General features: G+C 70.8%; 63 protein-coding genes and 1 pseudogene (1 of these 64 cut by a window edge). 39 read left to right on the top strand and 25 right to left on the bottom strand.

Annotation, left to right across the window (positions count from 1 at the left end; genetic code table 11):
- The 5 genes from VGK78_RS09720 to VGK78_RS09740 form a co-directional block, all read left to right on the top strand.
- The coding region (locus VGK78_RS09720; RefSeq protein WP_331527421.1) for a response regulator transcription factor at positions 1-498 on the top strand (498 nt) is incomplete at its 5' end.
- A gap of 212 nt (positions 499-710) precedes the next feature.
- The gene (locus VGK78_RS09725; protein WP_331527422.1) at positions 711-905 is read left to right on the top strand and encodes a hypothetical protein; all 195 of its coding nucleotides are present in this window, start codon (positions 711-713) and stop codon (positions 903-905) included.
- A 51-nt stretch (positions 906-956) separates the two neighbouring features.
- A complete protein-coding gene (locus VGK78_RS09730; RefSeq protein ID WP_331527423.1) occupies positions 957-2,345 on the top strand; it encodes a magnesium chelatase in 1,389 nt (462 codons plus the stop codon).
- Entirely contained in the window at positions 2,338-2,748 is a 411-nt protein-coding gene (locus tag VGK78_RS09735) for an OsmC family peroxiredoxin (protein ID WP_331527424.1), read from the top strand. The genes VGK78_RS09730 and VGK78_RS09735 overlap by 8 nt, the downstream gene beginning before the upstream one ends.
- Positions 2,741-4,792 (top strand): VWA domain-containing protein, encoded by a 2,052-nt coding sequence (locus VGK78_RS09740; RefSeq protein WP_331527425.1) that lies wholly within the window; start codon positions 2,741-2,743, stop codon positions 4,790-4,792. The genes VGK78_RS09735 and VGK78_RS09740 overlap by 8 nt, the downstream gene beginning before the upstream one ends.
- A gap of 135 nt (positions 4,793-4,927) precedes the next feature.
- Here the strand turns inward: VGK78_RS09740 and VGK78_RS09745 are convergent, their stop codons facing one another.
- From VGK78_RS09745 to VGK78_RS09755, 3 genes are read right to left on the bottom strand one after another with little or no spacing between them, the layout of a single operon-like run.
- The gene (locus VGK78_RS09745) at positions 4,928-5,800 is read right to left on the bottom strand and encodes an ABC transporter permease (RefSeq protein ID WP_331527426.1); all 873 of its coding nucleotides are present in this window, start codon (positions 5,798-5,800) and stop codon (positions 4,928-4,930) included.
- Entirely contained in the window at positions 5,787-6,719 is a 933-nt protein-coding gene (locus VGK78_RS09750; protein ID WP_331527427.1) for an ABC transporter ATP-binding protein, read from the bottom strand. The genes VGK78_RS09745 and VGK78_RS09750 overlap by 14 nt, the downstream gene beginning before the upstream one ends.
- A gap of 7 nt (positions 6,720-6,726) precedes the next feature.
- Positions 6,727-7,827, bottom strand: coding sequence for a hypothetical protein (locus tag VGK78_RS09755; RefSeq protein ID WP_331527428.1), 1,101 nt, complete (start codon positions 7,825-7,827; stop codon positions 6,727-6,729).
- Between the two features lie 80 nt (positions 7,828-7,907).
- Between VGK78_RS09755 and VGK78_RS09760 the strand changes: the two genes are divergently transcribed.
- Positions 7,908-8,567 (top strand): response regulator transcription factor, encoded by a 660-nt coding sequence (locus VGK78_RS09760; protein WP_331527429.1) that lies wholly within the window; start codon positions 7,908-7,910, stop codon positions 8,565-8,567.
- 21 nt (positions 8,568-8,588) lie between these two features.
- Entirely contained in the window at positions 8,589-9,980 is a 1,392-nt protein-coding gene (locus tag VGK78_RS09765) for a HAMP domain-containing sensor histidine kinase (RefSeq protein WP_331527430.1), read from the top strand.
- Here VGK78_RS09765 and VGK78_RS09770 read toward each other — a convergent pair.
- Positions 9,961-10,821: a cobalamin-binding protein gene (locus VGK78_RS09770; RefSeq protein WP_331527431.1), complete on the bottom strand. Its 861-nt coding sequence runs from the start codon at positions 10,819-10,821 to the stop codon at positions 9,961-9,963. The two genes, VGK78_RS09765 and VGK78_RS09770, sit on opposite strands and share 20 nt — an antisense overlap.
- A gap of 33 nt (positions 10,822-10,854) precedes the next feature.
- Between VGK78_RS09770 and VGK78_RS09775 the strand changes: the two genes are divergently transcribed.
- The 6 genes from VGK78_RS09775 to VGK78_RS09800 all read left to right on the top strand — a co-directional run bounded on the left by VGK78_RS09775 (position 10,855) and on the right by VGK78_RS09800 (position 15,045).
- Positions 10,855-11,415 carry a hemerythrin domain-containing protein gene (locus VGK78_RS09775; protein WP_331527432.1) on the top strand — a complete coding sequence of 187 codons (561 nt, stop codon included), beginning with the start codon at positions 10,855-10,857 and terminating at the stop codon, positions 11,413-11,415.
- Positions 11,415-12,194 carry a TSUP family transporter gene (locus tag VGK78_RS09780; protein WP_331527433.1) on the top strand — a complete coding sequence of 260 codons (780 nt, stop codon included), beginning with the start codon at positions 11,415-11,417 and terminating at the stop codon, positions 12,192-12,194. Before VGK78_RS09775 ends, VGK78_RS09780 begins: the two co-directional genes overlap by 1 nt.
- A gap of 73 nt (positions 12,195-12,267) precedes the next feature.
- The gene (locus tag VGK78_RS09785) at positions 12,268-12,810 is read left to right on the top strand and encodes a DinB family protein (protein WP_331527434.1); all 543 of its coding nucleotides are present in this window, start codon (positions 12,268-12,270) and stop codon (positions 12,808-12,810) included.
- Positions 12,803-13,357: a DinB family protein gene (locus VGK78_RS09790; RefSeq protein ID WP_331527435.1), complete on the top strand. Its 555-nt coding sequence runs from the start codon at positions 12,803-12,805 to the stop codon at positions 13,355-13,357. The genes VGK78_RS09785 and VGK78_RS09790 overlap by 8 nt, the downstream gene beginning before the upstream one ends.
- Positions 13,350-13,847, top strand: coding sequence for a GNAT family N-acetyltransferase (locus tag VGK78_RS09795; protein ID WP_331527436.1), 498 nt, complete (start codon positions 13,350-13,352; stop codon positions 13,845-13,847). The genes VGK78_RS09790 and VGK78_RS09795 overlap by 8 nt, the downstream gene beginning before the upstream one ends.
- Positions 13,848-13,854: 7 nt before the next feature.
- The gene (locus tag VGK78_RS09800; protein ID WP_331527437.1) at positions 13,855-15,045 is read left to right on the top strand and encodes an MFS transporter; all 1,191 of its coding nucleotides are present in this window, start codon (positions 13,855-13,857) and stop codon (positions 15,043-15,045) included.
- Here the strand turns inward: VGK78_RS09800 and VGK78_RS09805 are convergent.
- Entirely contained in the window at positions 15,002-16,333 is a 1,332-nt protein-coding gene (locus VGK78_RS09805; RefSeq protein ID WP_331527438.1) for an AarF/ABC1/UbiB kinase family protein, read from the bottom strand. The genes VGK78_RS09800 and VGK78_RS09805 overlap by 44 nt on opposite strands.
- A gap of 165 nt (positions 16,334-16,498) precedes the next feature.
- Between VGK78_RS09805 and VGK78_RS09810 the strand changes: the two genes are divergently transcribed.
- Positions 16,499-16,858: a VOC family protein gene (locus VGK78_RS09810; RefSeq protein ID WP_331527439.1), complete on the top strand. Its 360-nt coding sequence runs from the start codon at positions 16,499-16,501 to the stop codon at positions 16,856-16,858.
- 30 nt (positions 16,859-16,888) lie between these two features.
- Here VGK78_RS09810 and VGK78_RS09815 read toward each other — a convergent pair whose 3' ends face one another.
- Entirely contained in the window at positions 16,889-17,275 is a 387-nt protein-coding gene (locus VGK78_RS09815; RefSeq protein WP_331527440.1) for a hypothetical protein, read from the bottom strand.
- A gap of 82 nt (positions 17,276-17,357) precedes the next feature.
- Between VGK78_RS09815 and VGK78_RS09820 the strand changes: the two genes are divergently transcribed.
- Positions 17,358-17,690 (top strand): cupin domain-containing protein, encoded by a 333-nt coding sequence (locus tag VGK78_RS09820; protein ID WP_331527441.1) that lies wholly within the window; start codon positions 17,358-17,360, stop codon positions 17,688-17,690.
- Between the two features lie 43 nt (positions 17,691-17,733).
- On the opposite strand, the gene VGK78_RS09825 is transcribed toward VGK78_RS09820, so the two are convergent.
- The 3 genes from VGK78_RS09825 to VGK78_RS09835 form a co-directional block, all read right to left on the bottom strand.
- Positions 17,734-18,093, bottom strand: coding sequence for a YciI family protein (locus tag VGK78_RS09825; RefSeq protein ID WP_331527442.1), 360 nt, complete (start codon positions 18,091-18,093; stop codon positions 17,734-17,736).
- 164 nt (positions 18,094-18,257) lie between these two features.
- Complete coding sequence (locus VGK78_RS09830) at positions 18,258-18,428, bottom strand: hypothetical protein (protein WP_331527443.1); 171 nt, start codon at positions 18,426-18,428, stop codon at positions 18,258-18,260.
- A gap of 197 nt (positions 18,429-18,625) precedes the next feature.
- Entirely contained in the window at positions 18,626-19,639 is a 1,014-nt protein-coding gene (locus VGK78_RS09835) for an RNA polymerase subunit sigma-70 (protein ID WP_331527444.1), read from the bottom strand.
- A 252-nt stretch (positions 19,640-19,891) separates the two neighbouring features.
- Between VGK78_RS09835 and VGK78_RS09840 the strand changes: the two genes are divergently transcribed.
- Complete coding sequence (locus VGK78_RS09840; protein WP_331527445.1) at positions 19,892-21,292, top strand: MFS transporter; 1,401 nt, start codon at positions 19,892-19,894, stop codon at positions 21,290-21,292.
- A 229-nt stretch (positions 21,293-21,521) separates the two neighbouring features.
- On the top strand, positions 21,522-21,992 hold the full coding sequence (locus VGK78_RS09845) for a nuclear transport factor 2 family protein (RefSeq protein WP_331527446.1): 471 nt from the start codon (positions 21,522-21,524) through the stop codon (positions 21,990-21,992).
- Between the two features lie 149 nt (positions 21,993-22,141).
- Here the strand turns inward: VGK78_RS09845 and VGK78_RS09850 are convergent, their stop codons facing one another.
- The gene (locus tag VGK78_RS09850; RefSeq protein WP_331527447.1) at positions 22,142-22,501 is read right to left on the bottom strand and encodes a hypothetical protein; all 360 of its coding nucleotides are present in this window, start codon (positions 22,499-22,501) and stop codon (positions 22,142-22,144) included.
- A gap of 289 nt (positions 22,502-22,790) precedes the next feature.
- Between VGK78_RS09850 and VGK78_RS09855 the strand changes: the two genes are divergently transcribed.
- The gene (locus VGK78_RS09855; protein ID WP_331527448.1) at positions 22,791-23,183 is read left to right on the top strand and encodes a DUF1801 domain-containing protein; all 393 of its coding nucleotides are present in this window, start codon (positions 22,791-22,793) and stop codon (positions 23,181-23,183) included.
- On the opposite strand, the gene VGK78_RS20345 is transcribed toward VGK78_RS09855, so the two are convergent.
- Positions 23,172-23,699 (bottom strand): nuclear transport factor 2 family protein, encoded by a 528-nt coding sequence (locus VGK78_RS20345; protein WP_414690664.1) that lies wholly within the window; start codon positions 23,697-23,699, stop codon positions 23,172-23,174. The two genes, VGK78_RS09855 and VGK78_RS20345, sit on opposite strands and share 12 nt — an antisense overlap.
- 86 nt (positions 23,700-23,785) lie before the next feature.
- Here VGK78_RS20345 and VGK78_RS09860 point away from each other — a divergent pair, with 86 nt between their 5' ends.
- Positions 23,786-24,094, top strand: coding sequence for a hypothetical protein (locus VGK78_RS09860; RefSeq protein ID WP_331527449.1), 309 nt, complete (start codon positions 23,786-23,788; stop codon positions 24,092-24,094).
- Between the two features lie 325 nt (positions 24,095-24,419).
- On the opposite strand, the gene VGK78_RS09865 is transcribed toward VGK78_RS09860, so the two are convergent.
- From VGK78_RS09865 to VGK78_RS09875, 3 genes are all read right to left on the bottom strand, one after another.
- The gene (locus VGK78_RS09865; protein WP_331527450.1) at positions 24,420-24,872 is read right to left on the bottom strand and encodes a hypothetical protein; all 453 of its coding nucleotides are present in this window, start codon (positions 24,870-24,872) and stop codon (positions 24,420-24,422) included.
- A 93-nt stretch (positions 24,873-24,965) separates the two neighbouring features.
- Positions 24,966-25,532, bottom strand: a complete 567-nt coding sequence (locus VGK78_RS09870) for a GNAT family N-acetyltransferase (protein ID WP_331527451.1) — start codon at positions 25,530-25,532, stop codon at positions 24,966-24,968.
- Between the two features lie 133 nt (positions 25,533-25,665).
- Positions 25,666-26,439: a maleylpyruvate isomerase family mycothiol-dependent enzyme gene (locus VGK78_RS09875; RefSeq protein ID WP_331527452.1), complete on the bottom strand. Its 774-nt coding sequence runs from the start codon at positions 26,437-26,439 to the stop codon at positions 25,666-25,668.
- Positions 26,440-26,645: 206 nt separating this feature from the next.
- On the opposite strand from VGK78_RS09875, the gene VGK78_RS09880 reads away from it, so the two are divergent.
- Positions 26,646-27,638, top strand: a complete 993-nt coding sequence (locus tag VGK78_RS09880; RefSeq protein ID WP_331527453.1) for a methyltransferase — start codon at positions 26,646-26,648, stop codon at positions 27,636-27,638.
- A 65-nt stretch (positions 27,639-27,703) separates the two neighbouring features.
- Entirely contained in the window at positions 27,704-28,609 is a 906-nt protein-coding gene (locus tag VGK78_RS09885; protein WP_331527454.1) for a haloalkane dehalogenase, read from the top strand.
- On the opposite strand, the gene VGK78_RS09890 is transcribed toward VGK78_RS09885, so the two are convergent.
- Positions 28,596-29,099, bottom strand: coding sequence for a DUF6197 family protein (locus tag VGK78_RS09890; RefSeq protein ID WP_331527455.1), 504 nt, complete (start codon positions 29,097-29,099; stop codon positions 28,596-28,598). The two genes, VGK78_RS09885 and VGK78_RS09890, sit on opposite strands and share 14 nt — an antisense overlap.
- Before the next feature lie 156 nt (positions 29,100-29,255).
- Between VGK78_RS09890 and VGK78_RS09895 the strand changes: the two genes are divergently transcribed.
- Entirely contained in the window at positions 29,256-29,969 is a 714-nt protein-coding gene (locus tag VGK78_RS09895; protein ID WP_331527456.1) for a DedA family protein, read from the top strand.
- Positions 29,970-29,978: 9 nt separating this feature from the next.
- Here the strand turns inward: VGK78_RS09895 and VGK78_RS09900 are convergent, their stop codons facing one another.
- Both VGK78_RS09900 and VGK78_RS09905 read right to left on the bottom strand, forming a co-directional pair.
- Complete coding sequence (locus VGK78_RS09900; RefSeq protein ID WP_331527457.1) at positions 29,979-31,166, bottom strand: alpha/beta fold hydrolase; 1,188 nt, start codon at positions 31,164-31,166, stop codon at positions 29,979-29,981.
- Positions 31,167-31,297: 131 nt separating this feature from the next.
- Positions 31,298-31,741 (bottom strand): MarR family winged helix-turn-helix transcriptional regulator, encoded by a 444-nt coding sequence (locus VGK78_RS09905; protein ID WP_331527458.1) that lies wholly within the window; start codon positions 31,739-31,741, stop codon positions 31,298-31,300.
- Positions 31,742-31,824: 83 nt separating this feature from the next.
- On the opposite strand from VGK78_RS09905, the gene VGK78_RS09910 reads away from it, so the two are divergent.
- Entirely contained in the window at positions 31,825-32,484 is a 660-nt protein-coding gene (locus VGK78_RS09910) for an FMN-dependent NADH-azoreductase (protein WP_331527459.1), read from the top strand.
- A 77-nt stretch (positions 32,485-32,561) separates the two neighbouring features.
- Here the strand turns inward: VGK78_RS09910 and VGK78_RS09915 are convergent, their stop codons facing one another.
- Entirely contained in the window at positions 32,562-33,452 is an 891-nt protein-coding gene (locus VGK78_RS09915; RefSeq protein WP_331527460.1) for a Gfo/Idh/MocA family protein, read from the bottom strand.
- 64 nt (positions 33,453-33,516) lie between these two features.
- On the opposite strand from VGK78_RS09915, the gene VGK78_RS09920 reads away from it, so the two are divergent.
- A complete protein-coding gene (locus tag VGK78_RS09920; RefSeq protein WP_331527461.1) occupies positions 33,517-33,951 on the top strand; it encodes an MmcQ/YjbR family DNA-binding protein in 435 nt (144 codons plus the stop codon).
- Positions 33,952-34,316: 365 nt separating this feature from the next.
- On the opposite strand, the gene msrA is transcribed toward VGK78_RS09920, so the two are convergent.
- Positions 34,317-34,967, bottom strand: coding sequence for a peptide-methionine (S)-S-oxide reductase MsrA (gene msrA, locus VGK78_RS09925; protein WP_414690671.1), 651 nt, complete (start codon positions 34,965-34,967; stop codon positions 34,317-34,319).
- Between the two features lie 110 nt (positions 34,968-35,077).
- Here msrA and VGK78_RS09930 point away from each other — a divergent pair, with 110 nt between their 5' ends.
- From VGK78_RS09930 to ilvA, 4 genes are read left to right on the top strand one after another with little or no spacing between them, the layout of a single operon-like run.
- Positions 35,078-36,238, top strand: a complete 1,161-nt coding sequence (locus tag VGK78_RS09930; protein ID WP_331527462.1) for a cystathionine gamma-synthase — start codon at positions 35,078-35,080, stop codon at positions 36,236-36,238.
- Positions 36,239-36,273: 35 nt separating this feature from the next.
- Positions 36,274-37,629 carry a glutamate mutase L gene (locus VGK78_RS09935; protein ID WP_331527463.1) on the top strand — a complete coding sequence of 452 codons (1,356 nt, stop codon included), beginning with the start codon at positions 36,274-36,276 and terminating at the stop codon, positions 37,627-37,629.
- A gap of 9 nt (positions 37,630-37,638) precedes the next feature.
- Complete coding sequence (locus VGK78_RS09940; RefSeq protein WP_331527464.1) at positions 37,639-39,009, top strand: AI-2E family transporter; 1,371 nt, start codon at positions 37,639-37,641, stop codon at positions 39,007-39,009.
- Positions 39,002-40,216 carry a threonine ammonia-lyase gene (gene ilvA / locus VGK78_RS09945; protein WP_331527465.1) on the top strand — a complete coding sequence of 405 codons (1,215 nt, stop codon included), beginning with the start codon at positions 39,002-39,004 and terminating at the stop codon, positions 40,214-40,216. The genes VGK78_RS09940 and ilvA overlap by 8 nt, the downstream gene beginning before the upstream one ends.
- Before the next feature lie 133 nt (positions 40,217-40,349).
- Here the strand turns inward: ilvA and greA are convergent, their stop codons facing one another.
- Positions 40,350-40,826, bottom strand: a complete 477-nt coding sequence (greA, locus tag VGK78_RS09950; protein ID WP_331527466.1) for a transcription elongation factor GreA — start codon at positions 40,824-40,826, stop codon at positions 40,350-40,352.
- Between the two features lie 243 nt (positions 40,827-41,069).
- Positions 41,070-41,462: a DUF4307 domain-containing protein gene (locus tag VGK78_RS09955; RefSeq protein WP_331527467.1), complete on the bottom strand. Its 393-nt coding sequence runs from the start codon at positions 41,460-41,462 to the stop codon at positions 41,070-41,072.
- A 31-nt stretch (positions 41,463-41,493) separates the two neighbouring features.
- On the opposite strand from VGK78_RS09955, the gene mca reads away from it, so the two are divergent.
- Both mca and VGK78_RS09965 read left to right on the top strand, forming a co-directional pair.
- The gene (mca, locus tag VGK78_RS09960) at positions 41,494-42,393 is read left to right on the top strand and encodes a mycothiol conjugate amidase Mca (RefSeq protein ID WP_331527468.1); all 900 of its coding nucleotides are present in this window, start codon (positions 41,494-41,496) and stop codon (positions 42,391-42,393) included.
- Positions 42,394-42,421: 28 nt separating this feature from the next.
- Complete coding sequence (locus VGK78_RS09965; protein ID WP_331527469.1) at positions 42,422-42,709, top strand: hypothetical protein; 288 nt, start codon at positions 42,422-42,424, stop codon at positions 42,707-42,709.
- A gap of 13 nt (positions 42,710-42,722) precedes the next feature.
- Here VGK78_RS09965 and VGK78_RS09970 read toward each other — a convergent pair whose 3' ends face one another.
- On the bottom strand, positions 42,723-43,328 hold the full coding sequence (locus VGK78_RS09970) for a class I SAM-dependent methyltransferase (protein ID WP_331527470.1): 606 nt from the start codon (positions 43,326-43,328) through the stop codon (positions 42,723-42,725).
- 41 nt (positions 43,329-43,369) lie between these two features.
- Between VGK78_RS09970 and ybaK the strand changes: the two are divergent.
- The 5 genes and pseudogenes from ybaK to VGK78_RS09995 all read left to right on the top strand — a co-directional run bounded on the left by ybaK (position 43,370) and on the right by VGK78_RS09995 (position 48,639).
- Positions 43,370-43,863 (top strand): annotated as a pseudogene (gene ybaK / locus VGK78_RS09975) (Cys-tRNA(Pro) deacylase).
- A gap of 607 nt (positions 43,864-44,470) precedes the next feature.
- On the top strand, positions 44,471-44,809 hold the full coding sequence (locus VGK78_RS09980; protein ID WP_331527471.1) for a nitroreductase family deazaflavin-dependent oxidoreductase: 339 nt from the start codon (positions 44,471-44,473) through the stop codon (positions 44,807-44,809).
- A gap of 53 nt (positions 44,810-44,862) precedes the next feature.
- Positions 44,863-46,821, top strand: coding sequence for a thioredoxin domain-containing protein (locus VGK78_RS09985; RefSeq protein WP_331527472.1), 1,959 nt, complete (start codon positions 44,863-44,865; stop codon positions 46,819-46,821).
- Positions 46,822-46,958: 137 nt separating this feature from the next.
- A complete protein-coding gene (locus VGK78_RS09990) occupies positions 46,959-48,095 on the top strand; it encodes a sensor histidine kinase (RefSeq protein ID WP_331527473.1) in 1,137 nt (378 codons plus the stop codon).
- 190 nt (positions 48,096-48,285) lie between these two features.
- Positions 48,286-48,639 carry a hypothetical protein gene (locus VGK78_RS09995; RefSeq protein ID WP_331527474.1) on the top strand — a complete coding sequence of 118 codons (354 nt, stop codon included), beginning with the start codon at positions 48,286-48,288 and terminating at the stop codon, positions 48,637-48,639.
- Positions 48,640-48,761: 122 nt separating this feature from the next.
- On the opposite strand, the gene trhA is transcribed toward VGK78_RS09995, so the two are convergent.
- Positions 48,762-49,475, bottom strand: coding sequence for a PAQR family membrane homeostasis protein TrhA (gene trhA, locus VGK78_RS10000; RefSeq protein WP_331527475.1), 714 nt, complete (start codon positions 49,473-49,475; stop codon positions 48,762-48,764).
- A gap of 82 nt (positions 49,476-49,557) precedes the next feature.
- On the opposite strand from trhA, the gene VGK78_RS10005 reads away from it, so the two are divergent.
- The 4 genes from VGK78_RS10005 to VGK78_RS10020 all read left to right on the top strand — a co-directional run bounded on the left by VGK78_RS10005 (position 49,558) and on the right by VGK78_RS10020 (position 54,577).
- A complete protein-coding gene (locus tag VGK78_RS10005; protein WP_331527619.1) occupies positions 49,558-50,334 on the top strand; it encodes an isoprenyl transferase in 777 nt (258 codons plus the stop codon).
- 305 nt (positions 50,335-50,639) lie between these two features.
- On the top strand, positions 50,640-51,992 hold the full coding sequence (locus VGK78_RS10010) for a PhoH family protein (protein ID WP_331527476.1): 1,353 nt from the start codon (positions 50,640-50,642) through the stop codon (positions 51,990-51,992).
- Between the two features lie 295 nt (positions 51,993-52,287).
- On the top strand, positions 52,288-53,016 hold the full coding sequence (locus VGK78_RS10015; protein ID WP_331527477.1) for a lytic transglycosylase domain-containing protein: 729 nt from the start codon (positions 52,288-52,290) through the stop codon (positions 53,014-53,016).
- Between the two features lie 259 nt (positions 53,017-53,275).
- On the top strand, positions 53,276-54,577 hold the full coding sequence (locus tag VGK78_RS10020; RefSeq protein WP_331527478.1) for a hypothetical protein: 1,302 nt from the start codon (positions 53,276-53,278) through the stop codon (positions 54,575-54,577).
- A gap of 74 nt (positions 54,578-54,651) precedes the next feature.
- Here the strand turns inward: VGK78_RS10020 and VGK78_RS10025 are convergent, their stop codons facing one another.
- Positions 54,652-55,515 (bottom strand): SDR family oxidoreductase, encoded by an 864-nt coding sequence (locus VGK78_RS10025; protein ID WP_331527479.1) that lies wholly within the window; start codon positions 55,513-55,515, stop codon positions 54,652-54,654.
- Positions 55,512-55,657, bottom strand: partial view of a class II fumarate hydratase gene (locus VGK78_RS10030; RefSeq protein WP_331527480.1) — the final stretch only. Its footprint extends 1,234 nt past the window's final position; only the last 146 of its 1,380 coding nucleotides appear in the window; its start codon lies off the right edge, out of view — the gene reads right to left on this strand; it ends in the stop codon at positions 55,512-55,514. Before VGK78_RS10030 ends, VGK78_RS10025 begins: the two co-directional genes overlap by 4 nt.

A 55,657-nucleotide genomic window follows, 5' to 3' on the forward strand; every position in this document is an offset into this window, starting at 1 on the left:
GTCGCCGTGCTCGACGCCCGGCTGCCCGACGGCTCGGGGATCGAGGTCTGCCGTGCGGTCCGGGCGGTCGACCCGAACGTCAGGGCGCTGATCCTCACGTCGTACGACGACGACGAGGCGCTGTTCGCCGCGATCATGGCCGGCGCGTCCGGCTACGTCCTCAAGGAGATCGCCGGCCATGACCTCGTCGGGGCCGTGCGTCAGGTGGCGGCCGGCAACTCGCTCATCGACCCGGCGCTGACCGCGCGCGTGCTCGATCGCGTGCGCAACGGCCCGGCGACAGTACCGGAGCTGAGCGACCTGACCGAGCAGGAGCTGAAGCTGCTGGGCCTGATCGCCGAGGGGCTGACCAACCGCCAGATCGGCGAGCGGATGTTCCTCGCCGAGAAGACGGTGAAGAACTACGTGTCGAGCATCCTGTCCAAGCTCGGCCTCGAGCGGCGTACTCAGGCCGCCGTTCTCGCATCGAAGCTGCTGAGCCGGGTGGACCAGGTCTGAGCCTCCGGAAGCAGGCGGCCCGCCCGGACGTCCTGCCGGAAAGGGACGTTCGCCCCGCGCAAGCATGACCATGCACCCTGCTGCATGGATTGTCGATGACGGACCCTGGAGCCGAACGGTCGCGCCCCCATCGACCGCTCGTCCCCCCGGAGACCCGGGCCCCGATCTCGCCTGGTCGGGGTCGGGGTCTTCTGCCATTCCGGGTGCATGTCGTGACGGCATTGGACCGCCTGCGCCGCGAGCTGGCCGACGTCAACACGGACGGCGCCGCCATCGGAGGCGTCGGCGTCACCGACCTGACCCGCACTCTCGACGTGTGGTTCGACAACTTCTACTCCGACCTCGCCGTACGGCGTGCCCTGCAGGAGCGCCATGCGCAGGTCGCCGGTCGGCTCGGGGAGAGCTGAGCGCACACCATCGCCGGTCCGCGGATTGCGTGCCGGTCTAGCGTGGACGCCGTGACAGATGCCCCCACGCCACGCACCGTCGGACAGCTCCGCGAGTCCGGTCACGTCCAGAAGCCCCTGCGCATCGAGATCCGCGACAACCTGCTGGCCGAGCTCGCCGCCGGTGAGAACCCCTGGCCAGGGCTGCACGGCTTCGACGAGACCGTGATCCCGCAGCTGGAGCGGGCGCTCCTCGCCGGGCACGACGTCGTACTCCTCGGCGAGCGCGGCCAGGGCAAGACGCGGCTGCTGCGCTCCCTGGTCGCTCTGCTCGACGAGTGGACGCCGGTGATCGCCGGTGCCGAGCTCGGCGAGCACCCGTACGACCCGATCACGCCCGAGTCGCGGCGCCGGGCCGAGGAGCTCGGCGACGAGCTGCCGGTGGAGTGGCGCCACCGCGACGAGCGGTACGCCGAGAAGCTCGCCACCCCGGACACGTCTGTCGCCGACCTGATCGGCGACGTCGACCCGATGAAGGTGGCCGAGGGGCGCCACCTCGGCGACCCGGAGACCATCCACTTCGGGCTGATCCCGCGCAGCCACCGCGGCATCGTCGCGATCAACGAGCTGCCCGACCTCGCGGAGCGGATCCAGGTCGCGATGCTGAACGTGATGGAGGAGCGCGACATCCAGATCCGCGGCTACGTCCTGCGCCTGCCGCTCGACACGCTGGTCGTGGCCAGCGCCAACCCGGAGGACTACACCAACCGCGGTCGGATCATCACGCCGCTGAAGGACCGGTTCGGAGCCGAGATCCGCACCCACTACCCCACCGAGCTCCACGACGAGGTCGCGGTGGTCCGGCAGGAGGCGCACCTGGTGGCCGAGGTGCCCGACCACCTGATCGAGATCCTGGCCCGTTTCACCCGCAACCTGCGCGAGTCGAACTCCGTCGACCAGCGGTCGGGGGTGAGCGCGCGGTTCGCGATCGCCGGCGCGGAGACGATCGCGGCGTCCGCGCTGCACCGGGCGACCCGGCAGGGCGAGGAGCAGGCGGTGGCGCGGGTCGTCGACCTCGAGACCGCGGTCGACGTGCTCGGCGGCAAGATCGAGTTCGAGACCGGCGAGGAGGGGCGTGAAGGCGAGATCCTCACCCACCTGCTCCGCACCGCCACCGCGGAGGCCGTGCGCGGCCACTTCCGCGGCATCGACTTCGGGCTGCTGGTCGACCGGATCGAGTCCGGTCAGATGGTGACCACCGGCGAGCAGGTCAGCGCGCGCAACTTCCTGATGGGTCTTCCGGTGCTCGGCGAGTCCGACCTCTACGACCAGGTCTGCGACCGGCTCGACGCCCGCAACGACGGCGAGCGCGCCGGCGCCATCGAGCTCGCCCTCGAGGGTCTCTACCTGGCGCGCAAGATCAGCAAGGAGTCCGGCGGTGGTGAGACCGTCTATGGCTGACCAGCCGACCGCCGACTTCCCGGTCACGCTCACCGCCGGGACCCTGATGCCCGAGGACGCGGACGGCTGGGTCGTCCCACACGCCTGGACCGACCGCGGCGTACTCGTGCAGGCAGCGCCGAACGGCGCCGGGGTCCTGCACGTGGCCGTCGCGCTCTGCGTCCTCAACGACGTCTACCGCGAGGGCGAGGCGCTCGGCGTCCCGGTGCGGGGCGTCCGGGTCGCGGCGAGGGGCGAGTTCGACACCGAGAGCTGGGTCTCGACCGGCATCACGTACGCCGTCGACGTCGACTCGACCGCACCCGGGGACACGATGGCGAAGCTCGTGGCCCGCGTCGACGAGGTCGCCGAGATCCCCCGGGTGCTGCGGGCCGGGATGAGCGTGGAGCGCGACGTTGGCTAGGTACCACCAGCCACGCTCCCGCTACACGGCGTACGACGGCGGGCCGGACCCACTCGCGCCGCCGGTCGACATCGCCGAGGCGCTGGACGCGATCGGCGAGGACGTGATGGCCGGCTACTCGCCCGAGCGGGCGATGCGCGAGTTCCTGCGCCGCGGCAGCCAGGGGCAGCGCGGACTCGACGACCTGGCCCGACGGATCGCGGAGAAGCGCCGGGAGCTGACCCAGCGGCACAACCTCGACGGCACGCTCCAGGAGGTCCGCGAGCTGCTCGACCACGCCGTGCTCAGCGAGCGCGGCCAGCTCGCCCGCGACGTCTCGATGGACGACGGCGACCGCGCCCTGCGCGAGCTCACCCTCGACAACCTGCCGCAGTCGACCGCCGCCGCGGTGAGCGAGCTGTCGTCGTACGACTGGCAGAGCCGGGAGGCGCGCGAGGACTACGAGCGGATCAAGGACCTGCTCGGCCGGGAGATGCTCGACCAGCGGTTCGCCGGGATGAAGCAGGCGCTCGAGAACGCCACCGACGAGGACCGCGCGGCGATCAACGAGATGCTGACGGATCTCAACGAGCTGCTCGCCAAGCACCAGCGGGGTGAGGACACCGAGCAGGACTTCGCCGACTTCATGGACAAGCACGGTGAGTTCTTCCCGGAGAGCCCGCAGAACGTCGACGAGCTGATCGACGCGCTCGCGCAGCGCGCCGCGGCCGCCCAGCGGATGCTGAACTCGATGACCGCCGAGCAGCGAGCCGAGCTGATGTCGCTGGCCGGGCAGGCCTTCGGCTCGCCGGCGCTGATGCAGCAGCTCGCCCAGCTCGACGCCAACCTCCAGGCGCTGCGGCCGGGGGAGGACTGGCGCGGCTCGGAGCGGTTCGAGGGCGAGCAGGGGCTCGGCCTCGGCGACGGCACCGGCGTACTCCAGGACCTTGCGGACCTCGACGACCTGGCCGAGCAGCTCGCCCAGTCCTACGACGGTGCTCGTCTCGACGACGTCGATCTCGACAAGCTGGCGCAGCAGCTCGGCAACGATGCCGTCGTCGATGCCCGGACCCTGCAGCGGCTCGAGCAGGCGCTGCGGGACTCCGGCTACCTCAAGCGCACCTCCGACGGCCGGCTCAAGCTGTCACCCAAGGCGATGCGGCAGCTGGGCAAGGCGCTGCTCAAGGACGTCGCCACCCGGATGAGCGGCCGCCAGGGACAGCGCGACCTGCGTCAGGCCGGTGCGGCCGGGGAGCAGTCGGGCGCGACCCGGGAGTGGCAGTTCGGCGACACCGAGCCGTGGGACGTCACGCGGACCATCACCAACGCCGTACGAAGGGTCGTTTCGGGTCCAGCCGGGCAACATCCACGTACAGGTGGGCGCGCACAGGTTGAGATCGAAGTCGGGGACGTCGAGGTGGCCGAGACCGAGGCGCGTACCCAGGCCGCGGTGGCACTGCTGGTGGACACGTCGTTCTCGATGGCGATGGACGGGCGCTGGGTGCCGATGAAACGTACGGCGCTCGCGCTGCACACCCTGATCCGCTCCCGGTTCCGGGGCGACGCCCTGCAGCTGATCGGGTTCGGCCGGCATGCCCAGGTGATGGACATCGACGAGCTCACCGGACTGGACGCGATGTGGGACAAGGGCACCAACCTGCACCACGCCCTGCTGCTGGCCAACCGGTTCTTCCGCAAGCACCCGACCGCCCAGCCCGTGCTGCTGATCGTCACCGACGGTGAACCCACCTCGCACCTCGAGCCGAACGGCGAGGTCTACTTCGAGTACCCGCCCCACCCGCTCACCGTGGCCTACTCGGTCCGCGAGCTCGACAACTCCGGTCGTCTCGGTGCGCAGACGACGTTCTTCCGCCTGGGCTCCGACCCCGGCCTGGCCCGGTTCGTGGACTCGATGGCGCGACGCGTCGACGGCCGTGTCGTCGCCCCGGAGCTCGACGACCTCGGTGCCGCGGTCGTCGGCTCCTACCTCGGCTCCCGCGCCCCCGCCGGCCTCGGCGACCACTACGGCGACTGGATGGGAGGCCGGGGGTTCTGGGTCGAGTGAGGACGTCCCGGTGCGCCGCAGGCGCGACGGAGCGTCCGAACGAGCGCCGCAGCGGGCTTGCTCGCAGCGAACGGCGGGTGACCACCCTCGGTGGCGTCGCGCGCGTGAGACTCGGGGCGGCCACAACCGACAAGTTCAACTCGTGACGTCCTTGGTGCTGAACCGGGCCCAGGCGGCCAGGAAGAAGACGACGGCGTACGCCGCGGCCAGGTAGAGGCCGGCGACCACGTTGTTCCAGGCGATCGGGTCGCGGAACAGGTCCCCGAAGTCCAGCCAGTGGTGGGTGAGCAGGTAGGGATGCATCCAGTCGATCTGGGGGATCGAGTCGAGGATGTAGCTCGTCGTGCTGAGCAGCACCGTCGCCACCGTCGCGCCGATCGGCTGCTCGGTGAGGGTCGACACGAACAGCCCGATGGTGCCGAGCGCAGCCAGCCCGCAGGCGAGGTACGCCGCCGCGAGGACCACGCGGAGGAGCCCGGCGCCGAAGCTGATCTGGGTGCCCGACAGCAGCGTCATCGACCCCCCGCCGAACAGCGCGAGCCCCATCACCACCCCGACCACCATCACCGTGAACGTCGCGATGAAGGCGCCGATCGCGATGGCCGCGAGCTTGACCAGGAGCAGCCGGAGCCGGCTGACCGGCACCGCGAGCAGGTAGCGCAGCGTGCCGACGTTGGCCTCGCCCGCGACACTGTCGCCGGCCACCACCGACACCGCGAGCGGCAGGAACAGGCTGATCTCGATCGTCAGCGCGGCCAGCGACACGAAGAGCCCGTTGCCGGTGATCGAGCGGAAGAAGTCGGGGGCGTCCGGGCCGGGCTGCGAGAGCGTGCTCTTCACGGCCACCGAGATCAGCACCGGGACGGCGGCCAGCACGAGCAACCCCACCTGGTTGCGACGACGGCCGAGCATCAACCTCAGCTCCGACAGCAGGAACCGTGGCGAGACGGCGGTGACCGGACGGCGTACGACGTCCCGGACGGTGGTGGAAGCCTCAGCCGCTGACATCGAAACCCTCCCCGGTGAGCGATACGAACAGGTCCTCGAGCGTGGGACGGCCGACCCGGAAACCGGTCACGGCCACCCCGGCGTGCACACACGCAGCGACCACCTTCTCCGGCGCCACGGCCCCGAGCACGCCCACGGCCGCAGCACGCGACGTACGGACCTCGGTCAGTCCGAGCTCGCGCATCACCCGCGCCGCCTGGCCGGCCTGCTCGGTCTCCACGGTCGCCTCCGCCGACCCACGGTCGCGCAGGTCCGCGCTGGAGCCCTGGGCGACGAGCCGCCCGACGTGCATCACCCCGAGGTGGCTGCACATCTGCTCGACCTCGGACAGCAGGTGGCTCGACACGAGGACGGTCGTGCCGTCGCCTGCCAGCGACCCGACCAGCGAGCGCACCTCGCGCGTCCCCTGCGGGTCGAGACCGTTGGTCGGCTCGTCGAGGACCAGCAGCTCCTTGGGAGTCAGCAGCGCCGAGGCGATCGCCAGGCGTTGCCGCATCCCCAGCGAGTAGGCGCGGAAGCGCTTCTGCGCCGCCGCCAGCAGACCGACCCGGTCGAGGGCGGCGTCCACCCGCTGTCGCGCCGTCCGGGGCTCGGCGGTCCGGTCGGCAGCGTCGAGGCGGAGCAGATTGGCGCGTCCGGACAGGTAGGGATGGAACGCCGGCCCCTCGACCAACGCCCCCACCGCGGGCAGCACGGCCGAGGCCTGCCGCGGCATCCCGGCCCCGAAGAGCTCGACCGCACCGGCGCTGGGAGACACCAGACCGAGGAGCATCCGGATCGTCGTGGTCTTGCCCGACCCGTTGGGTCCGAGGAACCCGTACACGGACCCGACAGGTACGGCGAGGTCGATCGCGTCGACGACGGTCTGGGACCCGAACCGTTTGGTGAGACCGCTGGTCCGGACCGCGAGGTCGCTCACCTCTCCCTCACCGGGCCCGGGCGGCCGACAGGGCGTGGTACAGCATCCGCGGGGGCACCGCGCCCACGGCGAGCCGACCGTCGTCGGTCAGCACCGCCGAGAACAGCGCCCCGTCCAGCAGGTGCCCGGAACCCCACGACCCCGACACGGACGGCAGGGCGCGCAGCGTGCTCGGCAGTCCCTTGCTCGCATCCTCGCCCAGGTCGGCGACCACGACGGTGGTCCAGCCCTTCCCGACGACCTGGGACGCGGAGCCCTGGGCACCGGTCGAGCCGGCGTGCGAGGGCGACGCCTGCCCGGAGCCCTGCTTGACGGTTGCCCCCGGCGGCGGTGTGAAGGAGAACGTCGACGCCGGCGGCGTGGCGGTCGAGAACGACGTGAACCCGACCTGCAGCGCCGGTGACGAGGCGCCCTTCGCGAACACCTGCACCCGTGTGGGCACGTGCGTCGCGCCGTCGATGGCGATCCGCACCGAGCCGATCCTCGAGCGCGAGTCGCGCGGCACCAGGTCGAGCTGGTACGCCGACCGGCCGGCGACCTCGGCGGTGGGGTCGGTGCTGACCCGGGTGGTCGGGTCGATGGCCTTGAGCGCGGCCTCGGCCGCCTGCTGTGGTGTCATCGGCGCCTCGGGCGAGGCGAGCGTGTCGGGCGTCTTCGCGTGCTGCGGGATCGTCCAGTGGGTGGCGGTGTTGTCGGAGCTCGACCAGGCCCAGACGTCGCTGCCGTTGCGCACCAGGTCGGACTCCCCGAGCTGCCCGAGCAGTGCGACCCGCATCCGGTCGGGACCGGCGTACCACAGCCGCATGGTGTGGGAGCCCGAGACCAGCGACGAGAAGCTCGCGCTGCCGCCGCCGCGCCCGCCGATGCTCGGCAGCTCCGGCAGCCCGAGGTCGGACGTCTCGACGACCGTGCCGGAGAGGCTCTGCAGCGTGGCCTCCTGCACCGCGACCAGGAGCTGGGCGGCGGTGCGCGGAGGCAGCGAGCCATGGGCGTCGGCGTTCAGCGCGGTGACCGCGGGCCCGATGCCGATCAGCACCGCAGCGGCGGCAACCGGTGCACCCCAGCGCACCCCACGGGACGACGGACGGGACAGAGAGATTTTCCGCATGTCCCCATGGTCCCTCGCCGGTGCTGTGAGTCCGCTGAGAACCTGTGAGGCCGGTCAGCCACTCATGACAGGGTGGGCGCGTGCGGCTGCTGGTGGTGGAGGACGAGGCCCGGATGGCCCGTGCCCTGGAGCGCGGACTGACCGCCGACGGTTTCACCGTCGACCTCGCCGGCAACGGGGTCGCCGGGCTCGCGCGCGCCCGGGAGGGGCAGTACGACGCCGTCCTGCTCGACGTGATGCTCCCCGGGCTCTCGGGCTACGAGGTCGTCAAGCGCCTGCGGTCCGAGGACAACTGGGTCCCGGTGATGATGGTGTCGGCGAAGGACGGACCCTACGACCAGGCCGACGGGCTCGACTACGGCGCCGACGACTACCTCACCAAGCCCTTCGACTACGTCGTCCTGTTGGCGCGGCTCCGCGCCCTGCTGCGGCGCCAGAGCGATCCGCGGCCACCCGTCCTCAACCATGCCGACCTGTGTCTCGACCCGGCCACCCGCGAGGTGACCCTCGCCGGCGAGGCCGTGGCGCTGAGCCGCCGGGAGTACGAGCTGCTCGAGTTCTTCCTGCGTCATCCGGACCGGGTGATCACCAAGACCGAGCTGCTCGACCGGGTCTGGGACGCGCGCGGCGTCGGCTACGAGCCCAACACGGTCGAGGTGTACGTCGGCTACCTCCGTCGGAAGCTCGGCTCCGGCCTGATCGCGACCGTGCGCGGGGCCGGCTACCGGCTGGCGCGGTGACGAGACGCTGGTGATTGCCCGATGACCGGCTGGTGGCAGCGGCGCTCGCTACGGGCCCGGCTGATGACGATCGGGCTGCTCGGGCTCGCGGTCGTCCAGGCGGTCGGCAGCGTCGCCCTGTACGTCGCCCTCTCGATCGCCAGCCGTCACGACCTCGACCGACGGGCGGCCGCGACCGCCCAGCAGGTGGCCGAGCTGGTGACCTCGGACCGGCTCCCCGACCCGATCCCGGTGACCGGCTCGGAGTCGGTGCAGGTCGTGGACGCCCACGGCCGGGTGGTCAGCGCGTCCGCCAACGGCGACCGGCTCACCTCCCTGCTGACCCTGGACGAGCTGCGTCGGGCCCGGACGTCACCGGTGACCGTGCCCGGCTCACGGCTCGGGCTGACCTCGTCGCTGCGGGTGACCGCCACCCCGGTGTCCAGCCGGCCGGGGGCACAGGTCGTGGTCGTGGCGGAGCCGGTCGCCGACCTGGCCCGCAGCCGGCACCTGCTGATCGTCACCCTGCTGATCTCCTACCCGCTGCTGCTGCTCGTCCTCGGTCTCGTCGCCTACCGGGTCATCGGCGCCGCGCTGCGCCCGGTCGAGGCGCTGCGCTCCGCCGCCGAGCGGGTCTCCGGGTCCGGCCACGACGAGCGGCTCCCGGAGCCGGCCTCGCGCGACGAGATCCGGGCCCTGGCGGTCACCCTGAACTCGATGCTCGACCGCCTCGCCGCGGCCCGGGACCGCGAGCGCAGCTTCGTCGCGAACGTCGCGCACGAGCTGCGCAGCCCCCTCACGTCACTCCGGCTGCAGGTCGACGTCGCGACCCGGCACGGTGCCGACGCGCAGGACCGGGCCGACCTGGCCGCCGAGCTCCACCGCCTGTCCGCGCTGGTCGAGGACCTGCTCGTGCTGGCCCGCCTGGACGCCGGCGAGGCTCTCCCCTCCCCGGACCCGCCCGCGGAGCCGGCCGACGTGCTCCCCACCCTCGTCCGCGCCGAGGCCCCTGCCGTGCTGCTCGGCCAGCTCGACGACGGCACTCTTCCCGTGAGCCGCCTCGAGCTGGAGCGCGTCGTCGGCAACCTCGTCGACAACGCCCGCCGCCACGCCCGCTCCCGCGTGGAGCTGTCGTTCCGGCGTACCCCTGCCGGTGACGTCCTCGCGGTCGCCGACGACGGTGACGGCATCCCGGCGGCCGACCGCGAGCGCGTCTTCGACCGCTTCGCCCGCCTGGACGAGGCGCGCGACCGCGACACCGGCGGCACCGGGCTCGGGCTGGCGATCGTGCGCGAGCTGGTCCGACGCCGCGGCGGTGAGATCCGGCTCGGCGACTCCGAGCAGGGCGGCCTCCGGGTCGAGATCCTCTTCGCCGAAACGGGTCGTCCGCCTGAGAGGAACCCAGAGGCGCCGCTCAAGCGGACGACCGGGTGAGGGCCAGGATCCAGGCCAGCTCCTCGACCCCGTCGGGCAGCCGGGTGCCGGGGCGGGCCCAGGAGGCGTTCGCGTCCACGGCGTGCACCGGTATGCCGAAGGGCAGCGCGCCGCTCGCGACCAGCTCGTCGGCCAGGCGCTGCGACCCGGCCCGGTCGAAGCCGCACGGCGCCACGACCACGACCTCCGGCTCGGATGCGCCGACATGCTCCCAGGTGACCCGCCGCGACCTCTCGCCGGGCGTCGCCAGCACCGGCTCGCCACCGGCTATCTCGATCATCTCCGGGATCCAGTGCCCCGGCGCGAAGGGCGGATCGGTCCACTCCAGGAACATCACCCGTGGCCGGGGTCGCCCGGCCGTCGCGCGGCGTACGACGTCCAGCCGGGCACGCTGGTCGGCCACCAGCCGCTCGGCCTCGGCCGCGTGGCCGGTCGAACGGCCGAGGGTGAGGATCGACTCCAGCACCTCGTCCAGCGTGTAGGGGTCGATCGTGAGCACCTCCGCCCGGCAACCGAGGTGGGCGAGCGCGTCGTCCACGACCGAGACGTCCACCGCGCACACCGCGCAGAGGTCCTGGGTGACGACCAGGTCCGCGTCGAGGCCGGACAGCGCACCCTCGTCGAGGTGGTAGAGGTCCTCGCCCCGCGCCATCGCCTCGATCACGAACCGGTCGATCTCCGCAGGCGTCAGCCCCTCCGGCATCGCCGACGTGGACACGATCCGTCGGCTGCGAGCCTCCGCCGGGAAGTCACACTCGAAGGTCACTCCGACCACGTCGTCGCCGGCGCCGATCGCGAACAGGATCTCCGTGGCCGACGGCAGCAGCGAGACGATGCGCACCGCTCCAGGGTAGGTCGTTAGGTTGGGCGCGAGATGAGCAGCGACACGACCTGGGACGAGTCCACCCGGCCGACCCTCGACGAGGCCGCCGACACGGCGTACTCCGCGGCCCAGGAGGCCTTCTCCCGGCACCTCGTCGACATCCACGACCACCTCCGCGGCGAGCTCACCCGGCTGCACGGCCTGATCGAGGAGGTACGCCGTGGGGTGCTGACCGCGGGGGCCGCGCGGTCCGAGGTCCACGCGATGTCGCTGCGCCAGAACAACTGGACCCTCGGCGCCTACTGCCAGTCCTACTGCGGCTTCGTCAACGGCCACCACTCGCTCGAGGACGCCAGCGTCTTCCCGCACCTGCGGCTCGCCGAGCCCGCCACCGCGCCGGTCCTCGACCGGCTCTCGGAGGAGCACGTGGTCATCCACCACCTGCTCGACGAGGTCGACCGGACCCTGGTGGCCCTGGTCCGGCAGACCGACGAGGCGGCGCTCGACGCGGTCGAGGATGCCCTGCAGACGCTCGGCGACCGCCTGGGCAGCCACCTCGCCTACGAGGAGCGCGAGCTCCGGGGCCCGCTCGCCCGGCACGGTTTCTACTGATGAGCGACCCGTCCACGACGACCCTGCTGCTGCTCGGGCTCGCCGGGCTCGCCGCGGGCTTCGTGGACGCGGTGGTCGGAGGAGGCGGTCTGATCCAGCTGCCCGCCCTCCTGGTCGGGCTGCCGAGCGCCTCCCCGGTGCAGATCCTGGCCACCAACAAGCTGGGCTCGATCTGCGGCACCAGCGTGAGCAGCGCGACGTACTACCGCCGGATCAGGCCCGACCCCCGCGTCTTCGGCCCGCTGATGGTCTGCGCCTTCGCCGGATCGGTCGGCGGCGCCTTCATCGGCTCGCACATCTCCGACCGCGCCTTCGACCCGATCGTCCTGGTGGTCCTCGTGGTCGTCGGCGCCTACGTGCTGTTCCGGCCCGGTCTCGGCGAGACGACGCTGCTGCGGTACGACGGGCGCCGCCATCTCGGCATCGCGATGGTGGCCGGCGTGCTGATCGGCTGCTACGACGGAGCCCTCGGACCGGGCACCGGCAGCTTCTTCGTGATCACCCTCGTCGGCCTGCTCGGGTACAGCTTCCTCGAGGGGGCCGCCAAGGCCCGGTTGGCGAACTGGGCCACCAACCTCGCCGCGCTCTGCGTCTTCGTCCCGCAAGGGGCCGTGCTGTGGGAGACCGGCCTCGTCATGGGAGCCTGCAACCTGGTGGGTGGCTACCTCGGTGCCCGCACCGCGGTCGCGAAGGGCGCCGGGTTCGTCCGCGTGTTCTTCATCGTGGTGGTCTCGGCGTTCGTGGTGCGGATCGGCGGCGACGTGCTGGGCGTGTGGTGACGGCGGCCACGCTCCGGCGTACGAACGGAAAGCGGGGTGCGAGGTGTAGGGGCTCGTGGTTAGCGTCGACGCCATGACCCAGACGTTCGACAAGAGCACCCGCACCGAGGCACCGATCCGCGCGGACGAGGTGACCGCTTTGCGCGGGTTCCTCGACTACCACCGCGACACGTTCCGCTGGAAGTGCGCCGGCCTGACCCAGGAGCAGCTCGCGCAGCCCCTCGCCCCCACGACGATGACGCTCGGCGGGATGATGAAGCACCTCGCCCTCGTCGAGGCCGGCTGGTTCCTGAACACCATGGTCGGCGAGCCCGACCCGCCGCCGTTCGACGCGGTCGACTGGGACGCCGACCCCGACTGGGAGTGGCGCTCCGCGGAGGACGACAGCCCCGAGGAGCTGCGGGCTCTCTACGACGACTGTGTACGCCGGGCGGACGAGGTCATCGACCGGTCGCTGGCGGGCGACGGCCTCGACACCGAGTCGGTGCGCGAGAGCAAGAACGACGGCCCCTTCCGGCTGCGTTGGATCATGCTGCACATGATCGAGGAGTACGCGCGGCACAACGGCCACGCCGACCTGCTGCGCGAGTCGATCGACGGGCAGACCGGTGAGTGAGCCACCGGCGTTCGACCCCGACTCGCGGGTCGACCCGCCCTTGCACGGCGACGAGGTGGCGACCCTGCGGTCGTTCCTGACCTACCACCGCGACACGATGCGCTGGAAGTGCAGCGGCCTCACCCAGGCCCAGCTCGCCACCACGTTGCCGCCGTCCGACCTGACGCTGGGCGGGATCATGAAGCACATTGCGCTCGTCGAGTCGTACTGGTTCGAGGTCACCTACTCCGGCGGCGTCTACCTGCCCCCGTTCGACCCGGTCCCGTGGGCCGACGACGACTACGACTGGGAGTTCCGCACCGCGAAGGACGACACCCCGCAGGAGCTCTTCGACCTCTTCGACGAGGCGGTACGCCGAGCGGACGCGGTGGTCGACGAGGCCCTCACCCACGGCGGGCTCGAGCAGGAGTCGGCGCGCACGGGCCGGCGTACCGGCTCGACGTTCACGCTGCGCTGGATCCTGGTGCACATGATCGAGGAGTACGCCCGGCACAACGGCCACGCCGACCTGCTCCGCCAGTCGATCGACGGCCAGACCGGTGAGTGATCGCCGGATCAGAGCCGCCACCGACGACGACTGGCCGCAGATCTGGCCGTTCTTCGCCGCGATCGTGGCCGAGGGCGAGACCTACGCCTACCCCGACGACCTCACCTCGGGGCAGGCGCGCGACCTCTGGATGGAGCGGCCACCCGGGCTGACCGTCGTCCTCGAGGACGACCGGCGCGTGCTCGGCACCGCGAAGATGGGACCCAACCGCCCGGCGCGCGGCGACCACGTCGGCACCGCGTCGTTCATGGTCGACCCGGCCGCCGCCGGCCGGGGCGTCGGCCGCGCGCTCGCGACGTACGTCGTCGACTGGCACCGCGAGCAGGGGTACGCCGGCATCCAGTTCAACGCCGTTGTCGAGACCAATGAAGCAGCCGTCCATCTCTGGCAGGCGCTCGGGTTCGAGATCGTCGGCACCGTGCCCGGAGCCTTCCGCTCGGCCCGGCACGGCAGGGTGGGGCTGCACGTGATGTACCTGCCGCTCGGGTGAGCGCGTCGTGAACCTGCGGGAGGTGCCTCGGCTGGTGTGGGTGCTGGCCGCCGGACGGTTCGTCGGCTCGGCGACGTCGTTCATGATCCTGTTCCTCACCCTCTACCTGACCGGTCCGCGCGACCTCTCGGTCCCGGCGGCCGGGGTGATCGCCGGCGAGGTCGGGGTCGGCGCGCTCGTCGGGTACTTCACCGGCGGCCGTTGGGGTGACCGGCGCGGCCATCGCCGCGTGGTGCTGTCCGGCTCCGTCGCGAGCGGGCTCGGCACCGTCGCGATCCCGTGGCTCCCGGTCGCGGTCCTGGCCGTCTGGCTCCCGGTGGTCGCCTACGTGAGTGCCGCGGTCAGCGTCTCGGTGGGTGCGCTGTCCGCGTTGGCCGTCGACCGGGGCGACCGGCGTACGTCGGTCGCGATCGGCCGTGCCGCGTCCAACGCCGGGTTCATGGTCGGGCCACCGCTCGCGGCGCTGATCGTCGCGCACTCCTACACCGCCCTGTTCGTGGTCGAGGGCCTGATGATGCTGATCGTCCGGTGGCTGGTGGCTCCGGCGATGCCGCGCGAGCCTGCGCGGCCGACCCAGCACACCGGCCAGGAACGGCACGGCCTGTGGCGAGCCGTCCGCGCCGACCGCTCGCTCACGGTGCTGCTGCCGGCGATCGTGCTGGCCGACCTGGTCTACCGGCAGCTGTACACGACGGTCCCGCTGCACCTGCGCGACGCCTGCGAGCCGGTCGCGCTCTACACCGCCATGATCGCGATCGGCTCCGGGTTGATCCTGCTCCTCGAGATCCCGGTCGCCCAACGGCTGCGCCGCCTCGCGTCGTACCCGATCATCGCGGCCGGCTACGCGCTGGTCGGGGTGGGGTTCGCGCTGTTCGGGCTCCCGGTGTCGGCCGCCTCGGCGATCGTGGCGATGGTCGTGCTGACCGCCGGCGAGATCCTCTACAAGACAACCGCGACGGCGCACGTGCTCGACGCCGCGCCCGACCATCTGGTCGGGCAGTACCAGGGGCTGTACACCGGCGCCGCCACCTCCGGCACCATGCTGTCGGGCCCGGTCGGCGGCGCGATGTACGCCGTCGCGCCGGCCGCCCTGTGGCCGATCTGCGGGGTCACCGGCCTCGCCGCGGCCGCGATCGTGCTCGCCGCGGGTCGCTTCAGTCTGCGAAGCCGGGAAGGTGCTCTTCGAGGATCGCCCTGAACGGCGCCTCCGCGCCGAGCTGGCTGAGCACGCCGACCCCGCCCAGCCAGGTGCGGTGGATGAGCAGGTACGCCGGGGGCAGGTTCAGCTTGAGGGCCACGGCGTACGTCGGCTCCTTGGGGTTGTTGATCCGCTGGAACTGCCCCTGCATCCACGTCCGGGAGAACCGGAACCGCTCCACCAGCGTCGGCTCGACGAACGGCGAGAGGTAGTCGAGGACCAGGGCCGGGTCGACGTCGAGACCCGGCTTGATGAACCCCTCCTCGCGGAGCCCGGCCACCAGGTCCTCGGGGTCACGGTCGCCGGCGATCCGGATCAGCCGCCCCATCGCCTCCGGCAGACCGGCGTCCGGGAGGCGAGCGACGGCGCCGTAGTCGAGCACGCCGAGCCGACCGGGGCTGCCGTCGTCGTTGGGCAGGACGCGGAAGTTGCCGGGGTGCGGGTCGGCGTGCAGCATCCCGGTGCGCGGCGGCCCGGCGAAGAGGAACCGCACGAACAGCTCGCCGTAGTGGTCGCGCTCCTCCTGCGTCCCGTCGCGGATGATCGACGCCAGGGACGCCGGGCTGTCCAGCCACTCGGTGACCAGCACCTCGTGGCCGACCGCCACGACGTCCGGCACCACGATGTCGGGGTCGTCGCGGAACGCGTCGGCGAAGGCCCGCTGGGCCTCCGCCTCGAGGGTGTAGTCGAGCTCGTCCTTCGCGCGCGCCTGGAGCTCCTCGACCAGTGGCTTGATCTCGACGCCGGGCATCAGCGGCCCGATGGTGCGGGCGAGCCGCCCCAGCTGCCGCAGGTCCGACTGGAGGGCCTCGCCGGCGCCCGGGTACTGCACCTTCACCGCGACCTCGCGGCCGTCGCGCCACCGTCCCTGGTGTACCTGCCCGATGCTCGCTGCCGCCGTCGGGCCGCCGTCCAGCCAGACCAGCTCGTCGCGCCACTCGGCACCGAGGTCGTGGGCGATCTGGTCGCGCACCGTCTGCGTGGCCATGGGGGGAGCGGAGTCCTGAAGGCGGGTGAGCTCGGTGCGGTACGGCCCGACCAGCTCGTCGGGGAGTGCTGCCTCGAGCACGGACATCGCCTGGCCGAACTTCATCGCCCCGCCCTTGAGCTCCCCCAGGGTGCGGAACAGCTGCTCGGCGGTCCGCTGCTGGATCTCGCTCATCACCGCCTCGGCCGACCGGCCCCCCAGGCGTTTGCCCAGCCCGAGCGCGTTGCGCCCGGCGTACCCGAGGGGCAACGCCGCCAGCCGCGCGGTGCGCGCGACGGCCTTGCGAGGCAGCTCGGTCATGCGGGGTCCCCGGGGCGGTGCGAGCTCTGCGAGCAGCGGCCTGGGGTGCTCATGTGTCCATTCTCCCTGAGGAGCGAAAGAACCTGGACGCGAGTCGCCGACAGTGGCGCGTTCTCACCCGGAAACGGTGTCGCCGTCCCTCGTCGAGGTCCCTACCGTGGACGCATGGTGAGCTTCATCAAGTCGGTGACGTTCGACTGCGCAGAGCCGCTGACGGTGGCGGCGTTCTGGGCGGCGGCGCTCGGGTCGGACGTGGACGAGGACAGCACGCCCGACAAGGCCTGGGTGGAGCCCGCCGGCTGGGGCGGTCCGTCCCTGTGGTTCCAGCGGGTGCCGGAGGGCAAGGTCGCCAAGAACCGTCAGCACTTCGACCTGCGCGCCGTGGGAGACATCCGCGCCGAGGTACGCCGACTCACCGAGCTCGGCGCCCGGCCGCTGCGCGATCCTTCGACAGGCTCAGGACCACGCGACCACGGGCAGATCGTGATGGCCGATCCCGAGGGGAACGAGTTCTGCGTCGAGTAGGTTCGCGCCCGGACCTTTTCCGGCCGCCCCTCAGAACGCTCGCTTCAACCGACCCACCAGCGAGTTGTCCTTGCGGCCCAGCTTCTGGAGAGTCTGTTTGCGAGCCTTCCGGCCCAGCTTCCGGCCTCGCTTGCGGGCGTGCTTGAGCGTCTTCCTCGACGGCGTCACGGCATCGGCGGCGTCCTGGGCACCGCGACGGCTCCTCCGGCCCATCTCCTGCGCGGGGTGTCGCACCACGCGGGGCAGGAACAACGTCATCGAGTACTTGAACAGCTTGCGGGCCAGGAACAGCAGCGGGATGCCCACCGGCAGCAGGATCAGGGTGACGCAGAGGAGCGCCCCGACCAGCCCGACGACGCCCGCCAGGATCCACAGCACCGAGCCCAGAAGAGCACGCAGCACACGCATCGTGCCCACCTCCCTCACCCTCGTCGTACCCAGGCGCGAGCCGGGCATGAGCCGGATTGAGCGCTCGGAGGCTCGACCCTACGGTGGGCGGATGACGGACTTCGTGATCCGTGAGTGGCACCTCAGCCCCTATCCCGGTGACATGGCGCCGCTGCACGTGCACCATCGCGGCGACGAAGGGTTCATCGTCCTCGAGGGCCGGCTGGCGGTGCAGGACTCAGGCACCCGTCACGTGCTGGAGGCCGGTCACCTCCACATCGTGCGGGCCGGCGCCAGGCACACCTTCGCCACGGTCGGCGAAGAGTCTGCGCACGTCCTGTGCGTGATGACGCCCGAGATCGACTCGCTGATCCAGCGCCTGCACGATCCGGACGTCGAGGACATGGCCGCGGTCTGGGCCGAGCACCACTCGTCTCTCGTGTGACCGGATCCGGCCGGACCGCGGCGCGAGCCGACCTGCGACCCGATCAGTCGGTTCGGGGTTGTGGCTTGAAGCGCCGGACCTCCTGGGGCCACCCGCAGGCTTCCGCGACCTTGCCCGCCCACATCCTGGCGGCCTCCTCGTCGGCCACGTCCACGATGGTGAGCCCGCCCAGGTACTCCTTGGTCTCGACGTAGGGCCCGTCGGTGAACGTCAGCGTGCCGCTGGTCGCGTCAGCGCTGAACGCCGTGTCGGTCTCCTCCACCAGGCCCCCGGCGAAGACGTACACGCCGGCCTCCTTCATCTCGTTCACGACCGCCATGGCGAGCGGCCCGCGGGTGCCGTACCACTCCTCCGGGTGGTCGCCGACCCACTGCTGGTTGAAGTAGATGAGGTACTCGGTCATGTCTGCTCCTTCACGGATGGCTCGTTCGTCCACCCTCCACCATCCCCACGAACGGGGACAGTCGGATTCGACAGGCGTCAGCCAGTTTCGACGGACCGGGGCCAGGGCTGAGTGGCCGGGGACCGAAGAGGTTCTTGTCCCGCCTCGGATCAACAACGCAGTACTCAGGTGCCACCCAGTGACTCGTAGGTACCGCAGTGTCGGGCCGGCGATTCTGGCTCGGCGCTACGACGTCGGCGGGCGCCGGCCCCACGACCTTCGATGCGCCGCTGCTCGGCGTCGGCGACCCGGCAGGCGATCAGCTCGCGGGCAGCACGGTGAGGCATCTGCGTCACGGGCGCTCCTCAGGTGGGTTCTCGTCGTGGTGCTAGCGGTGACGCCGATGGCGTCGGAGCTCGCCGGCGGCCGCGGTCGGCGACAGCTCGAATGGCTCGCGGCATAGCCGCGGAAATGTCGGAGAATTGCGATGGAAACGCGGTGTGATGATTCTCTTGCGCCTCCTTCGAGGTAAATCGAGTGTTGCCGACACTGGTTATCGGTTGGGGAGTGAGCGCGGTAGCCCGAACCACGGCAGCACGCTGGCCTCGAAGCGGGTGATGCCGCAGATCTGGCCGCCGGCAAGGGTGAGCACGTAGAAGGCAGTCGCGTGGCCGACTCCGGCCGGGCCGCGCAGATATGCCCCGAACGCGGGCTGGTCGTTGGCTCGGGCCGGCATCAGGTCGAACCTGCGGCCCGCGGCGAACTGGCGGTCGCAGTAGCGGGCCACCAGCTCTCGGCCCTCGTAACCGAAGGGCTCCGGAGGCATCGCGATGAAAACGTCGTCGGTCAGCAGGGCCACCAGCGCGTCGAGGTCGGCGGATTCCCACGCGCGGGCGAACATGGTCACGATCGCATCCTCGGCAGGCGAGCCGGCGGCGGGCGGCGGCTGGTGGCCGACGACCGGCTGCTTCTGGCGCTGCAGGCTGGCGCGGGCTCGCTTGAGAGCGCTGTTGACCGATTGGACGGTCACCTCCAGCATGTCGGCCACCTCGCTGGCGTGGAATCCGAGGACGTCGCGCAAGATGAGGACGGCCACCTGGCGCGGTGGGAGCAGCTGAAGGGCGGTCACGAAGGCCAGGGAGATGGCTTCGCTCTGCTCGTAGCGGGCCTCCGGCCCGGGAGGCACGTCGACGGCACCCTCGAGGAGGGAGTCGGGGAACGGCTGCAGCCAGACGGCCTCGGCGCGCGGCGTCGGCACGGGCGGTTCGAACTGCGACACGTCCCACTTCCTGACCGGGCGCCGGCTCGCAGCTCGGCGCGCGTTGAGGCACCGGTTGGTGGCGATCTTGTACAGCCAGGTGCGCAGCGACGCGCGTTCCTCGGTGAACCTGCCGATGCCTTGCCAGGCGGCCAGCATCGTCTCCTGGACGGCGTCCTCGGCGTCGGCGAAGGATCCGAGCATCCGGTAGCAGTGCACCTGCAGCTCCCGCTGGTGCCGCCCGGCCAGCTCGCGGAACGCCTCGCCATCCCCGGCCCGCGCCCGTGAGAGCAGATCGGCTGTCACCATCCTGCGCTCCTTCCTTCCACATCACATGGCGATTCCAGGCGGTATATACACCGCCCGGGGGTCGAACTGGGCGGCTGGCGGACGCCCAGTTTCCCGGCGCTGCGGTGTATGCATCACCGACCGCCGCGACGATCCGCCCACCGGATCGTGCCGCGGACGCTGGAAACGACCCTGGAGGTTGACGATGGAATCGTCCGCATTCACCGGGCGCGCGGCGTCCATCGTTCTCGATCGCCGCCACGACGGGCGCCGATGAACGTGCGACTCGCAGACATGCACGGGAAGCCAACCAGCCGCAGAACGCATCTGAGCAGGACGCTCGCCCAGGTCCTCGCCGGCTGGCGGACGGGCCTGTCGGGGCCCGTCATCGTTCTTCAGGCCGGGACCGCCGTGAACTACTTCGGGACTGGACTGGTCCTTCCCTTCGAGATCATCTACCTGCACCAGGCCCGCGGCTTCCCGACGGCGACTGCGGGACTGGTGCTGGCGGCGGTCATGGGTACGGCGGCGGTCCTGACGCCCTTCTCGGGTGCGCTGCTCGATCGTTTTCGTGCGAAGCCGATCCTGATCATCGGCAATCTCGCCAGCGCACTCGGCTACGCGGGCTTCGCATTCGTCGGCCGTCCCTGGCAAGCCTTCGTCTGCGCGGCCGTCGGCGGCGCCGGGTTCGGAGTCGCGAACACCGCGAACCAAGTTCTGAGCCTGACCCTGGTCTCCGCGGAGCAGCGCGCCTCCTCGATAGCGCTCCGCCGAGTCGCGGGCAACTTCGGTCTCGGCAGCGGCGCCACGGTTGCGGGCTTCATCGTCGCTTCCGCCAATGATCTCCGAACGTTCCAGGCGCTCTACCTCTTCGACGGCGCCACGTTCGCTGTCTTCGCGCTGGTTGTGATCGTGGGGATTCCGAATCCTCGCCTTGCGAAGGGTGCGTCGGCGAGCGATGGAGGAACAGGCTTCCGAGCAGTTGCTCGCGATCGGCTCTTCCTCATCTTGATCGCCGCCAACATCGTGCTCGTGATGACCGGCGGCGCGCTCTTTTCCAACATCCTCGCGCCGTTTGCGAAGGCGTACACGCCTGTCGGACGGGGCGAGATCGGCGTCGTCATCTTCATCAACACGTTCTTCATCGTCGTCGCGCAAATACCAGCGACACGAGTCGTCAAGCGGATGGGACGCACACACGCTCTTGCCGCGACCAGCACGCTGTTCGCCACCGGCCTGCTTGCGGTCCTGCTCGCAACACTCACGAGCTCGACGCTCACCGCTACCACCGTCTTGGCCGGGGTCGCGATCGTGATCGCGGTCGGTGAGTGCGCGCAGTTCATCGTGCTCGGTCCACTCATCGCCGAGCTCGCACCGCCGCATCTGCTCGGCCGCTACATGTCGCTCTACGGCCTCACCTTCACGGCCGGCGTGGCCCTCGGTCCCGCGGTCGGCGGCGCGCTGCTCGCAACCTCACCAGACGCCGTCTGGTGGGGCGGGGCCTTGGCGGCAGCACTGATCGGAGCCGGCTTGCTGCGACTCGGCGACCGGATACCCGACCCGCTCGTGCAGGCGCCATGGCCTCCGCCGCGAGTCGTCCGAGGGGCCGACTTGGACTCCGCCCGCCGTAGCCAGACATCCGGCACCGAGATGGAACGTCGCACGCGTACGTGATCGTCGCCGTGCTCGCTGACACCCGGGGTCGGAGTGACTCAAGCCCGACAGCGGCGTCCGTAGGGGCCTCTTGGTGCTGAAGCCTCCTCAGTGCGCGCGCCCACCGCGAGCTGCGTTCCGCCGGGTTCCGGCGCACTCCGAATCCGCGCCCGCCCCGGATCCGGACGGCGTCCACCCTTACGGGCCGCTCGCTTGTAGCGTTCTGAGGAGTCGATCCACGAGGTGCCCGATGAACGAACGTCCACCCTTTCCGCCGTTCACGGCCGAGACCGCCGCGCAGAAGGCCCGTGCAGCCGAGGATGCCTGGAACACATGCGATCCGGAGCGGGTCTCGATGGCCTACACCTATGACAGCCATTGGCGTAATCGGGACACGTTCCTGGAAGGCCGGGACGACATCGTGGCGTTCCTTCGTCAGAAGTGGGCTCGCGAGCTCGAGTACCGGTTGATCAAGGAGGTCTGGACCTACGGCGACAACCGGATCGCCGTGCGCTTCGTGTACGAGTCGCATGATGCCGACGGTCAGTGGTTCCGCTCGTACGGCAACGAGAACTGGGAGTTCGACCAGCATGGTCTGATGCGCCAGCGGCACGCCAGTATCAACGACCTCCCGATCGACGGCGCAGACCGGCTCTTCCATTGGGACCGATCAGGACCTCGACCCTCAGATCACCCGTCTCTGGCCGAGCTGGGTCTCTGAACAGGCACTCGTCGGCAGTCCAACGAGCGACGTCCAACCGTCCCGCGCGCAGTCGGTCACGTCCGACCGGGGCTGGGCTGACGGTCACGTCCCGATGGTGCCGGGTATCCCCGGGAGTGCTCATCTGTTGCCCAGAAACCGGCAGCCGGTCAGGCGCTCGTCCGGACGCGGCGTCGTGACACGAAGACCGCGATGACCGTGGCCAACGTCGCCAGCGCGATCACTGCGTAGATGGTGTCGCCGACCCGGTCGAATGCGGTGGGCTTCGGCCACCCCGGGTATGACACCAGCTCGAACAGACACAGCGCCCCAGCCAGGCTGCCGCCGGCCGTCACACGGCCACTGCGCAGCAGCCACCACGCGGCCAGGAACAAGCCGCCGAAGGCGACCGCGAACTCTGGCTGGGCGTCGGCATAGTTCTCCACCGCAATGATGACCGAACTGGCGAACTCTCCGATGGCCATCACCAGGGTCAAGATGATCAATCGAGGTACCAGACGGTTCGACATGGCAAGCCTCCAAGAAGAGAGAATCCGCTGCCAGACACCGTCGCCGCACGCGCGGCCAGTCGCCAGAGGCGACTTCCCGAACAGACCGGGAAGATGCCCCGGACCACCACGACAACTCGTCGCTCCTTCCCTGCCCACGCCCCAATGGCGGTGGACCGGCTCGGACACTCGGGTGATCCCGGCGCAAAACGCGCCTGCGTGCCGCGTCGGGGTGCGTCACATCGCCGGGAGGCGGAACGGAGAGAACAGTGCCGAGGCGGAGAGCCGGTGCGCCGATAGAGTCCGCCACGTGACCCGAGCTCACTCCGGGGTGGACAGCTACATCGACCGACTGCCTCCATGGCAGCAAGACATCTGCCGCGAACTCCGCGAGATCATCTGGGCGGCCGACCCTGAGATCGAGGAGACGATCAAGCGGACCGTTCAGCCGTACTTCGTCCTCCACGGCAACGTGTGCGCGCTGCTGGCCGCGAAGGATCACGTCAACTTGTTCCTCTACGACCCGACCGCTCCCGATCCCCAGCGGATCATCAACCAGGGCCACAACAACGCGACCGGACGCGCCATCCAGATCTACGACGGAGACCTGATCAACCGACCAGCCTTGACGGAGCTGATCAGGGCCATCGTCGCGAACAACCGGGCTGGCGGTTGGCGCAAGCTGCGCGGGTCATCCCGCTGACCGACCGGCCCGACGGCGGGTCGCTTGGGACCAGACGACCTGCCACCCGTCCGGGCGGAGCTGCCACACGTCGGTGTGCCAGAACTCTCCCTCGTCCGAACTCTCACCGAAGTGAGCCTCGATGTGCGCGCGATACCGCAGTGCGACCATGTCCCGACCGACCAGAACGGCGAGCTCGGAGGCTGGCTCGAACGTCGCGTAACGGAAGTCCCCGGAGGCGATCGCTCCCAGATACTCGCTCTTGGAGATGGCTCCGCCACCTGGGGGGACGAGCTGATAGTCGTCGGCATGCATTCGCTCCGCCGTCGAGATGTCTGCGTCGACCAGCGCTCGCAGCCGATCCCGCTCGAGCGGGGGGACCAGGTCAGGACTCGGCTTCGCTCCCACCGGCTCGACGCTAGTCACGCTCGCAGAGGCTGACAACGCTCTGTCAGGCCCTCGTCGTGTCGCCCCTGCGGCGCGCACGTAGGTGGTGAAGTGGCCCGGGAACGCGGCCGATCCTCCCAAACGTGCCACGTACTACGACATATCGACCTAACGTGGGGCCGTCGAGTCTCGGAGCTGCCATCAAGGAGGCCGCTCGACGACCTGGAGGACACAACATGAATCTCACCGTCAAGACGGCTGCCGTGGCGGCTGGCGCACTTCTGGCTCTCGGCCTTGCGTCGCCGGCGAACGCGGCCCCGGGTGACCATGGCAACGGCGTGGGTGGCTGCGTCGACCAGCTCTACGGCAACGCGACCAATGCCCGCCCGGGCGGTCACGGCGTCCTGCCGTCTCAGTCACCCGGCCCCTGGGTGAACAACCCGACAGATCCCGACAACCCGACCTGGGGATCGAGCCTGGGCGCGCTGATCCAGACGTACGGCGGCAATGCCGGCCAGTTCCACGCAGGTTGTCCTTTCATCTGATCAACCCTCGCTCAACGACAGCACGTCCTCGGGTTCTCGGGCCCGGACACACGCCCGGGGGTGCGCTGTCGGCGTCACCTCGTGCCCGTCGGCGTCGCTCAGCCGATCAGGCTGCCGGCTGGAACCTGTCGGATTACCCGCAGGCGGTAACCCGCGGGTTCGAGGGGATCACAACCCGCACGAGGCCGACGACACGCTCGCGGAGCTGTGCCACAGCCGGTGCGTCGTCCTCCCGCCACGCCAGGTCCCTGCATGACCCCGGACGGGTTCTCCAGCATCACCGCGCGGTCTGCTGGAACCGCTGCCGCCCGACGAGACCAGATCGCTAGACGTCGACCCCCTGTACCCGCCGATAGGTGATCTCCAGGTCGAGCTCCCAGGTGTGCCCGTCGTCCTCCGAGCGCTCGGCGCGGCCGGTGATCACACCGTCGTCCTCGAAGCTGCCGATGAACCGCTGGGCGAACGACGCGTCGTCATTCCAGTAGCGCCAGCCCGCTTCGGTGAGGGACACCGCGAAGATGCGGTGCTTGCCGCGGGGGTCGAAGTAGTGCATCGCCGGAGCACCATCGACGATCCCGGTCACGGTGACGGCGTCGGGGATCTCCGGGTGCTCGTAGTGGCCACGCATCACCAGGAAATGCTGATCCGGCAGCCATTCGAAGACGGCGGTGCCGCGGATCTCCTCTCCGGGAAGCAGCGGGTGGCCGGCCTCGATCGACCAGGTGCCGACGAGCTGTGGCCAGGCCGTGAACTCAGAGTGCTCGGTCTGGAGCTCCATCCCGCCATCATGCACGACCTTGACGGCGCGGCCGATCGTGATCGCGGGGTCGTGGAAGTGGGCGGATGCGGAGTACGACGCGAGCTGTTTGCCTCAGCCTGTCCACTCGAGCGGTAGCGCGGCGAACCACATCACGTCACAGCGTTCGCCCTGCCAGATGCTGTGGGCGCGCATGGTTCCCTCGTACACGAAACCCGCTCGGTGGGCTACCGCGAGAGATTCCTCGTTCTCCGCGACGATGGTGAGGAAGACACGAGCTGCCCCGAGCTCGAAGAGCCACCGTGTCAGGAGGATCACCGCCCGCGTGGCGTACCCGCGGCCTCTCGCCTCTGCTGCGATCCAGTATCCGAACTGGGCGACGTCCTCCTTGGTCCAATCGTCAACCCCGCAACAGCCCACCAACTGGCCGGTCTCCGCGTCTGCGATCGCGAACGCGACGCCGGCCGGAGTCCCGGATGCGGCCAACGCGCGCCAGCTCAGCACGAACTGATCGACGGCGGCTTCGGCCTCAGGGACTGAAAGCGGCGGAGCCGGGCGTCCCTGCCGGTCGTGAGCCCCGTTGTAGCGCCGGATCGCTGGGTCCGCGCTTGCTTCCGCCATGAACCGCGCATCGTCTTTCGACCACGGACGCAGGGTGACCCTGCCGTCGGAGAGCGTCATGGCGGGGCCCTTGTCACCAGCCTCACTCACGCGGACGATCCTCGCAGGCCGCGATCGCCGGCTCCACGGTCTTCCGCGCCAGGACCCGCCGACGCGGAGGCAGCGCGACCCACGAGCGTCGCGATGAGCCCTTTCAGAACAAGATCTTCACGTTCAAGAGGCCATCTCCTTGGACCCGGCCGGACAAGGTCCGGCAGAAGACCATCGCGTCGAGATCGATGACGGTGCCGTCGGAGCCCCACCGGTAACGGCCACCGGCGGGGCCTGTGAGGACCAGCTCGACCGGCCGGCCGTGCCGTTGAACCCAGTCGACGACGACGTCCTGGACGAGGCGGCCGTTCACGGCTGACGTGAACGGCAGATCCCGACCGACCGCCTCCGCTATGTCCATCGTGTGCATCCACACGTCACGTGTGTAGACCACGTCGAGCAGGCGACCGAGATTGACCGTGCGTGGCATCCCGGCCGCAGCGGACCCACCGGAAGAGATCGGGATGCTCACCCGGCCGACCCACGCGGACAGCCGCAGGCGTCCGCGAATCGCGTCGGGGACGAGCGCGCGCAGGACATCGGCGCGCCGCGAGGCGGGGAGATGGGCATGTTCTCTCACGTGGAGGGCATTGACGGCGTCCAACGGGTTGCCCCCGAACTCGTGCCGGTGGCGAAGACCCCAGAGTTGCTGGCGGGTGTACTCACGCAGCGTTGCGTTGCCGCGGGCGGCGCCGATCAGATGGCCGACCATGTCGGAGACCGACCAGCCCGGGCATGCCGTCGGCGCGGTCCAGTCCCGGTCGTCCAGCGTCCGCAGCAAGTCGTCGAGCTGACGGTATGCGGCCTCGGCAACGTGTTCAGCATCTGTATGGCGAGTCACTCGTCGGATCAGTTCCAGATCCTGGCTCTCGATCACCAGACCCCTCCATCTGACGAATCGTGGTGTCAGGCCGAGCCTGGCACAAGGCGGGACGGCGTTGCGGCTATCACCCCGCGTGAAGCGGCAGTTCACTCCCAGTAGGCGACAGTCGCCGGACGCGTTCGGTGAAGACTCGCTGAGTCGAGCTCGGGGTGAGCCCGTACGCAGTTGACGTGGTGCGTGCCCGTTGTCACGCTCGCGTGGTGGCGACGCTCGCGGAGCTGGTGAACGGCTACCGGGTCACGCAGGCGCTCTACGCCGCGACCGCTCTCGGGATCCCGGACCTTCTTGCCGATGCGTCGCGAACGCCGGAGGATCTCGCGACCGCCGCGCACGCCGACGCGGACGCGCTGCGGAGATTGCTCCGCGCACTGGCGGCGGTGGGTGTCGTGGCGGAGGTCGTGGGCGATCGCTTCTCGCTCACGCCGCTCGGCGAGCCCCTTCGAACCGAGGCGCCGGACTCGATCGCGGGCCTGCTCGCCTTTCTCGGCCGACCACACCACTGGGAAACCTGGGGGCACCTCCTCGACAGCGTCGAGAGCGGCGAGAACGCCTTCAAACGGCTCCACGGGGTCGATGTCTGGACCTATCGGGCCGAGCGCGCGAAGGAGGCTGCCATCTTCGACGCCGCGATGGTCGCCCAGACGCGCCGCACGAACGCGGCGGTCCTCGAGGCGTACGACTTCGACGGCTTCAGGACGCTCGTCGACGTCGGCGGTGGGCTCGGGACGTTCCTGGCTGCAATCCTCCAGTCGCATCCCCTGCTCAACGGCGTGGTGTTCGACCAGCCCCACGTGCTCGACGGCGCGGACGACCTTCTGCGGAAGGCCGGCGTCGCGGACCGCTGCCAGATCGTCGGCGGCAGCTTTTTCGACGCGGTGCCCACCGGTGGGGATGGTTACCTCCTCAAGTCGATCCTGCACGACTGGCTCGACGACGATGCCGCGGACATCCTTCGTACGTGCAGGCGGGCGATGGGCGCCGACGCGACTCTTCTCGTTGTCGAGCGCGTCCTCGGACCACCGAATGAAGGTCTCGAAACGAAGCTCTCGGACCTGAACATGCTCGTCATGGCCGGTGGACGGGAGCGATCACGCGAGGAGTTCGCAGCCCTGTTCGAGGCGGGAGGCTTCACGCTCCAGGGGGAGACGCCGACCGCGAGCGGGTTCAGCGTGCTCGCCGCCGCTCCGGCCTGAGCGACCGCACGACCTGCCGACCGTCCGTGCGGAACGCTCGCAGGCGCGCCTGTCAGACTGCCGGAATGCAGGTCTACCGGACCCCGGACGCGGCCTTCGAGCTGGTTCCCGACTTCGGCTGGCAACCGGCGTACGCCGAGGTCGCCGACCCCGACGGCGGCACTCTGCGCATGGCGTACGTCGACGCCGGGCCGGCCGACGGGCCGGTGGCGCTGCTGCTGCACGGTGAGCCTTCCTGGTCCTTCCTGTACCGGCACGTGATCCGGGTGCTCAGCGAGGGCGGGGTCAGGTGCGTGGCACCGGACATGGTCGGCTTCGGCCGCTCCGACAAACCCCTCGACCAGAGGGACTACTCCTACGCCCGGCTCGTGGAGTGGACCCGCGAGCTGGTGTTCGACCACCTCGACCTGCGCCAGGTCACGCTGGTGGGCCAGGACTGGGGCGGACTGATCGGGCTCCGCCTGGTCGCCGAGCACCCCGAGCGCTTCGCGCGGGTGGTGGCTGCCAACACCGGGCTGCCGACCGGTGACGTCGACATGCCCGAGATCTGGTGGCTGTTCCGCCGCGCGGTCGAGTCTGCTGAGGAGCTTGACGTCGGGCGCCTGGTCGCCGCCGGCTGCGTGCGCCCGATGGCAGACGACGTCCGCGCCGCGTACGACGCGCCCTTCCCGGAGGAGCGCGCCAAGGCCGGTGTTCGCGCCATGCCGGGTCTGGTGCCGACCCGACCCGACGATCCAGCCAGTGCGGCGAACCGTGCCGCGTGGGCGACCCTCTCGGCCGGCGAGCTGCCGTTCCTGGTCGCGTTCAGCGACGGCGACCCGATCACCGGCGCGATGGCACCGGTCCTGCGCGAGCTCATCCCCGGCGCTCGCGGGCTCGGTCACCCGACCATCGAGAACGCCGGCCACTTTCTCCAGGAGGACGCCGGCGAGGAGCTCGGACGACTGGTCGCGGACTTCATGCGGGCATGACCGTGCCGTGCCGTGCGGCCAGATCCCTGGCGGAGCTGAGCAGGTCGGTGACCTCGGTCCGAGTGCGCCCGGGGGCGTCGTTCCAGCGGGTGAGGTCGCGCAGACGCATCGTGCGGACCGGTGGCGAGGGGCACAGGACGGCGGGTGGCTCCGCGTCGTCGCGGAGGGCGTGCCAGGTGAGGTCCAAGCTGCGCTGGACCAGCTGCGTCGTGGCTTGATCCGGACCGCCGGCGGCCAGGACGATGGAGCCGGCCAGACAGGCGCCCGTGACCGGGTACACGTAGACGTGCTTCACCTGGTGGGCGGTGAGCAGTCGCTCGCCCTGGGGCGTGGCCACGGCGAACCACGCGTTCTGGACCCAGCCGCTGCGGACCACCGCGGCGGCCTCCGCGAGCAGGTCGGCGATCGCATGGAGCTCGGCCAGCCGTGCGGCGACGGCGTCGCACCGGGCCAGGCGCAGGCGTTCGCGGCGGGAGGGCGGGGCAGGCACGCTGATGGAGCGAGGCGGCACACTCAACAAGGAGCCCATGACCCAATCTCCGACCTTCGACAACCGTGTGTCTCCACTGTCACCCCGGACCCGGGTCGAGGCAACTGGAACGTCGTACGGATTTACGGTTTCCAGCTGGGTGGGACACTCGATCCGATGACCCTCGCCACGGACGGCCCGGAGCCGCAGACGCGACGACGGGTGTCCAGGCCGTGGGGTGGAGGCGCCGGACGGGTGGACACCACGATCGGGCTGCTGATCGGTCTGTACGCCGTGTACTCGCTCGCGCTGTGGCCGCTCGTCCCGGCCCTGCTCGGGTCGCATCCGTTGCTGCTGGAGATCATCAGCGGGTCGACCCTGGCCGAGGTGACGGTCGGGGCGCACAGCCGGCTGGGGGAGCTGCCGTTGTGGTTCGCGGTGGTGGCCGGTGTGCCCGGGTCGATGATGTTCGACTGGGTCTTCTGGTGGGCGGGTCGGCAGTGGGGTGACCGGGCACTGCACCTGGTCCTGGGTCGCGACCCGTCGCCGCGCGGGGTGGCGAGACGTGAAGCGCGTGCCGCCCGGCTCGAGCGGATGGCCGGCCGCTTCGGCCCGGTGGCCGTCGTGCTGGCCTACTACCTGCCGCTGCCGTCCCTGCTGATCTACGTGGCGGCCGGCCTGTCGGGGATGCGTCTGCGCACCTTCCTGGCCCTGGACGTCGTCGGCACGCTGCTGTGGGTCGGCCCGGTCGTCGGCCTCGGGTACGTCGTCGGCAAGCCCGCCGTCGACGTGGTCCACCGGATCGACCACTACTCGACGATCCTGACCATCGTGGTGGTCGTGGTGGTGATCGGCATCCAGGTTCGGAGAGGACGTCGCTCCGTCACCTGATGCGGTCCTTCAGACTCGGCCCGCGCGCATGTCCATCAGCCGGCCCAGCACCGCCGCCGCGTCGACGCGCAGACCGTCGTGCTCGTGCTCGTTGGTGACCCACGCGCGCACGTTCCCGACGCGACGGGCGGTGTCGAGCTGAAGCCCGGCGTCGACATACATGTCGTCGTGGTAGACGGCCGCGAGCACCGGTACCTCGTTTCTCGCGAGCCGATCCAGGTCGTACAGCGACCCCCAGTCGTCGTACGCCGCCAACTCCGCCGCCGCGCCCTTGAACGGCTCGAGCGCGCGGATCTCCTCGAACATCCAGCTGTAGAACATCTCACCGGTGAACAGCAGTGGGTCGTGCTGCTCGGCGAACTCCGGGTACTGCTCCATCGCCCGCTCCGCGGCCCAGGCGCTCGCTCCCGATTCCGGCTGTCCGTAGCAGTACTCCTGGAGAGCGAACAGCGGCCCCTCGACGAACGCGGTCAGGTCCTGCACGGTGTAGAGGAAGACGTCCGACAACGAGTCGCCGTGCCACGCCTCCTCCATCAACCAGTGCAGACGCTCGTACCCGTCGCTCATGCCGAACGCGTTGCCGAGCAGCCGGAACCGACGGGTGGTCAGCCGGTCGCCGTCGGGCAGCAGAACCTCGTGCGTGTCCAGGTGGTCGGCGATCCGCCGTACCAGCACGGCGTCGTCCGGGTAGCGGGCGTAGAACGCTGCGTTCTTCGTGGCCACCCGCGGGTAGGTGCGCGCGTACACGTCGTCGGCCGTGGCGGTCAGCCCGGGGAGGCCGCCGGTGACGTAACAGGCATCCAGCCCTTCGGGCGCCAACGACAGATAGACCATCGTGACGAACCCGCCGTAGCTCTGCCCCAGCGTCTCCCAGGTCCGGCCACCGGCGACCCGGTCGCGCAGCACCTCGGCGTCCCTGACGATGCTGTCGGCCCGGAACAGGCGGAGGTACGACGCGATCTCGGCGTCGGAGAGGCCCGCGACGGTCCGGCGGGTCAGCGGCGTGCTCCGGCCCGTGCCTCGCTGATCGAGCAGCAGCACCCGATGCGTGCGCGTCGCTTGCTCCAGCCATCCGGCGCCGGTCGCGCCGGGCCGCGGGGACTTCCCACCCGGCCCGCCCTGCAGGAACAGCAACCACGGCAGATCATCATTCTCGCGACCGGCCGCGACCACGTCGCGGGCGAACAGGTCAATCATGCGCCCGTCGTCCGGAGCGGCGTGATCCAACGGGACTTCCACGAGGTGGTCGGTGATCACCAGACCAGGAATCCGGGTAGTCGTCACGTCGCAAGTCTGGTGCACAGGACGCGCATCGAGACATCCGCCTGCTACGGCTCGGGGACGCTCGCTGCCAGCACCTTGCGAAGAGCCGTCGCCAGGACCTCGCTCTCGCGCGCTGTCAGGTGGTCGGTGAACTCCCGGTGCACGGCGGCGAGGTAGGTCGGCTGCGCCTTGCGCAGGGCCGCACGCCCCGCAGGCGTCAGGCCTGCGTACGCCGATCGACCGTCGTGCGGGTTCGGCTCGCGCGTCACCAGCCCGGCGCGTGTCAGCTCGTCGACGACCCGGCTGACCCGGGTCCGGCTCACGGCGGCGACCGAGCCGAGCTGACCCATGGTGAGGCGTCGTTCGGGGGCGCTGCTGAGCTCGAGCAGCACGTCGTACCACGTCAGAGGCAGCCCATGGGTGTCCTGCAGCTCGCGGTCGAGGCGCGGCACCAGCGTCGCGTGCACCTTGAGCAGTGCACCCCAGGTCTCGGAGAGGGAAGTGCCCACGGGTGCAGCGTACTCGATCTTGTGCGTGCGCACACACTTTGATACAACTATGTGCGTACGCACGTAACCTTGGAGGAATCCTCATGCCAAATCTGCTGCACATCTCGGCATCCCCTCGTGGCCCACGCTCGGAGTCACTCGCCATCGCCGCGACGTTCCTCGACGAGCTCCGCGCGGCCCATCCAGAGGTCACCGTGGAGCACTGGGACCTCTGGGACGGCGCCCTGCCGGAGTTCGGTCCGCCCGCCGCCGGCGCCAAGATGGCGGTCTTCGCCGGCGCCGACCCCGACGGGGAGGAGGCGGCCGCGTGGCGCGCCGCGCGCCACACGTTCGAGCGCTTCGACTCCGCCGACCACTACCTGTTCACGGTGCCCATGTGGAACGCCTCGGTGCCGTACATCCTCAAGCAGCTCATCGACGTCATCAGCCAGCCGGGCATGCTCTTCAGCTTCGATCCCGAGGCCGGCTACAGCGGCCTGCTGGAGAACAAGCGCGCCGCCGTCATCTACACCGGCGCGGTCTACGGTCCCGATCGGGGCCCGGGGTTCGGCAGCGACTTCCAGCAGCCGTTCTTCGAGGACTGGTTGCGCTGGGCCGGCGTCGACGACATCCGCAGCATCTCGTTCCGCCCCGACCTGGCCACGGCCGATCCCGAGCCCGGACGCCGCGCCGCACACGCCCGCGCCACCGAGGTCGCCCGCGGGTTCCTCTCACCGGCCGCGCCTACCCTCCTTGCGGGGTGACTCAGGGCGCCGAACGGTCGCACCAGCGGGTCCGGGGCATGCAGCCGTTCTCGCGACCCGACCCGGCAGCCCACGGGTCAGGAGCTGCGTGCCGTGTCGAGCTGAGCCTGTGCCTCTGCGAGCAGTTCGACGATCCGGGCGCCGAAGGCGACATCGACCTCGTGCGAGGCGCCGCTCCGGGCAGACTCGACGAGCTCCTGGGCCGCGACGGCCAGCAGTCCTGCCTCGGACCGGTCGCTGCGGAGGGGCATGGGGGAGACGCCGGAGTCACCCCACACCGCGGCCTCGAACCCGGTCGCAGCCGGCGGGGCGAACAGCGTGAGCGAGGCGGTGCTGGACGCGCCGGACTCATGACGGATCACCAAGGTCACCAGGTCGCCGTTCCCACCCACCGCCGTGAGCGACCTGACCGCGCCGAGCGCAGCGCTCAACGTCGACAACGCGTGCGGCCCGGTGTCCCACAGCGCGCCGTTCTCCCACCGCCACGGTGACGAGCCGAAGGGGTTGTCCGCCTCCTGCAGTGAGCTGAACGACCGCAACCAGCCGCCGCGCCATCCCTCGGTCGTCCGGACCTCCCGCAACCACGCCCGAGATGCATCGGCGAAGCGGTCGGTGAAGAAGACCACCGAGGCCACACCGGCCGACGTCGCGGCGTCACGCACGGCATGCGCGTCGGCGACGGTCATCGCCACCGGTTTGTCCAGCAGCAGGTGCTTGCGCGCGTTCGCGGCCACCACCGCCAGCTCGGCCTGGATCGGCGGCGGCACAGCGAAGGCGACGGCGTCCACGTCCGAGAGGAGCGTCTTGAAGTCGTCGTACGCCGAGACGCCCAGCTCTGCGGCCAGAGTGCTCGCCTTCTCCGGGCTGCGACCCCACACACCGACCAGCTCGACGCCCTCGGCTGCCAGGAGTCCGGGGCCGTGCGCCATGCCGGCCCAGGGACCCGTCCCCACCAGCCCGAATCGCACGTCAGCACGCTATCTCGCCCATTGCCGAGCGCGTCGTAGCCGGGAGCCATGACAGGGTTGGTCCGTGTCCGCGAGGGACCGGATCGAACCCGACGGCGAGATCGTCGCCAGGCTGGCTGCGACGGCCCTGGCGCTGCCCGAGGCCTACGAGGAGGACGCGTGGACCGGGATCCGATGGCGGGTCCGCGCGAAGACCTTCGCCCACGTCATGGTCGCGCAGGCCGGCTACGAGTCATCCTTCCGCGACATCACCGGCGTCGCGGATCCGACCACGGTGCTGACCTTCCGTGCCACCGGCGAGGAGCTGCTCGCGCTGGTCCACGCCGGGATGCCGTTCTACAAGCCGCCGTGGTCGCCGACGATCGTCGGGATGGTGATCGACGACGACACCGACTGGGCGGAGGTCGCCGACCTGGTCACCGAGAGCTACCGGATCTGTGCTCCGCAGAGGCTGGTGAGGCTGCTGGACGATCGGAGCCCGCGACGGGGGCCGCGGTAGCGAGGTGATCATTGGCCTGTGGCTCCAGGAACTTCACCGGGATCCCACGCGATCGTGCATGCTCGATCTCGCGACGGGTGCTTTCCCCGACGTAGCCGCCCACGTTGACGATGAGGACCTCGTCCGACATCGCGACCTTCCGAAGGTGGACCCGGCCGAGCCGTGCGCGTTCCTCTGCGTTGAGCTCTGCGGACGGATCCAGGGCGGTCGGGGTGAGCACCACATGTCCGGCCAGCGTCAGCTCGGCGTCAAGCCGCTCGAACTCTGCACCGAACCGCATCGAGCCGCAGAGCGTGATGACGGTGCACTCGTCGCGCGCCTCACCCGGTTCCTCAACAGGCACCGGGTGAGGCTAGCAACCGAGGTCAGGCGGTCTCGGGGAACCGGATCCCGGTGTTGGCGTGGCAGCGGTACCCGAAGGGGTTCTTCGCGAGGTACTGCTGGTGGTGGTCCTCGGCGTAGTAGTAGGTGATGTCCGTGGCCGGGCGGATCTCTGTGGTGATGTCACCGACCCGCTGCCGGTGCAGCTCGTCGCCGTAGATCTTGGTCAGCTCGCGGGCGGTCTGCTCCTGCTCGGGCGTGGTCCAGTAGATCGCGGAGCGGTACTGGGTGCCGACGTCGTTGCCTTGCCGCATCCCCTGCGTCGGGTCGTGGACCTCGAAGAACTTCTTGACCAAGTCCGCGTACGAGACCTGGGCCGGGTCGTAGACCAGGCGGACGGCCTCGGTGTGGCCGGTGCGGCCGGTGCAGACCTCTTCGTACGTCGGGTTCGGCGTGATCCCGCCGGCGTACCCGACGGACGTCGACCAGACTCCCGGCAACTGCCAGTAGATCTCCTCGGCGCCCCAGAAGCAGCCGAGCCCGAAGATCGCGACCTCGTACCCGTCGGGCACCTCGTCGGTGACGACCGGGGCGTCGAGCACCCGGTGCTTGCCGGCGATCTCGAACTGACGACCACCACGTCCGGGCAGCGCCTCGTCCGCGGTCGGCATCGTGGTCTTGGTACGGGAGAAGATCGACACGTTCACTCCTTCGCGGAGCACCTGGATGGCGCTCTCACAGTGTCCAACACCGAAGCAGTCCACCGCGTTCCCGGGCGGGATGACGGAACCCTTACGCTCGCCACGTGAGCCAGGAACACCGCCAGAAGAGTGGGTTCGAGACCCGCGCCATCCACGCCGGCTACGAGCCGGACCCGACCACCGGTGCGGTGATCCCACCGATCTACGCGACCTCGACGTACAAGCAGGACGGCGTCGGGGGGCTGCGCGGCGGCTACGAGTACAGCCGCAGCGCCAACCCGACCCGCACCGCGCTCGAGGGCGCGCTCGCGGCGCTCGAAGAGGGCGAGCGGGGCTTCGCGTTCGCCAGCGGTCTGGCCGCCGAGGACACGATCCTGCGCGCGCTGACCAAGCCGGGCGACCACTGCGTGATCCCGGACGATGCGTACGGCGGGACGTTCCGGCTGTTCGACAAGGTCGAGAAGCTCTGGGGGCTCGAGCACACGCCTGCGGCCGTCTCGGACCTCGACGCGGTGCGAGCCGCCGTCCGGCCCGGGACGACCCGGATCGTCTGGGTCGAGACCCCCACCAACCCGCTGCTCACCATCGGCGACATCGAGGCTCTGGCCTCGGTCGCCCACGACGCCGGGGCGCTGCTGGTCGTCGACAACACCTTCGCCTCGCCGTACCTCCAGCAGCCGCTCGTCCTCGGCGCCGACATCGTCGTGCACTCGACGACCAAGTACGTCGGCGGGCACAGCGACGTGGTCGGGGGCGCAGTCGTCGTCCGAGACCTGGACCTGGCCGAGGCGATCACGTTCCACCAGAACTCGATGGGCGCCGTGCCCGGGCCGTTCGACTGCTTCCTCACCCATCGCGGCATCAAGACCCTCGGTGTCCGGATGGACCGGCACTGCGACAACGCCGAGCAGGTCGTCGAGTTCCTGAGCAGCCACCCGAAGGTCTCGCAGGTGATCTACCCGGGGCTGCCCGAGCACCCCGGGCACGCGGTCGCCGCGCGGCAGATGAAGAGGTTCGGCGGCATGGTCAGCTTCCGGCACGCCGACGGCGAGCAGGCCGCGGTCGACGCGTGCGCGCGGGCGGAGGTGTTCACGCTGGGCGAGTCGCTGGGTGGCGTCGAGAGCCTGATCGAGCACCCCGCCCGGATGACCCACATGAGCGTGGCGGGCACGGACCTCGAGGTCCCGGCCGACCTGATCCGGCTCAGCGTCGGCATCGAGACCGCCGACGACCTGCTCGTGGACCTCGACCGTGCCCTGTCCTGATCGGCGTGCCGCAGTCGTGTGCCTGAGAACGCGCCATGGCGCGGCCTGAGGCACACGACCCGTCGGGGCCGGTCGTGATCTGCGTCGACTTCGGGTCGACGTTCACCAAGGCCTCGCTGGTCGACCTCGCGGAGGGCCGCATCGTCGCGGCGGCGGAGCACCGCACCACCATCGAGACCGACGTCCTGGACGGGTACGACGTGTGCCTGGCCGCGCTGGTCGAGCAGGACGCCCGCGCGGCCGACGCGCGGACCCGGGCCTGCTCCAGTGCCGGAGGTGGCCTGCGGATCGCCGTCGTCGGCAACGAGGAGCTGGTCACCGGGGAGGCGGGCCGCCGGGTCGCGCTGTCGAGCGGTGGGAAGGTGGTCGCCGTCTTCGCCGCCAGCCGCGGCGACGACCTCGCCGACCTCCCGGCGAGCGAGCCGGACGTCGTCCTGCTCACGGGCGGGACCGACGGCGGCAACAGGGACCGGATCCTCGCCTGCGCCCGTGCGTTGGCCAAGACCTGGCCCGGCCCGGTCGTCGTCGCCGGCAACGTCGACGCCCAGGCCGACGTCGCCGAGGTCCTGGCCCATCACCCGCTCGTCGTCGCGCCCAACATCGTGCCGCGGATCGGCGTCCTCGCCCCCGAGGGTGCGCGCGCGGCGATCCGCGAGCTGTTCCTCTCGCATGTCATCGGCGGCAAGCACCTGAGCAGCCGCGCCGACTTCCCGGCCATGGTGCAGGGAGCGACGCCCGACGTCGTCCTCACCGGCGTCGAGCTCCTGGCCGGGGTCGTCGGCGACACCGTGGTCGTGGACGTCGGGGGCGCCACCACCGACGTGCACAGCGTCGTCGAGCTGGATCCCGAGGACGCCGGCCTCAGCCGAGAGGTCGTCGCGACGACGCGGGTCACCCGCACCGTCGAGGGCGACCTCGGGATGCGCTGGTCGGCGGTGACCACCGCCGAGGCCGCGGGCCGCGACGACCTGGTCGAGGCCGCAGTGCGCCGTCGCGCGGACGTCGGCTTCGTGCCCCCGGACGACGCCGAGTGCGACCTCGACGAGGAGATCGCCCGCGAGGCCGTCGGCCTGGCGCTGCGCCGTCACGCCGGCCGGAGCAAGGTCGTGGTGAGTCCCGAGGGCCGGGTCGTCGAGCGGAGCGGCAAGGACCTCCGCGACGTCGACCTGCTGGTCGGGTCCGGCGGAGTCCTGCGGCATGGCCGTCCGGGAGTCGCGGAGCGGGTCTTCACCGGGAGCGTCGGGGAGGTCGAGGGCGGCTGGCAGCTGCCCCGCCGCGCCGAGGTCACCGTCGACGCCGAGTACGTCCTGGCCGCCGCCGGTCTGCTGGCCGCGGATCACCCCGACGCCGCGCGCCGGCTGGTCGGACGCCTCGCGGCTCACACAGCCTAGGGTTCCCTCGTGAGCAACCACGCCGACGACGCTCCGCAGGCTGCCGCGGAGGGGTCGGGCGAGCGGCTGACCGAGCGTCTGGCGCACCAGTGGGCTCATCTACGTGCCGAGCAGCGGCGTACCGAGGGGGCGACCATCGGGGCCGGCTCGTCGAACTTCTCCCGGGCCCAGGTGCCGTGGGCGCTCGACCTGGCCGCCGCGTGGGCGTGGCGGCTGATCGTGATCGGGATCGCGACGTATGCGCTCTTCCGCGGCATCGTCTTCTTCGCCGAGCTCACGATCCCGGTGATCGTGGCGATCCTGATCACCGCCCTCGGGTCGCCGCTGGTCGGCGCGATGGAACGGGTCGGCATCCGCCGCAAGGCCGGCGCCGGGATCGTCGTGCTCGGCGGTCTTCTCCTCGTGGCGGCGATGCTGGCCCTGGCCGGGCAGCAGGTCGCCAGCGGCGCCAACGACCTCGCCGCACAGGTGTCGTCGGGACTCGGTGACGTCAAGGACTGGCTGAAGACGGGGCCGCTCCACCTCTCCGACAACCAGATCAGCGACTACATCCAGAAGGCACAGAACAACCTCGCCGACCAGGCCAAGAGCGGCAAGGTGCTCAGCCAGGCCACCCACGTCGGGAGCGCGCTCGGGCACGTGCTGGCCGGGCTCTTCCTGGTGCTGTTCTCGTCGTACTTCTTCCTCGCCGACGGTGAGCGCATCTGGGCCTGGGTCGTCCGGATCGCGCCGCGCGCCGCGCGTACCCGCGTCGACAGCTCGGGCCGGGTCGCCTGGATCTCCCTCACCCAGTTCGTGCGGGCGACCGTGATCGTCGCGATCACCGACGCCGCCGGGGTGATGATCGCAGCCTCGATCCTGCGGGTGCAGTTCGTGTTCGCGATCGGGGTGCTGGTGTTCCTCGGCGCGTTCGTGCCGATCGTCGGGGCGTTCGTCGCCGGCACGGTGGCGGTCCTGGTGGCCTTCGTCGACCACGGCATCGTGATCGCGCTGATCATGCTGGCGTGCGTCGTCGCCGTGCAGCAGATCGAGAGCCACGTGCTGCAGCCGTTCCTGATGGGCCGGTTCGTGGCGATCCATCCGCTCGGCATCATCGTGGCGATCGCCGCGGGCATCCTGGTGGCGGGCATCGCCGGCGCCCTGGTCGCTGTGCCGTTCGCCGCCGCGGCCAACGCCGTCGTCCAGCACCTCGCCAGCGAGACCGCGGTCGGCGAGGACCCGGAGGGCGACGTCGACCAGGACGAGGGACACGTGGGTGATCTCGAGGACGTCGAGGTGGCGGACGAGTTCGACCGACCGGAGGGCGAGCTCGACCACGACGGCGGGGCCGACGGCTCCGAGCGGGCCGACGACGCCGGCAGCGAGGAGGAGAATGACTGACGTGGTGCAGGTGTCGCTGGATGACATCGAGCGGGCGGCCGAGACGATCACCCCGTTGACGCTGCGGACCCCGATGGAGGAGTCCCGGTGGCTCTCGGCGCTCACCGGCAGCCCGGTGATGCTCAAGTGCGAGAACCTCCAGCGCACCGGGTCGTTCAAGGTGCGCGGCGCCTACACGCGGATGTCCCGCCTTTCCGACGAGGAGCGGGCCCGCGGCGTCGTCGCGGCCTCGGCCGGCAACCACGCCCAGGGTGTCGCACTCGCCGCCCAGTCACTGGGGATCAAGGCCACCGTCTTCATGCCGGAGGGAGCGCCGATCCCCAAGGAGAAGGCCACCCGGGGGTACGGCGCGGACGTGGTCTTCCACGGCCGGTACCTGGAGGACTCGCTGGCCGAGGCCCGGGCGTTCGAGGAACGCACCGGGGCGATCCTGATCCACCCCTTCGACAACGCCGACATCGTGGCCGGTCAGGGCACCGTCGGCCTGGAGATCCTCGAGCAGGCGCCCGACGTCGAGACGATCGTCGTCCCCTGCGGTGGGGGCGGGCTGCTCAGCGGGATCGCGATCGCGGTCAAGGCCAAGCGCCCCGACGTCTCGGTGATCGGCGTACAGGCCGAGGGCGCCGCGGCCTACCCCGACTCCCTGAAGGCGGGACACCCCGTCAAGCTCGCCTCGATGTCGACGATGGCCGACGGGATCGCGGTCGGGCTGCCGGGCGAGGTCACCTTCACCGCCGTCCGCGACCTGGTCGACGAGATCGTCACCGTGTCGGAAGCCTCGCTCTCCACCGCCGTCCTGGCCACCCTGGAGCGGGCGAAGATGGTCGTCGAGCCCGCCGGCGCGGCTGCGGTCGCGGCCGTCCTGGACGACCCCGGACGCTTCGGTACGCCGACCGTCGGGGTCCTCTCGGGCGGCAACATCGACCCGCTGCTGCTCGGCAAGGTGATCCAGCACGGCATGGCCGCGGCCGGGCGCTACCTCAACCTCCGCGTGCGCATCCCGGACCGGCCGGGCGGGCTGGCCAAGCTCCTCGGTGAGCTCGGTGAGGCCGGGGCCAACGTGATCGAGGTCGCCCACGCCCGCATCGACGCCGACCTGTCACTGGACGAGGTCGAGGTGCAGCTGCAGCTGGAGACCCGCGGCGAGGCACATGCCGAGCTGGTCCTGACCCGGCTGCGCGAGCGGGGTTACCGGGTCTTCGAGTGATCGGCCGCCGGTAGACGCCCGGTCGGATTAACCGCTCGAGCAGGAAATCGTCTGCTTCGAGTGGTTCGCAACCCACCCGAAGCCGACACGGTCCCGCTCAAGCGGGTCATCCGACGCGTGGAGGCAGCGAAGATCAGCCGGCGAACGGCACCGCGCTGACGATCTCGATCTTCGCGGTACGGCCGTTGGGCTGCTCGAAGTCGACCGTCTCGCCGGCCTTGTGGCCGAGGAGGGCGGCGCCGAGCGGCGACTCGGGCGAGTACACCTCGATGTCGGCACGGTCCTCGGCGATCTCCCGGGCACCGAGCAGGAACGACTCCTCGTCCTCCTCGCCGTCGTACCGGTAGGTCACGACCTTCCCGGCCGAGACCGTCTGGTCGTCCTCGGAGGCCTTGGTGGTGGCCCCGCTGAGCATGTCCTCGAGCTGCCGGATGCGGGCCTCGTTGGTGCCCTGCTCGTCCTTGGCCGCGTGGTACCCGCCGTTCTCCTTCAGGTCACCCTCGTCGCGGGCGGAGCTGATCCGTTCGACGATCTCGGCGCGCAGAGGACCGCGCCGCTCCTCGAGCTCGGCGTTGAGCCGGTCGAAGGTCTGCTGGGTCAGCCAGATCATGCGGAACTCCTCGAGAGACGCGTGGGTATGCGTCTATGTCGTGTCGGTGTGGGTGCGCCACCGATGGGGACTGCTGGGTCGTGCTGGTTGCGTCGTCGTGGCGCGGCCAGAAAGGGCGAGTCTACCAACACAACCGCGCCAAACCCACAAATGCACAGGTCGGGCGGGGCCGCCGTGACCCACCCTATCCTGCGGGACCACGCCTCGGTCCGTGACCGTGCCGGGCCACCCGCGGGACGCGTCTCAGCGGGGCCGGTTCTGCCCGTCCGCGGTGCATCCGGACAGGTCGACCGAGGTGGCGATCCGCTCGGTGCGGATCGTCACCCGGTTGGTGCCGGGCGTCGGGCGGAACTGCAGCTCCCCGACGGTCGAGTGGTCGTCGGCGAGCGCCTGCACCGTGCAGCTCGCGCCGGTCGTGCCCGAGGCGATGTGGACGTCGATCCGGGCGGTCACGGCATGCGCGTCCGTCACCTGGAAGCCGACCAGGTCGGAGTGCACCTTCGGCGTCGACTCGACGTACGCCGCCCAGAGCAGCCACCCGAGCGCGACCAGCGCCACCACCGCCACCGCCGCGATCGTGGCCCGTCGGCGCCACGCCGGAGCCGCGGCGTACCGCTCGGTCAGGGTCTGGTCCACGGTGTCGATGGTCCCATCTACTCTGAAGCCCATGTCCCACGACCCCGCCGGAGGCGCGCGCCCGGGCGCGGGCTTCCGGCTGATGCACGTCCACGCCCACCCCGACGACGAGTCGAGCAAAGGGGCCGCGTCGACGGCCAAGTACGTCGCCGAGGGGGTCGACGTGCACGTCGTCACCTGCACGGGAGGCGAGCGGGGCTCGATCCTCAACCCGAGGATGGACCGGCCCGACATCCTGGCGAACATCACCGAGGTCCGCCGCCAGGAGATGGAGCGTGCGCGCGACATCCTCGGCGTCCGCCAGGACTGGCTCGGGTTCGTCGACTCCGGCTGGCCCGAGGGTGACCCGCCGCCGCCGCTCCCGGAGGGCTGCTTCGCGCTGGTGCCGCTGGAGGAGGCCACCGAGCGGCTGGTCCGGCTGATGCGCGACTTCCGGCCGCACGTCGTCACGACGTACGACGAGAAGGGCGGCTACCCCCACCCCGACCACGTCCGGTGCCACGAGGTGAGCGTCGCGGCGTTCGAGGCCGCAGGTGACCCCAACCGGTTCCCCGAGGCCGGTCCGCCGTGGCAGCCGCTCAAGCTCTACTACCACCACGGCTGGAGCTACGCGAAGCTCAAGGCGATACACGACCTGATGGTCGAGCACGACCTGGAGTCGCCGTACGTCGAGCGGCTCGAGAAGTGGGACCGCGACGAGTCCTGGGAGAAGCGGCTCACCACCCGGGTGCCCTGCGCTGAGTACTTCGGGGTGCGCGACCAGGCGCTGCTCGCACATGCCACCCAGATCGACCCGGACGGCCCGTGGTTCCACGTGCCGCGCGACCTGCAGGCGCAGGCGTGGCCGACCGAGGACTTCGAGCTGGTGACCAGCCACGTCGACACGTCGGTGCCGGAGGACGATCTGTTCGCCGGGATCCGCGGTCGCTGACACGATCCGCACCTGAGACACTGGAGACATGACCGACGTCGTCGTCCTCGTCGCGACCTCCGACCCGAGGCCCGACGACAACAACGTCGTGGCCGGCTGGGTCGGCTTCGCGGTGCTGATCCTGCTGATCGTCGCCGTGGTCTTCATCCTCCGCAGCTTCACCAAGCAGCTGAAGAAGGTCGACGCCGCGCGGGACGCCGGGGTCTACGGCGACGAGGACGGATCGGAGGAGTCAGGCGGCGGGTCCCCCGGGGCCGGGGACGCCGACGGGTCCGGAGACGCCTCCGACGCCCCGCCGACCCGCCAGCAGCACTGACCGCGGCGGTGCGCTAGCGGCGTACCACCCGGACCAGGCAGTCCCACGCGGTCGCTGCCGGCTCCTCGCCGTGCCCGTCCGCGACGACCCGGGCGACGCGCCCCGCCTGCTGCACCTCGAAGGTCTCTCCTCCGAGATCGGTGAGGACCTCCTCGGCAGTCATCAGCACGGCCGGATCCTGGGGGCCGCCGGTGCCCTCGGTGAGGTTGGTGGAGTCGTGCGCGACGAGCAGGAAGGTGCCGCCCTTGCGGAGGGCGGAGTACCCGTTGCGGACCGCGGCCCGCCGCTCGGAGGGCGGGAGCTGGAGGTAGGCGATCAGGCATGCGTCGTACTCCTGGCCGTCCGCGGACCAGGTCCTCGCGTCCGCACAGACCCAGTCGATGTCGAGACCGTCGCCGAGGATGCGTCCCTTGTCGAGCCCGGCCTGGGAGAAGTCGACGGCGGTCACCCGCCAGCCCTGGCGGGCCAGCCAGATGGCGTTGCGTCCCTCCCCGGAGGCCAGGTCGAGGGCGCGGCCCGGGGGGAGCGCCGACAGCTCGGTCTCGACGAACTGGTTCGGCCCCGCCGACCACACCAGCTCGCTCGCGCGGTAGCGCTCGTCCCATCCCTCGGCGTCCATGCCGCCATTCTCGCCGTACGCCGCGCCGGTAGCGTCGCGGCATGCCGCGCAGCTCCGGGGCGACACCGGCCATCCAGGCGCTCGAGCGCGCCGGTGTGGCCCACACGCTGCGTCCTTACGAGCACGATCCGCGCGCGGAGTCCTACGGCCTCGAGGCGGCTCAGGCGCTCGGCGTCGACCCCGCTCGGGTCTTCAAGACCTTGCTGGCCGAGGCCGACGGGGCTTGGTCGTCGGAATCGTCCCGGTGTCCGCCCGGCTCGATCTCAAGGCGCTGGCCCGCGCGGTGGGTGCCCGGAAGGCGGCGATGGCCGATCCCGCCGCCGCACAGCGCGCGACCGGGTACCTCGTCGGTGGCATCTCGCCGCTCGGGCAGAGGCGCTCCCATCCGACGGTCCTCGACTCCTCCGCGCTCGAGCACGGGACGGTGCTGGTCTCCGCGGGCCGCCGTGGGCTCGACGTGGAGCTGTCGGCGACCGACCTGGTCGCTCTCACCACGGCGACGACGGCGCCCGTCGCGATGCCGGCTGGTCGCTGATCCCTCGCCGCCGGTGGACAGGACAGGTCGACACCGCCTCGCCGATGTTCCTGGCCCCGGACCGGGCCCCGCGCGATCTGCCGCTCCGGCCCCCTTGAACGGCGCCGGGAAGGGCGCAGCCCTCACCGAAGTGAGGGCTGCGCCGATGGGGTGTCAGTCGTTACGGATGGCGGTACGACGTCGGCGGCTGCGAGCGGCACGGCGTCCTAGGCGTCGCTGCTCGGCCTCGGCGACTCGGCTGGCGATCAGTTCAGGGGCAACACGGTGGGGCATCTGCGTCAAAGGCGCTCCTCAGGTGAGTTCTCGGGGTGGTGCGAGTGGTGGTGGCGGCGACGCCGGAGCGCGCCGGTGGACGCGGTCGGGGACAGCTCGGAAGGCTCTCCCGGTAGCCGCGGAAATGTGGGTGAATTGCGTTCGGAATGGTGTCGTGCTACGTTATCTATTGGACCTACCTTTTCGGTATCTCGGACATTCGCGGACAAACGCAAGAACATACCGAACATTCGCAGTCGCCGTCCACCGTATTCACGTGGGCATCCCGAAGTGGCCTTTCTCGGCCCCGGTCTGGCTTGACCTCGACCCGATCTGAAGTAGTGAACTCGTGGTCGTGGGAACTGACAGTGTCTGCTACCTGACCACGACCGGGCGACGCTCAGGTCGTCCGCACCGGATCGAGATCTGGTTCCTGGAGCGAGGCGACGCGGTGTACCTCTTCTCGGGCGGCGGAGAGCGGAGCGACTGGGTGCGCAATCTGCAGCGCGAGCCCCACGTTGACCTGGAACTACCTGGCCGCCCGTCACAGCGCTACAGCGCATCCGTGGTGAAAGACGCCGACGACGGTCTTCGGCGCGAGATGGACGTCAAGTACTACGCGACGGATCCCGGTGAGCACATCACGGAATGGGCTCGAGACTCCACCGTGGTGCGCCTGACCCCTCTCGCGTGAAAACGTCTGTCCGCCGCGATGGTGGCTGCGCGAGCGGGGCTAGCGTGGGGAGGGTGCCGAATCGCTTGGCGTCCGCGACGTCGCCGTACCTCCTCCAGCACGCCGGCAACCCGGTCGACTGGTGGGAATGGGGGGACGACGCGTTCGCCGAGGCGCGGCGGCGCGGGGTGCCGATCTTCCTGAGCGTCGGGTACGCCGCCTGCCACTGGTGCCACGTGATGGCCCACGAGTCCTTCGAGGACGACGCCACGGCGGCACAGCTCAACGCGGACTTCGTCTGCGTCAAGGTCGACCGCGAGGAGCGGCCCGACGTGGACGCCGTCTACATGGAGGCGACCGTCGCGATGACCGGGCACGGGGGCTGGCCGATGACCGTGGTGCTCGACCACGAGGGCAGCCCGTTCTTCGCGGGCACCTACTTCCCGGACCGACCGCGTGGTGGCCAGCCGGCGCTGCGCCAGGTGCTGTCAGCGCTGTCGGAGGCCTGGCGCGACCGGCCCGACGACGTACGACGTGCGGCCGGGAGCGTCCGCGAGCACCTCGCCCGCGCGGTGGCACTCACCGGCTCGGCGCTCACCGCCGGTGACCTCGACGGCGCCGTCGCGTCGCTCGCTGCTGACTTCGATGAAACGCGCGGCGGCTTCGGCGGTGCGCCGAAGTTCCCGCCCAGCATGGTGCTCGAGTTCCTGCGGCGGCGGCAGGACCACGGGTCGCGGCGGATGCTCGACCGTACCCTCGAGGCGATGGCTCGTGGTGGCATCCATGACCAGCTGGCCGGCGGCTTCGCGCGTTACAGCGTGGACGCCGGGTGGGTGGTGCCGCACTTCGAGAAGATGCTCTACGACAACGCCCAGCTCGTCGGTCTCTACGGCCGGTGGGGCACCGAGCTCGGCGACCGGGTGGCGGCCGGCATCGCCGACTGGATGCTGCGCGAGCTGCGGACCCCGGAGGGCGGTTTCGCCTCGGCGCTGGACGCGGACAGCGAGGGCGAGGAGGGGCGCTTCTACGTCTGGACGCCCGAGCAGCTGACCGACGTCCTGGGGGCCGACGACGGCCGGTGGGCGACCGAGCTGTTCGAGGTGACGGGCACGTTCGAGCACGGGGCCTCGACACTCCAGCTGCTGCAGGATCCGGACGACTGGGACCGCTTCGACGACGTACGCCGGCGGCTGCTGGCCGCTCGGGAGCTGCGGGTGCGCCCCGCGCGCGACGACAAGATCGTGGCCGCGTGGAACGGACTGGCCATCTCAGGACTGGTCGACGCCGGGCGCCTCCTCGGACGCGAGGAGTACGTCGACGCGGCGCTCGCCGCGGGCCGGCTGCTCGTCGACGTCCACCTCGTCGACGGCCGTCTGCGCCGCGTGTCCCGTGACGGCAAGGCAGGGACGCCGGCCGCTGTGCTGGAGGACGACGGCGCGGTGGCCGCCGGCTTCCTCACGCTGTGCGGCGCGACCGGCGACGACCGATGGCTCGCCCACGCGGTCGCGCTGCTCGACGACGGCCTCGCCCGGTTCCGCGCCGACGACGGCGGCTTCTTCGACACCCCCGCTGGCGGCGAGCGACTGGTGGCCCGACCGCGCGACCCGGGCGACAACGCGAGCCCGTCGGGGACCTCCGCGATGATCCATGCGCTGCTCTCCGCCCACGCCCTGACCGGCGACGGGCGGTGGCGCGACGCGGCCGACGAGGCTCTGGCGGGCGTCGCCGAGCTGGCGCGCCGGGCGCCGCGGTTCGCCGGCTGGTCGCTGGCGGCGGCGCAGGCGCTGACCGACTCCGCGCCGGAGATCGCGGTCATCGGGCCGGCCGGTGCCGAGCGCGACGACCTCGAGCGCCAGGCGCGGCTCTGGCCGGGCGCCGCGGTCGCCGTCTCCGACGGCCCGCGCGACGGCGTACCGCTGCTCACGGGTCGCGATGCGGTCGACGGAAGACCCGCGGCGTACGTCTGCCGTGGCAACGTTTGTGACCGTCCGGTGCCCTCCCCAGGCAAAATCTTTCAACCGACCGGGCGCTGACCTAGTCTTCTGCCGACCGCGACCGGGGGGTAGCGGCGTACCGAAGGTGAACGGCTTTGGGGGGACCAGCCGCGGGTGACGCACGCCCATCGGGGGGTGGTGCGGCCCAATCCGCAGACGAGCAGCTCGTCGGCGACATGGTGCGGATCGCCGAGTCCGTGCGTGCCGCCACCGGGGCGCTCGCGACGATGATCAGTCGCGCCTCCGAGGACGGCTGGCTCGAGGTGATGACCGTCGTGGGCGAGCCGTCGGCCGGCATCGTCGAGGGGCTCCGCTGGCGACGCTCCGACCTGGACGCGCTGCTCGGGAGCGCCGAGCAGCTCGGACGGCTCCACGCAACCAAGCACCGCATGGTCTCCTACGTCGAGGTGCCGACCAGCGTGCCCGAGACCGAGCGCTACATCGCCCACCACCTCGGTCTCCTGCTCACACCGCTGCACACGCCGGACGGCGCCCTCCTCGGCGTACTCACCACCGAGGGACCGGTCGACCTGGCGCACCCGGCGGCCGGCACCTGCGAGCTCGTCGAGCTGTACGCCGACCAGGCGCGGCTCGCGCTGACCGCGCTGCGCCAGCAGGACGTGCTGAACGAGCTGCGGCGTCTCGACGAGTACCGGCGCGACCTCGTCGCGTCGATCACCCATGACCTGAAGACCCCGCTGACCGCGATCGCTCTCAACACCGAGCTGCTCGAGTCCGACGGACGCCTCGCGGAGGCGGGCTCACATCCGGTGGCGGCGATCCGCCGGAGCGCCGACCGCTTGGCGGACCTCGTCGACGACCTCCTCGCCATGGCGCGGATCGACGAGGGAGCCGATGACGTGGCGGAGGTCGACCTCGTCGATCTCATGCGCGAGGCGTGCGAACACGCCGAGGTCGAGGCCCGGCTCCGGGATGTCACCTTCGACATCGACGCCCCGGAGGAGCTGAGGGTCTCGGTCGACCGGAGCTCCCTGACCCGGGTCTTCGCCAATCTGGTCGGGAACGCCGTGAAGTTCAGCCTCCCCGGCGGACACGTGGTCCTGCAGCTGGCGAGGCCCGACGACGGCATCGAGTTCAGGTGCACCGACGAGGGCATCGGCATCCCCCCGGACCGGCTGGAGACCCTCTTCGACATCCCGCGGCGGACGCCGGACTCCCGGACCCAGGACCACCCCGGCTCCGGGATCGGCCTGGCCATCTGCCAGCGCATCGTCACCCGCATCGGCGGCCGGATCACCGCGGAGTCCACCCTGGGCAAGGGCACCACCTTCACCGTCCGCCTCCCAGGCTGACGTGGCTCCCGCCGAGGCCGTACGACGCTGACCCGGCCCTTGGCGACGCCGTGCGACGCTGATCCGGCCCTTGGCGACGCCCCAGAACCCTGACCCGGCAGAAGTGCGACGCCCTACGACGCCGAACCGGCAGAAGTGTGCTCCCTCACGTCGGGGAACATTCGACGTCCGCGGGTCGTCACACCCTGCGATGTCCGACGACAGCTCCCGCTCCCTGAACTACCCGACCGTCATCGCCGGTGCGGTCGCCGCTGCGACCGCTACCGCCCTCTCGAGCCGGCTCGGGCTCGTGGGGACGATCCTCGGCGCCGCCGTCGCCAGCATCATCAGCGCGGTGGTGACCAACGCCCTCGGCGGATGGATCGGCCACCTCCACGGCGCCACGCGAGACCGCAATCCGGTGCCGTTCCAACGTCTGGTCGTCGGGGTCGCCGCGATCGCGCTGGTGGTGGTCGCCTTCCACACCGGAGTGGGCCTGGTCACCCAGGGCATCCCGGCCGACAGTTTCGCGGGACGACTCGTCGCCCAGGTCGGCCTTCGCTGAGCGCTTCTGCCGGGTGAGCGGTCGGACGGCGTCGCACTTCTGCCGGGTCAGGGTTCTGGGGCGTCGCCAAGGGCCGGGTCAGCGTCGTACAGGCGCGCGTTGCGCCGCGAGTGTCAGGCCACCTAGCGCAGGGAGTAGGTCGCCAGGGAGAGGCCCACGTAGTGGGTGACGAAGGCGAGGATCGTGCAGGTGTGGAAGACCTCGTGGAAGCCGAACCAGCGGGGCCAGGGGTCGGGCCGCTTGAAGCCGTAGACGACCCCACCCAGCGTGTACAGCGCGCCGCCCAGGGCGATCAGCGCCAGCACGGCCACGCCGAGGCCGACACCGAGCCGCTCGGAGCCGGCGGCGAACTGCGGCAGGAAGAAGACCGCCGCCCAGCCCAGACCGATGTAGATCGGGGTGTAGAGCCAGCGCGGGGCGCCGATCCAGACGACCCGGAACGCCACTCCGAGCAGCGCGCCGGCCCAGATCACCGACAGCATCACGAGTCGGTCGGCGCCGCGCAGCAACAGCATGCAGAACGGCGTGTAGGTGCCGGCGATCAGCAGAAAGATGTTGGCGTGGTCGAAGCGCTTCAGCGCGTCGCCGACCCGGGGTGACCACCGGCCCCGGTGGTAGACGGCGGAGACGCTGAACAACAGCACCGAGCACACGGCGTACACCGCGGAGCCGAGGCGTGTGGCGGCCGTGGGTGAGAGCACCACCAGCACGATCCCGGCGGCGAGGGTCGCCGGCGCGGTGCCCAGATGCAGCCATCCGCGCAGCCTCGGCTTGACGACACCCTCGGCGACCTGGTTGGCGAGGGAGTCGAGACCGGCTCGGATCGAGTCGTTCATGCAGCGACGATACCGACGTGGCGGTCACGGCGATGGTGCTTCGCCCGAGTAGGTCCGCGGTTACCATCGAGGGGTGGCGGCGATCCCGGAGCTGAAGGAGCGCGTACGCCGTCTCTTCTACCCGGCCTACGAGGCGCGCATGGTCAAGGCGCTCCCCAAGGACCGGATCCCCCAGCACATCGGCGTGATGCTCGACGGCAACCGCCGCTGGGCCAAGGGCGTCGGCGGCGACAGCACCCAGGGCTACCGGGCGGGTGCGGCCAACATCGAGCCGCTGCTGGAGTGGAGCGAGGAGGTCGGGGTCCGAGTCGTCACTCTGTGGCTGCTCTCGACCGACAACCTGCACCGGCCGCCCGAGCAGCTCGAGGGTCTGCTGACCGTGATCGGGGACGCCGTGGAGCAGCTGGCCGAGCAACAGCGCTGGCGGATCCATCCCGTGGGCGCGCTCGACCTGCTTCCCGCCGTGCTCTCGAACCGGCTGAAGGAGGCGGAGGAGTCCACCCGCGACCTCGGCGGGATCCTGGTCAACGTCGCGGTGCCGTACGGCGGGCGGCGTGAGATCGCGGACGCCGTGCGTTCGCTGCTCCAGGAGCATGCCGAGCGCGGGACCAGCCTCGAGGAGCTGGCCGAGGTGATCGACGTCGACCACATCGCCGAGCACCTCTACACCAAGGGCCAGCCCGATCCCGACCTGGTGATCCGGACCTCCGGCGAGCAGCGGCTCGGCGGCTTCCTCCTCTGGCAGAGCGCCCAGAGCGAGTTCTACTTCTGCGAGGCCTACTGGCCCGACTTCCGCAAGGTCGACTTCCTGCGTGCCATCCGCGCCTACGCCCAGCGCGAGCGCCGGTACGGCGTCTGACCCACCTCGGCCGCGGAGAAGTCACACGTCGGCCTCAGCCCCCCGGATTCGGGCGTGTCCGAGAAAACCGGGGACGAGCGGCGTACGTTCGCGACATCGGGGGGTTGTGGGAGACCCGCCGAATCGGGAGGCCCGTTCGTGAGACATCACGACCAGAGAGCGCGGTGGTCGCAACCGCGTGGCTCGGCCGCCAGGCCGTGCCCAGGGGGCCGGCACTCCGGCCTTCGGGGTCCCTCCCGGTCCGCCACGTAGAGGAGAACAGGACCGGGCGAGGAGTGCCCGCACGGTCTGGTGAGGGGTGTCTGGTGCCGCAGACAAAGCAGGGGACCCGACGGAGCACCCGCGGACCGGGCCAGAAGCCCTCCGCGCGCACGTTCGTCCTCGACACCAGCGTGCTGCTGGCCGACCCCGGCGCGATGCGCCGGTTCGACGAGCACGAGGTGGTCCTTCCCGTCGTCGTGATCACCGAGCTCGAGGGGAAACGCCACCATCCCGAGCTCGGCTTCTTCGCGCGTACGGCGTTGCGCGCGCTCGACGAGCTGCGGGTGACCCACGGCAGGCTCGACGAGGCGGTCCCGGTCGGCGACCAGGGCGGCACGATCCGGGTCGAGCTCAACCACACCGACGCCGACTCCCTGCCCTCCGGCTTCCGGCTGGGCGACAACGACACGCGCATCCTGGCCGTGGCCCGCAACCTCGCCAACGAGCACCACGACGTCACCCTGGTCTCCAAGGACCTGCCGATGCGGATCAAGGCTTCGGCGGTGGGCCTGCGAGCCGAGGAGTACCACGGCGAGAGCATCATCGAGTCCGATCCCGGCTACAGCGGGATGGCCGAGCTCGAGGTGCCGGCGTCGGTGCTCGACGAGCTGTACGACGGCGGCTGGACCGACGTGGAGGCCGCCCGGGAGCTCCCGTGCCACACCGGCCTGGTCCTGCTCTCCGAGCGCGGGACCGCTCTCGGCCGGGTCGGTCCCGACAAGCACGTCCACCTCGTGCGTGGCGACCGTGAGGCGTTCGGCATCCACGGCCGCTCGGCCGAGCAGCGGATCGCCCTGGAGATGCTGCTGGACCCGGAGGTCGGGATCGTCTCGCTCGGCGGCCGGGCCGGCACCGGCAAGTCCGCGATGGCCCTGTGCGCCGGGCTCGAGGCGGTCCTCGAACGTCGTCAGCACCAGAAGGTGGTCGTCTTCCGGCCCCTCTTCGCCGTCGGCGGCCAGGAGCTCGGCTACCTGCCGGGATCCGAGTCGGAGAAGATGTCGCCCTGGGCCCAGGCCGTGTTCGACACGTTGGGGGCGATCACCTCGCGCGACGTGATCGAGGAGGTGCTCGACCGGGGCATGCTCGAGGTGCTGCCGCTGACCCACATCCGCGGCCGGTCGCTCCACGACGCCTTTGTGATCGTCGACGAGGCCCAGTCGCTGGAGCGCAACGTGCTGTTGACCGTGCTCTCGCGGATCGGCGCCAACTCGAAGGTGGTGCTGACCCACGACGTCGCCCAGCGCGACAACCTCCGCGTCGGTCGGCACGACGGCGTGGTCGCCGTGGTCGAGAAGCTGAAGGGCCACCCGCTCTTCGCCCATGTCACGTTGACCCGCTCCGAGCGCTCGCCGATCGCCGCGCTGGTCACCGAGATGCTGGAGGACGTCACCCTCTGACCGGCGGACTCGACCACCCCCGTCCGGGCAGCCCGGGTGGGCCACGTGGACGACGTACATCGTGACCGTTCCGTGATCAAGGGAGCCTCAAGAATGTGGCCTGCGGGGTCGCTGTGCCCTCTGTGACAGAAGAGGTCCCACCAGATCCAGATTTCCACTACTTTCTCGCCCGTTCGGTTTGCACCGCTTGCCGAAGTCATGCAAGGTGGCAGGCAGTCCTCCACCGCGCCGGGTGAAGCCTCGGGGTCCCGTCTGGTGGTGGGCGCACCCGAGTCGTCTACCCCCGAGTGCTTCTGTGCCACCTCATCAGCAGTCCCATCAGCAGTACGCGCCCAAGCACCGGGCCGCGCCTGTCGCGACGCAGCCCGCTGCTCTGTCCGTACCCCGTCACCTCGGCCAGAAACGCCGACCCGCCCGCAAGGCGCTGCGCAGCACGGTCACCCTGACCGGCCTCGCGGCAGCCGCGACCGGCGTCGCCGTCGCCACCGGGGTGGTCCAGTCCCCGAGTGCGGGTGTGAACCTGGCCGATTCCCTGTCGCCGGTTTCCTCCGCCGACAAGGCGCCCACGACCGACGTCCAGCACCGCACCGCTGTCGTCTCACGGTCCGCCGACCGTACGGCGCTCTCCCGCGCCGACCGTCGTACCGACCGCGACCCGACCAAGGCGGCCGCGCTCGGCCTCTCCTCGGGCCCGGCCGTGGGCGGCGAGGAGAGCCTCTCCTCGGCGGACCCGCAGGCGATCGCCGAGGCGCTGCTGCCGAAGTACGGCTTCGACAGCTCGCAGATGTCGTGCCTGGTGCCCCTCTGGATGGGGGAGAGCGGCTGGCGCTGGAACGCCGAGAACGCCTCGTCCGGCGCCTACGGCATCCCGCAGTCCCTCCCCGGGTCCAAGATGGCCAGCGCCGGCTCCGACTGGCGCACCAACCCGGCCACCCAGATCGAGTGGGGTCTCGGCTACATCCGCGACAGCTACGGGTCCCCGTGCAGCGCCTGGGGCTTCAAGCAGAGCCACGGTTGGTACTGACCCCGCTGGGCCACTGAGGGCACGAGCCTGACTAGTCCGGCGTCCGTCCGGGACTAGACCGGCTCGACCGATCGGACGCTTTCTCCAGCCCGCGGGGTGCTCGGACGGTAAATCCCCGGCGTTTCCGCGTCATGACCGGCCCGGTTGCGTGTTCAATTCCCGAAGCCCCGGCCACACGGCCGGGACCTGGTCTCGGCTCGGGGGAGCCGGACATCGCCAATACTCCGCTCGGGGGAGCCGGAGTGATCCAGGGGGGATCATGTTCACGCGCACATTCCGCGTGTCCGCAGGCAGCCTTGCCGCGGCACTGCTCATCACCGGCGTCGGCGCCACCGCCGCCAACGCCAAGCCAGTCAAGCCCGGACGGGTGCCGGGCCTCGCAGCGTCCGCCACGGAGCCCGCGATCGGCACCTTCGACGTCTCCGCGCACTGGGACGCCGCCACCCACGCCACCAGCTACCAGGTCTCGGTCATCCGGGCCGGCACCACGCTTGCGTCGGCAAAGGTCACGAACCTGCAGTGGAGCACCGACGTGTCGGGCACGCCGGGTCAGCAGCTGACGGTCTCCGTCAAGGCCCTGGACGGTCACTTCAAGGGTCTGGCGGCCAAGACGTCGGTCACCTTGCACGACCTGATCGCCCCGAGGGCGTCGTACACGTCGAAGTGGGACAACAACGACGGCATCGCCACCCTGACCGAGGTCGGCCTCGTGGACGACTCGCCGCTGTCAGGCGTCACCCGCACGGTCGACTGGGGCGACGGCACTCCCGTCACGTATGCCGCCGGCGACCCGATCACGCACCAGTACCCGCTGACCGAGAAGCGCTACGTCCCGCAGGTCACCCTCGAGGACGCCGCCCAGAACACCCGCGTGGTCGCCGCGGCAGCGGTCGTCATCAACGACGACGAGGCGCCGATCGGCACCTTCGCCAACCAGACCGCGACGGCCTGGGCGAAGCTCACCCGCGTCACCGTGACCGAGTCCGACATCAACGACAACTGGACGCCGGACGCGCTCATCACCCGCCGCGTCGTCTGGGGCGACGGCACGACGACCGCCTGGACCGGCACCGGCAACGCCACGCACGTCTACACGACAGCCGGCACCTACACCCCGGCCGTGACGATCACCGACGAGGCGCACAACGCGGCCACCGTGCCCACCTCGGCCGTCGTCGTGACCGCTGACACCGTGGGTCCGCTGGTGAAGCTGATCCTGCCGAGGAACAAGCACTCCGTGAAGGCGTGGAAGACCCTGCGCGGCAAGGCGACCGACGCGGGCACCGGTGTCAAGACGGTCTCGCTGAAGGCCGTCGAGAAGCGGAACGGCCACTGGTACGGCTACAACGCTCACACCCACAAGTGGCTCAAGACCACGACGAAGGCCAAGGCGTTCGGACGCGCCAGGGCGTTCACCCTCAAGACCGACGCGCACCACCACTGGTCCGCCAAGCTGGTCGGTCTCGGCAAGGGAACGCTCGCCTACAAGGTCTGGGCCTTCGACCGGGTCAACAACCGGTCACGCACCGTCTCTCACCAGACGACGCTGACCCACCGCTGACCCACCACCGATCCCGTCCCCCAGGGCAGCCCCCCGGCCGCCCCCCGGACAAGGCCTGGCCGGTGCCGCCAGCTTCACGCGGCGGCACCGGCCAGACCCACGAGCCGGGCGCTCACGACGTACAGCCGCTCACCGAGCGCGTCGTCCTGGGCGAGCGCCGAGGGCTCACGCAGTCGGTTGCGGTCGTAGTAGCCGCCGGTCTGCCCCTCGACCTCGGGACTCGTCGCGAGATAGGCGAGGCGCGAGCCGCCGGTCCGCGGGCTCTCCATCCGCCGCTTCATCAGCGCCAGCACCGGGCGGGCGAACCACGGGGCGCCGCTCCAGATGTTGGTCGCGATCGCGCCCGGGTGAAGTGAGGTGACCGTCACCCCGGTGCCGTCCAGCCGGGCGGCCAGCAGGCGGGCGGTGAGGACGTTGGCGAGCTTGGAGCGCGAGTACGCGCGCATGATCGAGTAGCCGCGCTCGAAGCCGACGTCGTCGAGGTCGAGGGTCCCGGAGTAGTGACCCTCCGACGACGTGAAGACGATCCGCGCGGGCGCGCTCTCGCGGATGCGCTCGAGCAGGAGCTCGGTCAGCAGGAACCCGGCGAGGTGGTTGACCGCGAACGTCGCCTCGATGCCGTCGACCGTGAGGGTGCGGCGGGAGAACACGGTGCCCGCGTTGTTGACGAGCACGTCGATGCGGACGCACGTCGCGAGCAGGTCGTCGGCCAGCCGGCGTACGGCGTGCAGATCGGCGAAGTCACACAGCAGCGAGTCGACGCGACACCGGGGTGACTCGGCCCGGATGCGTCCCACCGCGGCGGCGCTCCGCCCCGGGCTGCGGCCGACCAGGACGATCCGGCACCCCGGATCGGCCGACGCCACCTGGCTGGCGCACTCGAGCCCGATCCCGTCCGAGGCGCCGGTGATCACGTAGGTCTTCGGCGTGTCGTTCACCCGCGGGTCATCCGCTCCACGTCGAGGGCCTCGTCGAGCTGCTCCTCGGTGATCTCGCCGCGCTCGACGTAGCCCAGGTCGATCACGGTCTGCCGGATCGTCGCGCCGTCGGCCAGCGCCTGCTTGGCGATCTTCGCAGCGG

Origin of the sequence: Nocardioides sp., assembly GCF_036503465.1 — a bacterium.
Classification (GTDB): Bacteria; Actinomycetota; Actinomycetes; order Propionibacteriales; family Nocardioidaceae; genus Nocardioides.

Coding starts and splice junctions, on each gene's coding strand:
- VGK78_RS09735 (WP_331527424.1), top strand. CDS start 2,338: ATGGCTGACCAGCCGACCGCCGACTTCCCGGTCACGCTCACCGCCGGG.
- VGK78_RS09745 (WP_331527426.1), bottom strand. CDS start 5,800: ATGTCAGCGGCTGAGGCTTCCACCACCGTCCGGGACGTCGTACGCCGT.
- VGK78_RS09755 (WP_331527428.1), bottom strand. CDS start 7,827: ATGCGGAAAATCTCTCTGTCCCGTCCGTCGTCCCGTGGGGTGCGCTGG.
- VGK78_RS09765 (WP_331527430.1), top strand. CDS start 8,589: ATGACCGGCTGGTGGCAGCGGCGCTCGCTACGGGCCCGGCTGATGACG.
- VGK78_RS09775 (WP_331527432.1), top strand. CDS start 10,855: ATGAGCAGCGACACGACCTGGGACGAGTCCACCCGGCCGACCCTCGAC.
- VGK78_RS09780 (WP_331527433.1), top strand. CDS start 11,415: ATGAGCGACCCGTCCACGACGACCCTGCTGCTGCTCGGGCTCGCCGGG.
- VGK78_RS09785 (WP_331527434.1), top strand. CDS start 12,268: ATGACCCAGACGTTCGACAAGAGCACCCGCACCGAGGCACCGATCCGC.
- VGK78_RS09805 (WP_331527438.1), bottom strand. CDS start 16,333: ATGACCGAGCTGCCTCGCAAGGCCGTCGCGCGCACCGCGCGGCTGGCG.
- VGK78_RS09810 (WP_331527439.1), top strand. CDS start 16,499: ATGGTGAGCTTCATCAAGTCGGTGACGTTCGACTGCGCAGAGCCGCTG.
- VGK78_RS09820 (WP_331527441.1), top strand. CDS start 17,358: ATGACGGACTTCGTGATCCGTGAGTGGCACCTCAGCCCCTATCCCGGT.
- VGK78_RS09825 (WP_331527442.1), bottom strand. CDS start 18,093: ATGACCGAGTACCTCATCTACTTCAACCAGCAGTGGGTCGGCGACCAC.
- VGK78_RS09835 (WP_331527444.1), bottom strand. CDS start 19,639: ATGGTGACAGCCGATCTGCTCTCACGGGCGCGGGCCGGGGATGGCGAG.
- VGK78_RS09840 (WP_331527445.1), top strand. CDS start 19,892: ATGAACGTGCGACTCGCAGACATGCACGGGAAGCCAACCAGCCGCAGA.
- VGK78_RS09845 (WP_331527446.1), top strand. CDS start 21,522: ATGAACGAACGTCCACCCTTTCCGCCGTTCACGGCCGAGACCGCCGCG.
- VGK78_RS09850 (WP_331527447.1), bottom strand. CDS start 22,501: ATGTCGAACCGTCTGGTACCTCGATTGATCATCTTGACCCTGGTGATG.
- VGK78_RS09860 (WP_331527449.1), top strand. CDS start 23,786: ATGAATCTCACCGTCAAGACGGCTGCCGTGGCGGCTGGCGCACTTCTG.
- VGK78_RS09865 (WP_331527450.1), bottom strand. CDS start 24,872: ATGGAGCTCCAGACCGAGCACTCTGAGTTCACGGCCTGGCCACAGCTC.
- VGK78_RS09870 (WP_331527451.1), bottom strand. CDS start 25,532: ATGACGCTCTCCGACGGCAGGGTCACCCTGCGTCCGTGGTCGAAAGAC.
- VGK78_RS09885 (WP_331527454.1), top strand. CDS start 27,704: ATGCAGGTCTACCGGACCCCGGACGCGGCCTTCGAGCTGGTTCCCGAC.
- VGK78_RS09895 (WP_331527456.1), top strand. CDS start 29,256: ATGACCCTCGCCACGGACGGCCCGGAGCCGCAGACGCGACGACGGGTG.
- VGK78_RS09900 (WP_331527457.1), bottom strand. CDS start 31,166: ATGATTGACCTGTTCGCCCGCGACGTGGTCGCGGCCGGTCGCGAGAAT.
- VGK78_RS09910 (WP_331527459.1), top strand. CDS start 31,825: ATGCCAAATCTGCTGCACATCTCGGCATCCCCTCGTGGCCCACGCTCG.
- VGK78_RS09935 (WP_331527463.1), top strand. CDS start 36,274: ATGGCGCGGCCTGAGGCACACGACCCGTCGGGGCCGGTCGTGATCTGC.
- ilvA (WP_331527465.1), top strand. CDS start 39,002: ATGACTGACGTGGTGCAGGTGTCGCTGGATGACATCGAGCGGGCGGCC.
- greA (WP_331527466.1), bottom strand. CDS start 40,826: ATGATCTGGCTGACCCAGCAGACCTTCGACCGGCTCAACGCCGAGCTC.
- mca (WP_331527468.1), top strand. CDS start 41,494: ATGTCCCACGACCCCGCCGGAGGCGCGCGCCCGGGCGCGGGCTTCCGG.
- VGK78_RS09965 (WP_331527469.1), top strand. CDS start 42,422: ATGACCGACGTCGTCGTCCTCGTCGCGACCTCCGACCCGAGGCCCGAC.
- VGK78_RS09970 (WP_331527470.1), bottom strand. CDS start 43,328: ATGGACGCCGAGGGATGGGACGAGCGCTACCGCGCGAGCGAGCTGGTG.
- VGK78_RS09990 (WP_331527473.1), top strand. CDS start 46,959: ATGGTGCGGATCGCCGAGTCCGTGCGTGCCGCCACCGGGGCGCTCGCG.
- VGK78_RS09995 (WP_331527474.1), top strand. CDS start 48,286: ATGTCCGACGACAGCTCCCGCTCCCTGAACTACCCGACCGTCATCGCC.
- trhA (WP_331527475.1), bottom strand. CDS start 49,475: ATGAACGACTCGATCCGAGCCGGTCTCGACTCCCTCGCCAACCAGGTC.
- VGK78_RS10020 (WP_331527478.1), top strand. CDS start 53,276: ATGTTCACGCGCACATTCCGCGTGTCCGCAGGCAGCCTTGCCGCGGCA.